Raw genomic sequence first — 54,816 nt, 5'->3', positions numbered from 1 at the left:
GTTCACTGAGTGCACGCTGGGCGTCAAATACCGCAACGAGTTCCCGGACGGCCACGTCTCGGGCGGCCCGATGTATTACATGACCAAGGGCTTTGCCGAACGCGGCCTGCCGATGGGCAAGTTCCTGGCGGTCTTGTTCTCGGTCTTCTGCATCCTGGGCGCCCTGGGCGGCGGCAACATGTTCCAGGCCAACCAGGCGCATGCGCAGATCTCCGGCGTTGTCGGCGAGTATCCGGGCTGGATCACTGGCGTGGTGTTTGCTGGTGTTGTTTTCGCCGTGATCGTTGGCGGCCTGAAATCCATCGCACGGGTGACCGAGAAGGTCGTTCCGTTCATGGGCGTCATGTACGTCGCAACCGCACTGGTCATCCTGGCGATGAACGCCGACCAGATCGGCTGGGCCTTCGGTCAGATCTTCGAAGGAGCCTTCACCGGTCTCGGTGTTGCCGGCGGCATGGTTGGCGCCCTGATCCAGGGCTTCAAGCGGGCGGCTTTCTCGAACGAGGCCGGCGTCGGCTCGGCAGCCATCGCCCACTCGGCGGTGCGCACCAAGGAGCCGATCACCGAAGGCTTCGTGTCGCTGCTGGAGCCGTTCATCGACACCGTGGTGATCTGCACCATGACCGCGCTGGTGATCATCATCACCGGCCAGCTGGTCGTGGATCCGAACACCGGCCTCTACCTGCTGGATGAGGGCGCAGCCACCATTCAGACCGTCGACGGCAACAAGGGCGTGGCGCTGACCTCGGCAGCCTTCTCCTCCGCCTTCGGCTGGTTCCAGTACGTGCTGGCGATCGCGGTGATCCTGTTTGCCTTCTCCACCATGATCAGCTGGTCCTACTACGGTCTCAAGGCCTGGACCTTCCTGTTCGGCGAAGGCGAGACCAAGGAACTGGTGTTCAAGGTGATCTTCTGCATCTTCGTGGTGATCGGCGCGGCCGCCAACCTCGGCCCGGTGATCGACTTCTCCGATGCGGCGATCTTCGCCATGGCGGTGGTCAACATCATCGCGCTCTACTTCCTGATGCCGATCGTCAAGCGTGAGCTGAACAGCTACATGTCGCGCCTGAAAGCGGGCGAGATCAAGAAGTACGTCTGACCGGCTCCGGCCATCTTTACAGATGACTTGAAAACCAAGCCTCTCCGGGTCCCCGGGGAGGCTTTTTTGCGGGCGGGGCAGGGGGCTTTAACCGCCGTGTTCCACGATCCGCCGCAGTCCGGCAATCTGTCCGGGCAGGTCCCCGGCGCTTGACTGGCAGAAACCGGTCAGCAGCCCCTGTGAGCGGCCTTCAGGATCGTGCGGCGACAGGGGCTGGACCCCATAGCCCGTCTGTGCGGCGCGGCGGCAGATTTGGACGTCCGCCAGCCCGTCCGCCAGATGGAAGGCAACCTGCATCCCGGCGTTATGCCGTCTGAAATACCCGAGCGTGCCGGGCCACTCTGCCAGTGCATCTGCCGCGGCGGCATAGCGTTCGGCATAAAGCCTGCGGGCGCGGCGGATGTGCCGGTCGTACTGGCCGGAGGCCATAAACTCGGCCAGCGGCCGCTGCGCGGTAATTGCGGCGCCGGCGCTGGGCTGGATGAACCCGGCCCGGAACCGCGGCACCAGCGCCGGCGGCAGGATCGCATAACCCAGCCGCAGCGCATGCGAGAAGGTTTTGGAGAAGGTGCCGACGTAGATGCAGCGCCCCTCCCGGTCCAGCGCTGCCATCGCCGGCACCGGCTGGCCGGCATAGCGGAACTCGCTGTCGAAATCATCCTCGATGATCCAGCCGTCCCGCTCCCCGGCTGCCTGCAGGAAGGCCTGCCGTTGCGGCACTGGCAGGGTGCCGCCCAGCGGAAACTGGTGCGACGGCGTCAGCAGCGTGACCTTGGCCATCTGCCGCGGCACCTCCGCGCCGCGTTCCCCGGCCCGCAGCCAGCGCACCGGCCAGCCGCGCGCCTTGGCAAAGCGCTGTGTCGGGGTAAATCCGGGGGCTTCCAGCGCAATGTCCTCGTCCTCCACCAGAAAATCCATCGTGAGCTCCAGCGCCTCGCGCGCGCCGCTTGTCACCAGAACCTGATCCGCGCTGCACTCGATCCCGCGCCAGCGCGCGGCATAGGCGGCAATCTCGCGCCGGAGTTCCGGGTCGCCAAAGGAATCCTCCTGATGGCTCAGGCTGAGCGGGTCCATCCGTGCCACACGTGAAACACAGCGCGCCCAGGACCGGGCCGGAAACACCTCAGGGTCCGGCGCGCCGGGCTGCAACATCCCCGGCGCGGGCGGGACAGCGGCAGGCTGGGGGCGCGGCGGGGCTTCGGGCGGCCGGATCGGCGCCACGTCGCAGACAAAGATCCCGGCACCCCGCCGCGCCTCGGCAAAGCCTTCGGCCACCAGCTGCTCGTAGGCCGTCACCACGGTGGAGCGCGCCACCCCCAGATCCTGCGCCAGCGCCCGGGATGACGGCAGCCGGGTGCCGATGGCCAGGCTGCCATCGCTGACCTGGCGGCGCAGCGCGCTGACGATTTGCAGATAGATGGGCTCGGCGCGGGCCTTGGACAGCAGGCCGGAAAGGTCAATCATACTGGACTGCTCTTTTTGTCGGAAACTGGAAGTTAATTACAGTCCAGTTTGCGCATAGCACTCACCGTGACACAACCAGAATTCACGAGGTCCGCCAATGCGCCAGCCCGACACCGAAACCGCCCTGAAGACAGAGCGCAGCCGCCTGCGCCGTGCTCACGAACGCGGGCTCTATGACCGCGAGACCGTGTATCAGGTGCTCGACGCCATGCCGCTGGCCCATATCGGCTATCAGATCAATGGCGCAACTTCCGTCCTGCCGACGCTGCAATGGCGCGAGGGAGATCATGTCTACTGGCACGGCTCTTCCGCCAGCCGGGCGATCCGGGCGATGGAGGGGGCGGAGGTCTGCCTGACCGTCACCTGCATGGACGGCTACGTGCTGGCGCGTTCGGCGTTTCACCACTCGGTCAACTTCCGCTCCGCGATGCTGTTCGGGGTGGCCGAAAAGGTCACGGATGAGGATGCCAAGGCTGCCAGCCTTAAGGCGATGGTGGACCATATCTTTCCGGGCCGCTGGGACGCGCTGCGTCCGATGACCCGGCAGGAGTTGAAGGCTACCGCCCTCATGCGGATGCCGATCGAGGAGGGCGCTGCCAAGATCCGCTCCGGTGCGCCCAAGGATGACGAGGAGGATTACGCGCTGCCCATCTGGGCGGGCGTGGTGCCGATGGCGATGGAGCTGAAGCCGCCGCAGCCGGATCCTGCCAACATTGAGGGCGTCGCGATGCCGGATCACCTGAGCCGCATCCGCATCGGCTGAAACGAAAAGGGCGCGCCTTACTGGCGCGCCCCAATCCTGTCCGGCTTACTCTGTCTGGCTGGCGTTCCCGGCCCCGCTGCTGACCAGCGCCCCGTTTTCCCAGGTGCCGTCCGCCTGCTGGCCGCTGGCGTACTTCATCGTGCCGGGCCCTTGGCGCTTGCCGTTGACAAAGCTGCCCTCATAAACGTCGCCGTTGGCATAGGTCGCCACGCCCTCGCCAAAAATCTTGCCCTCACGCCATTCGCCTTCGTAGCTGAAGCCGTCGGGCATCACGATTTTGCCTGTGCCCTGCCGCTGGCTGTTTGCAAACTGGCCCGTGTAAACCGACCCGTCGGCATAGGTGACCGTAGCCTCGCCATGGCGCTGCCCGTTCTGCCAGCCGCCGTCATAGCGGTAGCCATCGGCATAGGTCATTACCCCCTTGCCGTGGTTCTTGGCGTTCTTGAAGCCGCCGGTATAGGTGATCCCGTTGGGGTAAGTGGCGGTGCCTTCGCCCTCGATAACCCCGGCAACCCAGTCGCCCTCATAGGTGGACCCGTCGGGATAGGTGATCTTGCCCTTGCCTTCTGCCAGATCGTCGCGGAAATCGCCCTCATAGACCGAACCGTCGGGATAGACTGCCTTGCCCTTTCCCTCGATTTGCCCCTTCACCCATTCGCCGGTGTAGCTGTAGCCGTCCTTTTCGGTGAAAGTGCCGGTGCCGTGGCGCTGATCGTTCAGGAAGTCGCCCGCGTAGACATCGCCATTGGCATATGTCTGCGTGCCTGTGCCGTGGCGGCGGCCCTTTTGCAGTTCGCCTTCATAAATGTCGCCATTGGGCTGCACCAGGCGGCCGGTGCCATGCATCTGGCTCGCCATCCATTCGCCTTCGTAGACCAGTCCGTCGGAGGTCTCCAGCCGGCCTTGCCCCTGCAGCTGGCCATCAGCGACACTGCCTTCATAGACGGTGCCTTCGGCATAGGTGATCTTGGCCTGGCCCTGCTGGCGCCCGTCCACCCAGTCGCCGTCATAGGTGTAGCCGTCAGGTGATTTCATCACCCCCTTGCCGTGCCGCTTGCCGTTGGCAAAGCTGCCCTGATAGCGCACGCCGCTGGCATAGGCCGATACACCGTCGCCATGGATCTGGCCGTCCTGCCATTCACCCTCATAGGTGCCGCCATCGGCGCGGGTCAGCATGCCCAGGCCGTGCGGTTTGCCCTGCGCAAACTCACCCTCATAGACCGAACCGTCCGGGAACCGCGCCACACCCTGGCCGCGCACCTCTCCATCGACCCACTCGCCAGTGTATTCATAGCCGTTCGGCAGCTTGTAGGTGCCGGTGCCATGCTGCAGCCCGTTGCGGAAGGTGCCCTCATACACGCCGCCGATCTCATCCTGCGTGGTGATGATCTCCCCCTCCTGGGCCGAGGCCGGAGCGGCCAGTGCCAGGATCGTGGAAAACGCGAGTACGGTGCCGAAACGGGTCATTCAAAACCTCTGCCTGCCCAGAAATTACGGTGCTGCTGCCATATTGGGTTGCTCGCCCGGAAACTAAGCTACCGCAGGCGGGGCCGCAATGTCTTTTCCCCTCCGGCGGGCCCTTGCCCTTTCCCTTGGCCGCCAATCTGGTAAATGGCTGATGGAGGAATTTTGCAAAGGGCTGATGCAGCATGGCAGACCGTTTCCGCGTGACTTTGGCGCAGCTGAACCCCACGGTGGGCGATCTGGCAGGCAACGCCGCCAAGGCCCGTGCCGCCTGGGAGGAAGGCCGCAAGGCCGGCGCCGATCTGGTGGCGCTGCCGGAAATGTTCATCACCGGCTACAACACCCAGGACCTGGTGATGAAGCCGGTCTTCCATCAGGCCGCCATTGCCGAGGTCGAAAAGCTGGCGGCGGATTGTGCCGATGGTCCGGCCCTGGCGATCGGCGGGCCGTGGGTTGAGGGCGGCAGGCTTTACAACGCCTATCTGATCCTGAAGGGCGGCAAGATCGCCTCGCGCAGCCTCAAGCATCATCTGCCGAACGAGACCGTGTTTGACGAGGTCCGCATCTTCGAAGCCGGTCCTTTGGGCGGCCCGTATTCCGTCAGCAACACCCGCATCGGCTCTCCCATCTGCGAGGACGGCTGGCACGAGGACGTGGCGGAGACCTTGGCTGAGACCGGTGCCGAGTTCCTGCTGATCCCCAACGGCTCGCCCTATTTCCGCAACAAGATGGAGGTGCGCTTCAACCACATGGTTGCGCGCGCGGTCGAAACCCACCTGCCGGTGATTTACCTGAACATGGTGGGCGGCCAGGATGACCAGGTCTTTGACGGCGGTTCCTTTGTCCTGAATCCGGGCGGCGCATTGGCGGTGCAAATGCCGGTGTTCGACGAATGCATTGCACAGATCGACCTCATCCGCACCGACGAAGGCTGGCGCGTGGAGGAAGGCGAGAAGGCGCATCTGCCCGACGAATGGGAGCAGGACTATCGGGTGATGGTCGAGTCCTTGCGCGACTACATGGGCAAAACCGGTTTCAAGAAGGTGCTGCTGGGCCTGTCCGGCGGCGTTGACTCAGCGATCGTGGCGGCGATTGCAGTGGATGCGCTGGGAGCTGAGAACGTCCGCTGCGTCATGCTGCCGTCCGAGTACACCAGCCGGGAATCGCTCGACGATGCCGAAGCTGTCGCCAAGGAGCTGGGCGTCCACTACGACTATGTCCCGATCAGCGAAGGGCGCGAAGCCATCACCAATACGCTGGCGCCGCTGTTCGCCGGTCGCGATGCGGATATCACCGAGGAAAACATCCAGTCCCGCCTGCGCGGCCTGTTGCTGATGGCAATGTCCAACAAGTTCGGCGAGATGCTCCTGACCACCGGCAACAAGTCCGAGGTCGCGGTGGGCTATGCCACCATCTACGGCGACATGAACGGCGGCTACAACCCGATCAAGGATCTTTACAAGACCCGGGTGTTCGAGACCTGCCGCTGGCGCAACGCCAACCACCGCCCCTGGATGAAGGGCCCGGCGGGAGAGGTGATCCGCCCCAACGTGATCGACAAACCGCCTTCGGCTGAACTGCGCGAAGACCAGAAGGACAGCGACAGCCTGCCGGACTACCCGGAGCTGGATGCGATCCTGGAAATCCTTGTCGACCAGGAAGGTTCAATCGCAGATTGCGTCACCGCCGGATTTGACCGCGACGTGGCCAAGCGGGTCGAGCATCTGCTTTATATCAGCGAATACAAACGCTTCCAGTCCGCACCCGGCGCCCGGCTGACGCCGCGCGCGTTCTGGCTGGACCGCCGCTACCCGATTGTGAACCGCTGGCGCGACCCGACCTGAGGCAAGCGTTAACCCATTGAAGGCGCGGATCTTTTCCGCGCTTTTCTGAATTCGGTAAAGCACGTCCCGGTGGCGGTAACGCCCTGATATGCGGCGAAAAAAACACAATGGCGGAAAGCGGCGCAATGGGCGTCGCTTGGACGCTGGACCGCCGATTCCGCAGCGGGCATAGAGGCCGCATGCCTGGACCGAGACTGCCTCATTTCCAATCCAATCTTGCCTTGCCCAAGGCCGTCGACGCCGTGGTGATCGGCGGCGGCATCATTGGCGCCGCCACCGCGCTGGAGCTGGCCGAACGCGGCCACTCGGTGCTCTTGTGCGAAAAGGGACAGATCGCGGGCGAGCAGAGCTCGCGCAACTGGGGGTGGGTGCGGATCTCCTGCCGAGACCCCCGGGAAATCCCGCTGATGGCGGAATCGCTGCGTCTCTGGGAGGGACTGGCAGCGCGCACCGGGCAGGAAACCGGGTTCACCCGCTCCGGCATCCTCTACACTGCGGAAACCGCCAAGCGCGAGGCGCAACTGGAACGCTGGCTGCGCAACCTTGATGGCTGGGGGCAAGGCGCCCGTATGGTGCGCGGGCAGCAGCTGGCGCAGCTGATGCCCGGCCATCAGACCAAAACCCGCAGCGCCCTGCTGACACCGATGGACGGGCGGGCCGAGCCGCAGCTGGCCACCCACGCAATCGCCACTGCCGCCCAGGCCGCGGGCGCCAAGATCATGACCGAATGCGCGGTGCGCAGCGTCGAAACTTCGGCCGGGCGCATCAGCGGGGTGATGACGGAACGCGGCCGCGTCGCCTGCTCGGCGGTGGTGGTGGCGGGCGGCGCCTGGTCGCGGCTGTTTCTGGGCAATGCGGGCATTGGCCTGCCTCAGCTCAAGGTGCTGAACTCGGTCCTGCGCACCTCACCGCTGCAGGGCGGGCCGGAAACCGCTGTGCGCACCGGCAACCTGGGCCTGCGCAAGCGGGCCGATGGCGGCTACACCGTCTCGGACGCGTTGGAGAACATGGTCGATATCGTGCCCGACAGCCTCCGTTTGGGCTGGAAATTCCTGCCCAGCCTGCGGCACGAATGGCGCGCGCTGCAGTTCCGCTTGACCAGCCGCTGGCGCGAGGAGGCGGCCCAGGCCCGCCGCTGGCAGCCGCAGCAGACCACCCCGTTCGAGCTCTGCCGGGTGCTGGACCCCGCGCCTTCGCAAAAGGCGCTGAAAAGCGGCTGGGCGGCGGCGCAGAAAGCCTTTCCGGTGCTGCAGGGCGCCGATGTGGTGCAAAGCTGGGGCGGGCTGATCGACGTGACCCCGGATGCGATCCCGGTGATCTCGCAGGCCGACCGCCTGCCGGGCCTGTTCATCGCCACCGGCTTTTCCGGCCACGGCTTCGGCATAGGCCCGGCCGCGGGCAAGCTGACCGCCGATCTGGTCACCGGTGACAAACCCGTGGTGGACCCGCACGACTTCCGCCTGTCCCGCTTTACCGATGGCAGCAAATACGGCCCGCGAAGCGGCTATTGAACAGCCGCCGTCAGCCCATCAGCTGATAGCTCACCGGCACGTACCGGAACCCCTCGCCGCGGGTCTCGACGAAACCCGCTGCCGGGAACGGCATGTGATAGCCGATCATCGGCAGCTTGTCCGCTGCGAGCATCCCCAGCACCCGACGGCGCGAGGCACTGGCGGCCTCCGGATCGACATCAAAGCTGAACGCCCAATCAGGCCGGGCAAAGCTCCAGACGTAATGGTTGGCCAGGTCCGCCGTCAGCACCAGCTGGCGGTTGCCGCTCTCCAGCATGTAGCACATATGCCCGGGCGTATGGCCAAAGCTGGCCATTGCGGTGATCCCCGGCGCCACGCTCGCGCCGTCATCGACAAAGGTGGTTTTCTCCGCCAGCGGCGTCATGTTCTTGGCCACCAGATCGCCCACCCGGTCGCCCGGGTCGCGCTTGGACCAGAAATTGTATTCCTCCGCCCCAGTCACATACCGGGCGTTCGGAAAGGTTGGCGTGCCATCCGTCATCAGCCCGCCGATATGGTCCGGATGCATATGGGTGATCACCACGACGTTGATCTGGTCCGGCGTCACCCCTGCGGCGGCCAGCGCCTTGGTAATGCCGCCATTGCCCAGCCCGGTGTCAAACAGCACCAGTTCCCCGCCGGTGTCGACCAGTGAGGGCGTGAAATAGAACTGGACGCTGTTGGCAGAGATGAAATTCTCCTCCGACACCTCGGCAAACTCTTCATCGCTTGTATTGCCGCCAAAGATGGCTTTCGGCCCCTCCCGCTGCGCCGAGGCATCCAGCAGAGCGGTAACCGGCATTTCTGCCAGCTTGAACGAATGGGCAACCGGCGCTTCGGCTTGGCCGCCGTGGGCGCCCGCCAGCAGCGGCGTGGCAGCACCAGCAAGGGGCAGTGCGGCGGCGCCGGCCAGGGCCGCGCGGCGGGAGAGGGAAACAGTCATGGCATAACCTCCAGTGGAGTTGGACTGGCCTTACCCTAGCGCTCCGGCGGCAGAGGGCTGTAAACAATCCCGTGATGCGGGTTAGGATAGCGGCAGGAGGCCGCGCCATGAGCCAGAACAAGACCGTCCTGACCGGGTCAAGCGTCGAAGCGTTCCTTGCTGGTGTTGAGCCTGCCCGCAAGACGGCGGAAGCGCAGCAGCTGGATGCGCTGTTCCGCCGGGTAACCGGCTATGAGCCGCAGATGTGGGGGCCTTCGATCATAGGCTACGGCCGCTACCACTACCGCTATGCTTCCGGCCGCGAGGGTGACTTTCTCGCCACCGGCTTCTCGCCTCGAAAAGCACGCCATTCGGTTTACATCATGCCGGGCTATCAGGACTATGGCGCCATCCTCTCCCGCCTGGGCAAGCACAAGCTTGGCAAGAGCTGTCTCTACGTGAACAAGCTCGCCGATATCGACCTGGACGTCCTGGCCGAACTGATCCGCGCAGGCCTGAAGGATCTGAACGCACTCTGGCCGGTACAGCCTGAGTGACTGCCGGGCTTTCATCTTTCCCCAAATACTCGCGCCGCAGGCACGCGCGGAGGCGCGTTAACACTGCCGAAACTGGACAATCGCCCGCCCATGTGACAAGGGGCAAGGCAACAGGAGACTCGTGATGACCACCACCCGTTTTGCCCCGTCGCCGACCGGCTATATCCACGTCGGCAACCTGCGCACCGCGCTGATGAACTATCTGATCGCCCGCAAGGCCGGCGGCACCTTCATCCTGCGCATCGACGACACCGACCCGGAGCGGTCCAAGGAAGAATATGTCGATGCCATCAAGCAGGACCTGGAATGGCTGGGCCTCACTTGGGACAAGGTGGAGCGCCAGTCCGAGCGCCTCGACCGCTATGTCGCCGCCGCCGACAAGCTGCGCGAGATCGGCCGGTTCTACGAGGCGTTTGAGACACCGACCGAGCTGGACCTGAAGCGCAAGAAGCAGCTGAACATGGGTAAGCCGCCGGTCTACGACCGCGCCGCGCTGGCACTGTCGGACGAGGAAAAGGCCAAGCTGCGCGCCGAGCGCGGCGACGGCGTCTGGCGCTTCAAGCTGGATCAACAGCGCATCGAATGGACCGACGGTATCCTGGGCGACATCTCCATCGACGCGGCCTCGGTCTCCGACCCGGTGCTGATCCGCGGCGACGGCCAGTTTCTCTACACCCTGGCCTCGGTGGTCGACGACACCGAGATGGGCGTGACTCATGTGGTGCGCGGCTCCGACCATGTGACCAACACAGCCACCCAGATCCAGATCATCGAGGCACTGGGCGGTTCTGTCCCGTCCTTCGCGCATCACTCGCTGCTGACCGGCCCGCAGGGCGAGGCGCTGTCCAAACGCCTTGGCACCCTGGCCCTGCGCGACCTGCGTGAGGCCGGCGTGCAGCCGATGGCGCTCCTGAGCCTGATGGCGCGCCTCGGTTCCTCCGATCCGGTGGAGCTGCGCTCGGAGATGGCGGAGCTGATCGAAGGTTTCGACATCAACCGCTTCGGCGCCGCGCCGACCAAATTCGATGTCGAGGATCTCTATCCGCTGACCGCCCGCTACCTGCAGTCGCTGCCACTGGAGACCGTGCAAACCCACGTGGACGCGCTGGGTGTTCCGGCAGAGAAGCAGGCGGCCTTCTGGGACATGGCCAAGGAAAACATCACCACGCTCAAAGACCTGGCCGGCTGGTGGGAGCTGTGCCGCGACGGTGCCGAACCGCTGGTGGCTGATGAGGACAAGGACTTCATCGCCGAGGCGATGGCGCTGCTGCCCGAAGGCCCCTATGACAGCGAAAGCTGGGGTAAGTGGACCGCTGCGGTCAAGGAAGCCACCGGCCGCAAGGGCAAGGGCCTGTTCATGCCGCTGCGCAAAGCCGTGACCGGCATGGAGCGCGGCCCCGATATGTCGGCGCTGCTGGCGCTGATGGAAAAGGTCCGGGCCCGCGGTTGATCCGTTTCCGGCAAGACGTTCCAGAAGGGCGGAGCCGCGGGTTCCGCCCTTTTTCGTGCAGTCTCGCCAAGGAGTCGGCGTGGTTCTCCCGCCCGCCGGAACTGCATCAAAGATGCATTCCCTGCCGTTGGGCCGCGCGCCGCGCAGATGCGCGGCGCAGCACCGCGCTTCGGCGCGGTGCCATGCCCAACTGAGCAAGGCGCAGCTCGCCTGCGCCTGAACAGGCGGGAGGGCGCGGGATTGCGGCAGAATGCAGGTCCGGCCTCAGCCTGCTGATCCGCCGGGGTGCTCCTGCCCGATATTTTCCCGCATCTCCGCGGCGGCCTTGGCCATTTCCGGATTGGGGTGGCCCTCCAGCTCCTGCAGCGATTGTTGGACCCATCCCATGACAGAAGGCGAGTCGCTGCCGCAGCGGGCAATCGGAGGATAGGCGCAGCGCAGAAGATGGCGCGCGGTCACCGGCGGCACCTTCACGTTGGGAAATTGCGGCTCCCGGGTGCTGCTGGTCTCATCGGCGGGCATGTTCTCCCACAACAGGCGCCCGAGACGGCCCATCACCTCCACCGCGGTGCCCGGATCATTGATGCCGGGCGACAGCGCCCGCTGAGCCGTCTCCGCCAGCAGGGTGATGCCAAAGGACGGATCCTGATCGAAACTGCGCACATCGCCAATGTCGATCGCCTTGGACGCTGCCTTGCAGAAGTCATTATCCCCGGCCGTGGCCCAGGCTACCGGCTGGCCGCGCAGGATGTATTCTCCCGGGGCACGTGTCAGGGTGATTTCAGTACCGGCTTCGTCAGCAAGCTCATCCAGCTGGGCCAGCCCGGCAAAGCGGACAAAGCCGCTGCGGGCGGCCGGGATTTCCACTGCATCGCCCGGAATGCCTCCGCCGCCGGAGCATTGGCCGCCCAGGCAGGGGGTGTTCAGCCGCGCGCGCATGCTGTCGCGGGTGCGGGATTCGATCAGCCGCAGCGTGTGGTCCATGCTGCCCAGCCCCGACAAATGATCGATCCACCGCAGGATCGCGCCGATGATCAGAAACACCACAAGGATGGTAATGGCAAAGACCACCAGCGCGCCTTCGGGCGTGTAATACCGCGCCCGGAACAGAATCACGCCGCTCAGCGAAAAGATGAAGCCGCCCACGAAGGTCGCCAGCACCCGCTGCGTCACGGTATCTTCCAGCAGCAGCCGGTAAACCCGCGGCGTCGCCATCGACGCGGCGGTGCGGTAGGCGCTGACCATGACGTTGAGCGAAAAGGTGGTGACCGCCAGCATGCCCGAAGCGAGGATGGTCAGCACCGGCAGCACCGCTTCGCGTCCGAAGTCTTCACTCAGACTGTCGGGCAGCAGCGGCTTGGCCAGCGGTGCCAGCAGCAGCGCCAGCAGCGAGAGTATGGAAATCAGAACCACCCGGAACCAAAGCTTGCGGGCAATCCGCCTGAGGTACAGGAGACTCTGCTCAATCATGGGCTGAGCTTATCCGGCGCGCTCCGGTTTTGTCGATCAAATCATCGAACAAGGCTAGCTCCGCACGGCTCAGGCGCTGATGGCGCGGATAGCGGGGCGCTGCCCGGTCGTCCAGAACCGGGGCGTCCCAGCCATCGGTCGTCGCGATAAAGTCATGCACGCCTTCCTCGCCGAACACCTGCAGATAACCCTGCAGCACCACATCCAGATAGCTCAGCAGGATCGGATGCTGCTCGGTGACGCCATTCCGCTTGTCCGCGGCAACGGCATAAACGGAAACTTCGGGTGAGACATCCAGCCCGTGCTGCACCTTGTCCGACGCGGGCAGCCGCTCATAGGCGAACTCGCGTTCATCCAGCGCCGCCCAGTCGGCGCCCGGCACCTCTGCAATCAGCCCGCCGATTGTGCTGGCGGCGCAGGGCACTGCCGACAGAAACGCCACCTCGCGCAGATCCGTATGCACCCAGGCGCGCCGCCAGCCGCGCAGCCGGGCAGGCTGTGCACCGCCATAGCCATGCGTCGCAGTGTTCACCAGGCTGCCGTAGCCAAAGAAGTATGGAGCCGTCATTCGCCGCGCCTTTCTGCCGCAATTCCGGTTATTGATGTATGTCAAACCGCTTTTTCGGCTGTTGTGCAATAAGCGATGCACCATAGCTGCGGGAGCGACCCATGCGCATTACCAAAAGGACCAACATTGCCGTGCGGCTGCTGATGTATTGCGCCGCGCATGAAGACCGCTTGGTGACCAAGGCCGAGATTGCCGAATGCTGCAACATCTCGGAAAACCACTTGGCGCAGGTGATCAACCAGCTGAGCCAGCTTGGCTATCTGTCCACCCAGCGCGGCCGCAACGGCGGCATGAACCTGGGCAAGCCCGCGGCAGAGATCCGGATCGGCGACGTGTTCCGGGATGTCGAAGGCAACCTGCCGATGGTCGAATGCTTTGCCGATGCCGACAACACCTGCCCGCTGTCTGATGCCTGCCGCCTCAAGGTGGCGCTGGCGGACGCTGCACAGGCCTTCTACGCCTCGCTCGATGACATTTCCCTGGAGTCGCTGGTCTGCGACAACCACGACCTGTTGCGCATTCTGCAGCCGGTGTCCTGCGGCGCCCGCTGAGGCCGCCGCAGTCCTGATCATTCGCGGGCCCGCAGGATGCGGGCCGGTTTGGCGGCCAGCGGCCGCAGCGCAAAGGCCAGCCCGGCCAGCAGCGTGGTCAGCACCCCGCCTGAAATGACCATCAGCGCATTCGGCCAGATCACCGTGTATCCCGTCTCGAACACATAGGCGTTGATGGCCCAGGCTCCGGCGATGCCGGCCGCCAGCGCCACCAGCCCGGCTGCTGCTCCCAGCAGGGCCGAGCGCAGCGCAAAGCTCAGCAGGATCTGCTTGCGCGGGGCGCCCAGCGTTTTCAGCAGCGCGGCTTCATACCGCCGCGCAGGCTCCCCGGCAGCCGCGGTTCCCAAAAGCACCAGAAACCCGGTCAGCAGCGTCGCCGCCGCGCCATAGGCGGTGGCGGCAGCCAGCTGGCGCAGGATATCCGACACCCTGTCGATGGCATCGCGCATCCGGATCGCGGTGATATTCGGCATCTCCCGCGCCAGATCGCGCAGGATCGCCGCCTCTGCCTGCTCCTCGGCATAGACGGTGGCGATGAAACTGTGCGGTGCACCCGCTAGCGCGGCCTCGTTCAGCACCATCACAAAGCCCATGCCCGCGGTGGAGAAATCCACGTTGCGGAAGCTGGTGATGGTGCCGGTGATATCGCGGCCCAGAATGTTCAGCGTCAGCGTGTCGCCCAGCTTGAGCCCCAGTTCCTCGGCCTCCTCGGCGGCAAAGCTGATTTGCGGATCACCCGAATAATCCTCAGCCCACCATGTGCCTGCGGTAACCTCGGTGCTTTCCGGCTGGGCCGCTGCATAGGTGATGCCCCGGTCACCGCGCACCACCCAATGGTCGCCCGCCACCTCGGTGGCAGGCTGGCCGTTGATCCGGGTCAGCACGCCGCGCAGCATCGGCGCGTTTTCCACCCGGGTCACGGCGGGGTCATTCTCCACCCGTTCCAGGAAGCTGGGCATCTGGCTGCGCTGAATATCGACAAAGAAATAGGAGGGCGCCACATCCGGCAGGTTGCCGGCAATCGCCCGGCGCATGTTGCCGTCGATCTGGCCGATGGCCGCCAGAACGGTCAGCCCCAGCCCCAGCGCCAGCACCGCGGGCACCGCGCCGTCGCGCGCGCTGCCAATGGACGACAGCGCCCACCGCAGGGCAGGGCGCCCGCGCGACGCCCCGGTGCCGCGGCGCGCCGCAAAGCCGATCCCCAGCGCGGCGACCAGCAGCACCAGCAGCGCCCCCATCAGCCCGCCTGCGGTCCACAGCGTCAGCTGCGCCGAGCCGCTGAACCACGCCGCCAGCCCCACCAGCGCCGCCAGCGCCAGCGCAGTTGCCAGCAAATAGCGCGGTGCGGGCAGCCGTGTACGGCTGGCAAAGGCATCCCGGAACAAGGAGGCCGCGCGGATCCGCTCGGCCCGGGCCAGCGGCCACAAGGCAAAGATGAAGGCGGTCAGCACACCATAGACGGCGGCCTCTGCCAGGGCAGACGGATAAAGCGAAAACACCGCCGGAAACGGCAGCTGCGCCGCAATCAGCGGCCCCAGCAGCATCGGCCCCACGCCGCCCAGCACCAGCCCGAAGCCGACTCCGATCAGCGTCAGCGCACCGATCTGCAGAAAGTAGGTGAGGAAGATCGTCTGCCGCTCCGCCCCCAGCGTGCGCAGGGTGGCTATGGTCGCGGTCTTGGTGGCCAGATAGGCCCGCACGGCGGCAGAAACACCGACCCCGCCCACTGCCAGCCCCGACAGGCCCACAAGCACCAGGAACCCGCCCAGCCGCTCGACAAAGGTGGTGATCCCCGGCGCGCCGTTGCGGGCATCGCGCCAGCGCATGCCGGTTGTTTCAAACAGCCCCTCGGCCTCCGCCTGCAGGGCGGCCAGATCGCTGCCCGGCGGCAGTTCCATCCGGTATTTGGTGTCAAACAGCGTGCCCGGCTCCAGCAGGCCGGACCCGGCCAGGTCCTCACTCCTGACCATGGTGCGCGGCCCCAGCTCAAAGCCGGAGGCGGCGGCGTCCGGCTCCAGCGCAATCATCGCAGTCAGCGTGAAGTCCTGTGTGCCAAGCCGGAATGTATCCCCCGGCTGCAGGCCCAGACGGTCGGCCAGAACCCGGTCCATCACCGCGCCCGGCAAGCCTTCTGCGCCCGCCAGCGCCGTCTCCAGCGGCATGTCAGGGGTCAGCTCCATCTCCCCTTTCAACGGGTAGAGACCGTCCACAGCCTTCACCTGGGTCAGGCCGCGCTCCTCTCCCACCGTGGCCATGGAGCGGAATTCGGCAATCCCGGAATAGCGGACCGCCGTCCGCTCCACCCAGGCAAGCTCATCCTCATTGGCAAACCGGTAGGTGAAATTCAGCTCCGCATCGCCGCCCAGGATCGTCGCGCCCTCGCGCTCCAACCCGGTTTCGATGGAGGCGCGGATCGAGCCGATGGCGGCGATCACCCCAACCCCCAGCGCCAGGCAGGCCAGGAAAATGCGAAACCCCTTCAGGCCGCCGCGCAACTCCCGCAGGGCAAAGCGCCAGGCCAGGCGGAGGGCGGAACCGCTCATTCCGCCGCCTCGCGCGCGGCGTCTCCGTCAACGCGGCCGTCGCGCAGCCGGACCACCCGGTCGCAGCGTGCCGCCAGTTCCGGCGCGTGGGTGACCATCACCAGCGTCGCGCCATAGCGGTCCCGCAGGCCGAACAGCAGGTCCATCACCGCCTCGCCATTGGCCTCATCCAGGTTGCCGGTCGGCTCATCCGCCAGCAGGATCGCAGGCCGCGGCGCCAGGGCACGCGCCAGCGCCACCCGCTGCTGCTCGCCGCCGGACATCTGCGCCGGGAAGTGACCGGCCCGGTGGCCCAGGCCCACGGCCTCCAGCTCCGCCTGGGCGCGGTCAAAGGCATCCTTCACCCCCGCCAGCTCCAGCGGCGTCGCCACATTCTCCAGCGCGGTCATGGTCGGGATCAGGTGAAAGCTTTGAAACACCACACCCATGTTATTGCGGCGGAACCGGGCCAGCGCGTCCTCATCCATTGCGGTCAGATCCGCACCCAGGGCCGTCACCCGGCCGCCGGTTGCCTGCTCCAGCCCGCCCATCAGCATCAACAGCGACGACTTGCCGGACCCGGACGGCCCCACCAGTCCCAAAGTCTCCCCCTGCCGCACGTCCAGCGAGATACCGTGCAAAATCTCTACCGGGCCGGTATTGCTATTCAGGGTCAAACTCGCATCTAAAAGATGAAGAACGGGGCTGTTTTGCTGGGTCATCGGGCCTGCCTGTTGGATCCACCTTTCGGATATGGAGTGTTTGCGGCGATGCGCAAGATACTGGCACTGTTGAGTTTGCTGCTTTTTTCGGGCGCCGCATGGGCCGAACCGCTGCGGATCACCGCGCTTGGCGACAGTCTGGTGCAGGGTTACGGGCTGCCGCAGGGCCAGGGGCTGGTGCCGCAGCTGGAGCGCTGGCTGAACGAAAACGGCGCCGAAGTTGTCCTGCAAAATGCCGGGGTCTCCGGTGACACAACCGCGGGCGGGGCTGAGCGGGCAGAGTGGACTTTGTCAGATAATCCGGACGGGCTGATCGTGCTATTGGGCGGCAATGACCTGCTGCGCGGGCTGGCGCCGGAGGAGGCGCGCGCCAACCTGAGCCGCATTCTGCAGACTGCCAAGGACCAGGACATCGAAATCCTGCTGGTCGGCATGAAGGCCCCGCGCAACTACGGGCCGGACTACAAGCAGGCGTTTGACGCGATCTACCCGGAGCTGGCGGCAGAGTTTGGCGCGGTGCTGCATCCGGACGCCTTTGCAGGCATGGCCGTGGAAGCAGGCGGAGACCCGGCGGCGGCGCAGGCGCTGATGCAGGACGACGGCATCCACCCCAACGCCGAAGGCGTTGCGCTGAATGCGGCAGCCATAGGGCCGGCGGCCCTGCAGCTGATCGAGGCGATCGGCGAGTGAAAACAGCCCTTTCAGTCAGGGCTGCTTCAAAATCTCATTTCAGATCAGAGGATCAGGAAACCAGCGCGATATCCACTGCGGATTCACGGCCATCACGGCCCGCGCGCAGCTCATAGGTCACTTTCTGATTATCCGCCAGGCCGGTCAGCCCGGAACGTTCAACAGCGGAAATATGGACAAAAATGTCCTTGCCGCCGTCTTCGGGTGCAATAAAGCCATAGCCTTTGGTGGTGTTGAACCATTTGACGGTGCCAGTGGCCATCGTCGTGTACTCCTAAGTCGTCTTCAGTTCTCTGCCCGCTTATGCGGCAGCCCGGCAAGTTTTGCGGATGATCATGACCGCGCCGGGTGAGGTACAGTGATGGCATTCGCGTAACATCGCCGTGACAGAATTGGGTGCGAATCCCCTCTGGTGCAAGAAAAATGCTGTGTGATCCGGGGTTTTGCGGCAAAATCCCGCAGAGCGGCGGCTAAAGCACCGTCACAACCGTGCCCAGCGGCACCCGTTCGTACAGGTCGACCACATGTTCGTTCATCATCCGGATACAGCCGTTTGACACCGAATGGCCGATGGTCTGCGGCTGGTTGGTGCCGTGGATCCGGAAATAGGTGTCGACGCCGTTCTGGAACAGGTACAGCGCCCGCGCGCCCAGCGGATTGTCCGGCCCGCCCGGCTGGATGTACTCGTTGTCAATGAATTTGGCATAGGCCCTGGGATCGCGCTCGATCATCTCGTCGGTGGGGCGCCAGGTCGGCCAGACCTTCTTGCGTTCGATGACCGCTTGGCCGGTGAACTCCAGCCCGGCCTTGCCGACGCCCACGCCATAGCGGATCGCCTTGCGCTTATCGGTCACCAGATACAGGTAATAGGACCGCGGCAGCACCAGGATCTGGCCCGGGGCGAAATCCTTCTTGATCCGCACTTCCTGCGGCACCGGGTCAAACACCACTGGGTCTTTCTTGCGTGCGAGCGCAGGCAGCGGCAGCAAAGAGGCCGCGGCAGCCGCAGTGCCCGTGCTCAGAATCTTCCGGCGTGAAATCATGGCCATACCCCTGAACGTCTGTTGCATCTCTCTTTATCTTCCGGCGCGAACCGCGACCGGTCAACGGGTTTCCGCAGCCCGGGCCGCAAGTGTTGCATGCGGTGTCTTGCACAGGGGCGCAGGGCGTCTATATCCGGATCTGTGCGACTGATTGAGGAGGCGATGGAATGGGAGCCAAGACCCTGACCTGCCTGTCCTGTGCCCAGCTGAACCGGGTGCCGGAGGACAAGCTGGGCCGCGGCCCGAAATGCGCCACCTGCGGCGCGGCGCTGCTGCCGGGCAAGCCAATCGACGTTGATCCTGCCATCCTGCAAAAGGCTGTCCGGAACGATGATTTGCCGCTGGTGGCAGATTTCTGGGCACCTTGGTGCGGGCCCTGCCGCTCCATGGCGCCGGAGTTCGCCAAGGCGGCCAAGGCGCTGGACGGCCGGGCCAGGCTGGTCAAGCTCAACACCCAGGACCATGCGTCCGCCGGCGCCCGCTACCGGATCCGAGGCATTCCCACCTTGATCGCCTTCGAGCGCGGCAAGGAGAAAAAGCGCCAGTCGGGCGTGATGCGGCAGAACCAGATCACTGGCTGGCTGCGCAGTTAACCAGCGGGCCGCTTGCTTCCGGCACGGCCCTCTTGCGGAGATAGCAGGCGCGCCCCCGCGGTTGCGGGTTATTCGGCGTACAGCAGGTCTCCAGACTGTGCTGATTGCTGCTGGTCTTCACGGCGGGCGCTGCTCATGAACAAATAGGCGACCAGGATCAGACACAAGAGCGCAGCGGTGAAGGGGTAGAGCAAGACCGCGACCCAGGCAGGCCAGCCTGCAAGCAGCACAGCCGAAAGCATCAAGCCCAAACCGCTGATTGCTCCGAAAACTGAACTTACCCAAGCCATGCCATCGCTCCTATGCTCGCTCAACGCCTACTAAAGGTAGAAACCGGCGAGGCGCGAAACAACTGCGCAAAAGACTGAAGCGGCTGTCATATAAGTAGAATTTTAGCGGCCGGCTACGCCTTTGGTGGTAGTGCGGCGCTCCGCCGCCTGGCCGTTCCCGCCGTTTCAGGCGGTGGCTGTATCCGCCATTCCGGCATCCAACCGGCCCTCAGGACCGTCTGTGGGACCGCGCCAGGCCAGCAAGGCCGTCGTCAAAAGCGCCACAGCCGTCCCGGCCCCCGTATACACCAGCAGGCTGAGCCAGAGCGGCAGGCCGAGTGCCGAGTACCCAAGAACCGATGCGAACAGCCCCGCGATCATTCCAAGGAAAATGCCTGCCCAAGCCATAATGCCTCCTGTTCTGCTGCGCGGGCCGGGCCTTGATGGTCCGGTTGCAACCGCTTGCTTGCACACCACCCTGCAGGAGAAAGTGTTCAAAAGGGGTTAACAAAATAAGCTTCCACTGCGCCTGCTCAGAATGAACCGGCTGATCCTGGCCGCCTGACGCGATGGTAGCGAAGAGTTCCGAGAACACGAAACAGAGGATCAAAGCAATTTTAGCGATCTGCCCTTATGGAGCGTGGCGCGCATCGGCCTGGCCTGCGCTTTGTGTGGCAGAATAGATTTCAAGGCGGACGCCGTAATTCGAAAATTCAGCGCTGCTGCCGGCTTCTTCAGCATAAACAGGAAGGGCGGCCGCCAAGACCGCCCTCCCAAGAAATCACCGTTATCGCACGGTTACCGCACAAATTTCTTGTGCTTCAGGCGCTTGGGCTCCAGCGCGTCGGGACCCAGGCGGCGCTTCTTGTCCTCTTCGTAGTCCTCGAAGTTGCCCTCGAACCACTCCACATGCGCGTCGCCCTCGAAGGCCAGAATGTGGGTACAGATCCGGTCGAGGAAGAAACGGTCGTGCGAGATCACCACGGCACAGCCGGCGAAATCGACCAGCGCGTCTTCCAGCGCCCGCAGGGTTTCCACGTCCAGGTCGTTGGTCGGTTCGTCGAGCAGCAGCACGTTGCCGCCCTCTTTCAGCAGCCGCGCCATGTGGACGCGATTGCGCTCACCGCCCGACAGGAGCGAGAGTTTCTTTTGCTGGTCGCCGCCCTTGAAGTTGAAGGAGGAGCAATAGGCGCGGGAATTGACCTGCGCGTCGCCCAGCTCGATGATCTCGGCACCGCCGGAGATCGCCTCCCACACGGTGTCGTTGTCGTTCAGGTCATCGCGCGACTGGTCGACATAGGACAGCTTCACGGTGTCGCCGTACTCAACAGAGCCCTCATCGGGCTGCTCCTGGCCGGTCAGCATCTTGAACAGGGTCGATTTACCGGCGCCGTTGGGGCCGATCACGCCGACGATGCCGCCGGGCGGCAGCGAGAAGTCGAGGCCTTCGATCAGCTGCTTGTCGCCATAGTGCTTGGCCAGGCCATTGACTTCGATCACCTTGGAACCCAGGCGCGGGCCGTTCGGAATGACGATCTGTGCGCGGCCGACCTTTTCGCGCTCGGACTGGCTGGCCATCTCGTTGTAGGCCTGGATACGCGCCTTGGATTTCGCCTGGCGGGCTTTCTGGCCCTGGCGCATCCATTCCAGCTCGCGCTCCAGCGTCTTCTGCTTGGCCTTGTCCTCGCGGGCTTCCTGCTCCAGCCGCTTGGCCTTCTGCTCCAGCCAGGCCGAGTAGTTGCCCTCGTAGGGAATGCCGCGGCCGCGGTCGAGCTCCAGGATCCAACCCGTAATATCATCCAGGAAGTAACGGTCGTGGGTGACGCAGAGGATGGTGCCCTTGTAGTCGATCAGGTGCTGCTGCAGCCAGGCGATGGTCTCGGCGTCCAGGTGGTTGGTCGGTTCGTCGAGGAGCAGCATGTCGGGCGCTTCCAGCAGCAGCTTGCACAGTGCCACGCGGCGGCGCTCACCGCCCGACAGATTGGCGGGCATCGCATCGTCCGGCGGGCAGCGCAGCGCCTCCATCGACACGTCCACCTGGCTGTCCAGATCCCACAGGTTCTGGGCGTCGATCTCGTCCTGCAGCTTGGCCATCTCCTCGGCGGTCTCGTCCGAGTAGTTCATCGCCAGCTCGTTGTAGCGGTCCAGGATGTCCTTCTTGGCCTGAACGCCCAGCATGACGTTTTCACGCACGGTCAGGTTTTCATCCAGCTGCGGCTCCTGCGGCAGATAGCCGACCTTGGCGCCTTCGGCCGCCCAGGCCTCGCCGGTGTAATCCTTGTCGAGGCCGGCCATGATCTTCATCAGGGTGGACTTACCGGCGCCGTTGACGCCGACCACACCGATCTTCACGCCGGGCAGGAAGGAGAGGTGGATGTTTTCAAAGCATTTCTTGCCACCCGGGTAGGTCTTGGAGACACCCTGCATGTGGTAGACGTACTGGTAGGAGGCCATCTGATTGCTCCGTTAAGGGGGGAATTTGCTGGCGGGAGTGATAGCCGAAGGGCGCAGGCGGGGCAATGAGGGATGCAGCGCGCCGGGCAATGTGCCCGGACCGCACAAAGGGCGCCCGCAGCCTGCCCTTGCCCGACTCACCCCTTCGGGCGCAGACTGTAGGGCACCAGAAACACGAGGGCGCCCCGGATTGCCGTTTGCCGCGCCCAGACCTGAAGAAGCCGCCGGAATGCGAGCCGCACAGGCCCCGGTGAAACACTGGGCCGTTCCGGCCCGATGGCGGCACAGACCTGAGCCAGAGCGGCCCGGGGCCCTTCACAGCACAGGAGGACCCCACGATGATCGCCTCACGCCTGAAACATCATCTCGAGGCACAGGGCCTGCCGTTCGGCACTGTCCGCCACCCCTATACCTCAACTTCGGCAGAATGCGCGGAATCGGCGCATGTGCCGGGGGATCACCTGGCCAAGTCCGTGCTCATCCATATGGAGGAAGGCCCGGTTCTGGCCGTCGTGCCGTCCAACCAGACGGTTGATCTGCACGCGCTGCAAACGATGATGGACCGCCGCCTCGGCCTGGCGCCGGAACATGAGCTGAACCAGGTCTTTGACGACTGCGACCCGGGCGCGGCACCTTGCGTCGGCGCGGCCTATCATGTGCCCACCGTGATCGACGACAGCCTGACCGGACTGGACAAGGTCTGGTTCGAGGCCGGCGACCACAAGACGCTGATCGAAATGAAGGGTGACGATTTCGACACCCTGATGAAGGACGCCAAGCACGGCTCCTTCTGCACGGTCCACTGACGCGGGTCAGGAGACCGGGATTCTGAACAACCGGCCAGCTGCCCCGACCCCCGGGGCGGCCCCTGCGGGCGCGTCAGAAATCGAACAGATCTTCCAGGAAGTTCTTCTTGCTCTTCTTCTTGTACGGCTTGCTGTAGCGCGGGTCATACCGGTCGCTGCGGTCCTCATGGCGCGGCGGCTGCGGCGCGGCCTGCGCGGGCTGGGCTGAGCGTTCGATGATCTTGTCCAATTCGCCCCGGTCCAGCCAGACGCCCCGGCACTGGGGGCAATAGTCGATCTCCACCCCGGCGCGGTCGGCCATGACCAATGTGGTTCCGTCAATCGGGCACTGCATCTGCGTCTCCTTGCTCAACTCCTGCACTCCACGTGGGCAGTGCACCTGTGCTGCGCAAGACAAAGCCTGCGCAAAAACGAGGGTTTTGCAGGTTTTCGCCCATTTCAGGCCTGCTGACGCATGGTAAGCTGCCCCCAAATCACGGAGGCAACAATGAGCAGCAAGACCATCCAGGCGGGGCTCCTGACCCTGATCCTTGCGTCGGCTCCGGCCTATGCATGGGCCGGTGAAGGCGGTGGCGGAGGCGGCGGCGCTGATAGCGGCGGCGGCCAGAGCAGCGGGCTGAGCTCGCGTTCCACGCGGGCGGTTGTCACCACCCTGACCCGCGGCTTCGACCGCTGCGGCACGCTGCCGCAAGTCTACAAGTTCGATTGCTACCGCCACACCTACAAGCTGGCGGCGCAGAAGCTAGACAGCAACCAGGCCTATGCAGAAGCCGCCAAGGCGCTGGTGCTGGTGGAGGAAACCCTGACGCAGGCCGTGAAAAAGAACCTCGACCCGGCGCAGAAACCTGTGCGCAAGGGGCTGAATTTCTACCGTGCGGTAAAGCCTGCCGCGGTGCCGCAGGTCAAGCGGCAGACGGAACGGGCGATGCGGCAGGCGGAAACCATCCTGCTGCGCTCGCCCGCGGAAAAGAAGGTGCATTACGTCCGCATCGCCGAAGCGGTGAACTCCAACAAGGTGCTGCTACGGTCCGCGATGCTGCCAGGTGCCGCGATGCGGCTGGCCTGGCAATTGCTGAAAAAGGCGGTTGCGGCTTGATCTTCAGGCCGCGCCTCAGCGGACCACGTGCACCGCGCAGGCCGCGTGGCGCACAACATGGCCCGAGGTCGATCCCCACAGCATATCCTGCATCGACGGGCGGTGCGAGGCGAGGATGATCAGGTCCGGCTTGTTCTGCTCGGCCCAGTCCAGGATGGTGCGGCCGGAATGGCCCTCGATCAGCACGCCCTCGGCGTTGGGCAGGGTCTGCGCCAGCCCGTCCAGCTCTGCCTGCAGCGCCTGGCGGGTGTCTTCCATGAAATCCGCCGGCACATAAGAGATCGCATAGGCCGGGACCTGTTCGATCACATGCAGCAGCGTCACCTTGGCTCCCGGCGCCGAAAGCAGCCGCGCCACTTTCAGCGGTCCGGTGACATCCCGTTCGGGATCAAAGGAAATCGGCACCAGAACGTTATGATACATGGGTCGCCTCCATAGCTTGAAACCTGCTCCAGATTATCCGCGCCCGCGGTGCTCTGCCTTGACCGGCGTCAAGGCAGCGGCCGGCCTGCAGGGCAGGGGTCACGCGCCAAAGACCTCCGCCACGTCGTACATGACCGGCTCAAAGCTGCGGCACAGCTCATTGATCTTGCGGTTGCGCTCGCGCATTTCCGGGCTGCGCAGCATCGCCATGAAATCCTCGCGGCGGCGCCATTGCGAATAATTGGCGATACGGGTCTGCGCGTCATTCACATGCAAGCCGGCCGAAATGAAGCCGGGCTGCTTGGAAATAAACTCGGAATAGGCATCCTCCAGCGCCTCCAGCAGGTCCTGGCAGGTCCCGGGCGTCATCTCGAAGGTGGTGATAACGGTCTGGATATCAGCGGTTTTTGCTATTTTTGGCATTGGCTCCTCCGTTGACTCTCCCCAGCCTACGCCTGTTCGCGCTGAAAGCGCACGGGTTTTTTGGTGCGTGCACCCATAGAGGGCTTTCGAACCTGTTAATACAACCTTAACCATAAGGCGGAACCGTTTGCACACGCCAACCTGAGGCCACGGGATGAAACCTGCCTTTGCCGCTGCTCTTGCCCTGGCGCTGGCCCAGCCGGCGGCCGGCGGGGCTTGGCTGGAGCAGCCGGGCCAGGCCTTTGCAGCGGCCAGCGCAACCTACCGGCACACAGGCAGCGCCGCCGCGCATGAGCTTGGCTATTACGGCGCCTATGGGATCAGCCCCGGGCTCACCCTCGGTATCGACCTGAACCAGAACGCGGATGTGTCCGGCCACGCGCTGGTTTTTGCCCGGCTGCCGCTGCACACAGGTGCCCGCTACCGGCTCGCGGTGGAGACAGGGGCGGGCGGCAATCATGTCAGGGGCCTCTGGCTTTTGATGCACAAAACCACCCTGTCGTACGGCCGCAGTCTCACGACCCGCCGCGGCGATGGCTGGCTGGCGGTAGATGCCGCTTATGAGCTGCGCGGCAGCGGCCAGGAGGCGATCTGGAAGCTGGACGCCACCATCGGCCTGAACCGCCCCGGCAGGCCCGCACCGATGCTCCAGGCGGAGTTTTCCAAGCCGGAAGGCGGATCGTTTTCCTACACACTCACCCCCTCCCTGCGCTACCCGCTGAAGGATAAGCGGGAGCTGGTCGTGGGGCTGGAATACCGCCAGGCGGGCCAGCGCAGCCTTGGCCTGAAACTGGGCCTGTGGCAGAAGTTCTGAACCCCGCGCCAAACCCTGGAGGAGTCCATGGCGAGCCCGATCCGCCCCACCGATGACGACGCCCGCCAGCTCGCGCAGGGCCTGATGGCGCAGGCACGCTTTGCCGCGCTGGGCGTGCTGCTGGAGGAGGGCACCCCGCTGGTCACCCGTGTCGCCTTTGCCCTGGATCCGGAGGGCGGTCCGGTCAGCCTGATCTCTGAGCTGGCCCAGCACACCCGGGCGCTGCACCGCAATCCGGCCTGCTCGCTGCTGGTAGGGGAGCCGGGGGACAAGGGCGACCCGCTCACCCATCCCCGGCTCAGCCTGATCTGCGAGGCGGAGTTTCTCAGCCGCCAAAGCCCGGAGCATGAGCCGCTGGCCGCGCATTATCTGCGCAGCCAGCCCAAGGCCAAGCTGTACCTGCAATTTGCCGACTTTGCCTTTGTCCGGTTCCGGGTGTCGGCTGCGCATCTGAACGGCGGTTTCGGCAAGGCTTTCCACCTTAGCGCCGCCGATCTGCGGCCGCCGGGCCGGTCCTAGCCGTCCATCCTCAGCAGCACCTGCACCTCGCCCTTGAGCGCTTCCTGCCAGCGCAGGCGGATTTCGTCGTCGTTCGCGCCCAGCTGGGTATCGCAATAGGGTGTGCTGTAGCGGGTGCTGTTGCCGCCGGTCCGCAGCGGCCCTTGCGGCACCACGCTGTCGACATAGCGCGCGTAGCCTTGAAACGGCAGCTTGCCATTCGCCCTGACCGCCCAGGAAGACGACGCCGAGGACTGGTTGTGACGTATCCGCAAGGGGTTGGCGGAATGGGTCGTGACGTTGTGGTACATGTTGCCCTCATAGACCACGTTGAAGGCCCGGCTGAAATCCAGATCCGAAAAACTGGTATCGACCCGCTCCGCCCGGTCGATGCTGCCATTGAGCGAGCGGAACTTGTTGCCGGTCACGGACAGCCCGTTCAGGTAGTGGCCGCTGCCGTAGGGTTTGATCACGATATAGCTGAACCAGGGCGCCACATCGCCGGACAGGAACACATTGGCGGTTACCGACAGCGCGCTGAAGGAAAAGCCGGTGGTGAAGTCAGGTGCCGGATCACGCTCGTTGGTCCATTCGATAAAGCAATTGTCGACGTAATTGTCCGACACTGTTGTGGTGCAGTTGTTTGCGGCCAGCACCAGCCCGGCGGAGCGGACACCGTTGGCCACGCTGTCGCCCTGAAAGAAATGATTGCCGGTCACGGTGTTGTTGGCGCCTGCCAGCAAAGCGAAATGGCGGAACTTGGTGGCGCGGTTGCTGCGCAGCTTGGCGTCGTTGGCATTCACGTTGAGGCCGATGCTGGTTCGGTCCTCCACATCCAGCGGGTCCTCGGCGGACAGGAACTGGCAATTGTCGACCAGAAGCCCCTGGCAGCCGGTGCCGATCGAGGTGATGCCGCGATCCTTGGGGCGCGAGATAAAGCAGCCATCCAGCGAAAAAACGGAACCCGACGGGGCCAGCCGCAGGGCGCTGCAGCGGGAATTGCACTGGAACTCGATACTTTCCATGCCAAACTTGCTGAGGGCGCTGAAACCGCTGAAATCCAACAGATACTTGAAATCCCGGAAGGTGAAAGTCTGGGTGCCCGCCGCGTCGTACAGCGGCGCGGTCAGCGTCAGCTCGCCGGCGCCGGTGTTCTTGGATTTCACATAGATCTCGCGGCCGACCCCGGCACCCTCCACCAATGAGCCTACTTTGATGTTCGCGATATTGACGACATTGGTCAGCTTCCTGGAATCCGAGGTTCTGTACCTGGCCTGCGAGGTCACCACACCGGTGTCCCAGGCCGCGCTGCTGGCGGCTTCCAGCTGGCCGTTGCGGATGATCCGGCGGGTCGAATAGGAGGACCTGTTCGGCACCGCCGCCTGCATGTCGAGGGGGGCGGTCACGGTGATTTTGCGGCCCTTCAGGTCCAGCGATTCATGATCCACGTTGTTGAGCAGGGCCTGAAACGCCTTCTTGAAGCCCAGCTCCTCATCGCCAAAGGCAGCGGCATATGAGGGGAAATCGAAATTCTTGGTCAGCAGCAGCATCTGATTGGCGGGCATTGACACGGTGCCTTCAAACACCGCCTCGTTGTTCAGCGACACGGTGCTGGCGAGGTGGAAGTCCCCCGCGGGCACCAGGATGCGGCGCCCGGCGGCGGCGGCATCGGCGGCCTCGAACGCAGCGGTGCAGTCGGTGCTGCCATCACCCACCGCGCCATAGTCGGTCACGTCCACCACGCTCAGCATCTTGCGCAGGAAGGCGCTGGTGATATCGGTGATCTCGATGTCGTCGATCCGCACGACGCCGCCATTGGCACCGGTCAGGTCCAGCCCGAAATGGCCATAGGCCGCGCTGCGGCCCCAAGGCATATCCACCCCGGGGCGGTCGCCGCTGCCGACGATGCCGGTGACTTCGAGCACCTTGCCGTATTCGGTAAGCGCGTATTGCATCCCGGTTTCGGACACGCCGCCGATGTGGCTGCCGCCGCTGCTGGCCGCCCAGCCCGCCACGCGGACCGCAGGCAGCGCGCCGCTGACGGCCTTGATTCGAACCTTGATCTGCAGATAGCAGCCAGGTTCCAGCGGCGTCTGGCCCATGAAGCGCAGCTTCTGGGTGTTCCCGGTCTTCTGCAACTCCAGGCAGCCGCCGAAGTCCGCATCCGCCGCCACAAAGGCCGCGTTGGCGGCGCCGTCATAGGTGTCTGATCCGGGGGTGCCGTTGCCGCTGGACCATACATTCAGTCCCTCCGCAAAGGCGGGGGGCATCAGCTGCAGACCGTCAGTGATTGCCTTGTTCATGGGGGTACCCTTTCCTGCTGCGCATGTCGCGTTCGGGGAAAAGGAAGTACTGAATTGGCGTTAAATTCCGCCCAGCGGGGCGTACGCTGCCCTGGGTTCAGACGCTGTCAGATGACCCTCTCAGCAAGTGTACGGCGTTGATTTTCCAACCGCTCTCCAGCTTAACCATTTGGTAATCCAACAGGTGCACGCGGCCTTGCGCGTCGGTGATCATCACCCGCTGCCACAGGCCGCTCGCCACTTCGCGCAGGTCCAGATAGCGGACCTCCGCCGGCCGCCAGACCATCGGATAGCCCTGCTGCACCATCTGGCCGAACCGTTCCGGCGTGCCGAACAGGCGGCGGATCGACGGCGAGGCAAAGGAGAACGCGGTCTCTGTATCATTGTTCAGGAAGGCTTCAAACTGAGAGCCGATCACGGCTGTGACCGGCTCTCTCTGAGCAAAGGCCGGAAAGGTCAGAAGAAAAACACTTACCCCCGCAAACAGAACACTGCGCATCTGTCCCTCCCGGTCCGTTTCTTGAGTTTAGGACAAAGTGACGCTGCGTCAAAACTTTTTTGCAAATTGGTAATTTTGATGCGCGGTGCGAGGCCGCAGCCCGCTGTGCGCAGCAGGGCTGAAAACGAAAAAGGGCGCGGAAGACCGCGCCCTGACTGAATCCGATGCGTGCAGGCTTAGGCCAGCTCGCCCGCCAGCGCTTTTTCGATCAGCGCGATGGTATCCTCGACACCGTAAAGCGCGATGAAGCCGCCGAAACGCGGGCCTTGCGACGCGCCCAGCAATACCTCGTAAATCGCCGAGAACCAGGCACGCAGCGGCTCGAAGCCGTGGATCTTGCCGATGGCGAAGACCACGGATTGCAGGAACTCCTCATCCGCAAAGTCCGCTTCGGGCAGCGGGTCGTCGTTGCCTGCGATCTCGTTCTTCTTCGCAATTGCGGCCAGCGCCGCCTCTGCCGATTTCAGCGCGTCCGCCAGATCCTGCAGCGCCGCGCGCTCCTGATCGGTGGGCAGGCGGAATTCCTTGGCCGGTTTTACGAAGTCGTTGAAGTAGCGCACCGCAAAGCCCGCGGCCTGGTCCATGCCCGGATGGGTGTCGGGGGTGGCGTTGGGGGCGTATTTGTTGATGAAGCCCCACATGGTGTCCTTGTCCTCGGCGCTGGAGGCGGAGGCGAGGTTCAACAGCATCGAGAACGGCACCACCATGTCCGACTGCGGAACGTCGCCGCCGTGGATGTGCCACACCGGGTTGTTGAGCTGCGCCTTCAGGTCCTGCCCGTGATAGGCGCGCAGCTGCTGGTGGTACTCATCCACCGCCTTGGGGATCACGTCGAAATGCATCCGCTTGGCGGTCTTGGGCTTCTGGTACATGAAGTAGGCCAGCGACTCGGTCGAGGCGTAGGTCAGCCATTCGTCGATCGACACGCCGTTGCCGGAGGATTTGGAGATCTTCTGGCCGTTTTCGTCCAGGAACAGCTCATAGGTGAAATGCTCCGGCGCGCGCTGGCCGAGCACCCGGCAGATGCCGTCATAGATCGGCGTGTTGGTGGAGTGGTCCTTGCCGTACATTTCGAAATCGACTTCCAGCGCGGCCCAGCGGGCGCCGAAGTCGGGCTTCCACTGCAGCTTCACGTTGCCGCCGGTTACCGGCAGGGTCCATTCCTTGCCGTTCTCGTCGTCGAAGGTGATGGTGTAGTTCTCCGCGTCCACCTTCTTCATCGGCACGTACAGAACGCGGCTGGTTTCCGGGTGGATCGGCAGGAAGATCGAATAGGTCTGGCGCCGTTCCTCGCGCAGGGACTTCAGCATGATCGCCATGATGTCGTCGTACTTGTCGACGGCGCGCTTGAGGATCTCGTCGAACTGGCCGGACTGGTAGAATTCGGTGGCAGAGTAGAACTCATACTCGAACCCGAAGGTGTCCAGGAACCGGCGCAGCATGGCGTTGTTGTGGTGGCCGAAGCTTTCATGCGTGCCGAACGGGTCCGGCACCGAAGTGAGCGGCTTTTGCAGGTGTTCCGCCAGCGCCTCCTGGTTGGGGACGTTGCCCGGCACCTTGCGCATGCCGTCCAGGTCGTCGGAGAAGCAGATCAGCCGGGTCGGGATATCCGAGATGGTCTCGAACGCCTTCTTGATCATAGTGGTGCGGGCGACCTCGCCGAAGGTGCCGATGTGCGGCAGGCCGGAGGGGCCATAGCCGGTTTCAAAGAGGACATAGCCCTTTTCCGGCGCGCCCTTGGCATAACGTTTGAGAACCCGGCGGGCTTCTTCAAACGGCCAGGCTTTGCTCTTCAGAGCTTCTTCGCGCACATCAGACATCATGTTCTCCATCGGCGGCGGTTGCGTCAGTATTCGGGGTGCCGCGTGATCTGTCCGGATGCCCCATGCATCCGGCCATTCCCTCTATTGTGCCTGTGCCGCATGAGTCAATAATGCCAGCCCCGCCGGGGCCGGGATTTGCGGCCTTGCGCCGCGCAAAAATCGGCGGCCGGGCTCAGCCTGTTATTGAACCTCTCCGCGGGCGTACCTATCCTGTCCGGGTGAATATTGCGCAAATAAGGATTTCGTCCATGAGTGAGCAAACCCCGCATCCGATGACCCCGCAGGACTGCCTTGTGGCCCTGATGGTGGCGGTCTCGGCCTCGGACGAAAACATCCGCACCGCAGAACTGGTCAAGATCCAGTCGGCGGTGAACATGCTGCCGGTCTTTGCCGACTATGACATCGACCGGGTGAGCCGGGTGTCGCGCACGGTGCTGGACCTGTTTGAGCAGGAGGACGGGCTGGAGGCGCTGTTCGGCCTGATCCGCGGCGACCTGCCGGAGCGGCTGTTCGAGACCGGCTATGCGCTGGCCTGCGATGTGGCCGCCGCCGATGGCATCCTGGGCGAGACCGAGCTCGAGTTCCTGGCAGAGGTCCGGTATGAGCTGAACATCGACCGGCTGCACGCCGCCGCGATCGAACGCGGCGCGCGCGCCCGGCACATGGTCTGACCGCTGGCCGAGGCTTGAACAGGAAGGGCATTGCCCGGGGCAGGGGCCCGGACAATGCCATCACTCAGCTATAGGCGCCGGCTGAATAGGTCAGCTCATAGCTGTGGCTGTAAAGCTCGAAGATGATCCCGAACGGATCCTCCACATAGACCATGCGGTAAGGCTTCTCGCCTGGGAAATACTCCCGCACCGGCATCCGCTGCTTGCCGCCGGCGGCGACGATTTTTTCCAGAAGCCCCTCGACGTCCGGGTCCTGTACGGCAAAGTGGAACGTGCCGTGCTTGCGGTACTGGAAGTTGTCCTCCGGGGCCTCGTTGCCGTCAAATTCAAACAGCTCGATGCCGATGCCATCCGCGGTGGACAGATGCGCAATGCGCAGGCTGTTCCATCCGGGGCCGAAAACGTCGGTGCACATCTGCCCGATGGCGCTGTCGTCCTCGACAACCTCGCTGGGCTGCATCAGCACGTAGAACCCCATGACGTCCGAATAGAACTTCACGGCGGCTTCAAGGTCCGGCACCGACAGGCCGATGTGGGAGAAAGTTCTGGGTGTGGTGGTCATCTTTGGTCTCCTCATGCTTGGGATGACAGAAAGGTAGACACTCCCCGGTGCTCTGTGAAATTATCATTTTGCATGTAAATGATAAAAATGTGGTATGATTGATGCTGAACGCCACCTGGCTCGAAACCTTCACAACGCTGGCTGAAACCGGCCATTTCACGCGCGCGGCACAGCGCCTGAACATGACCCAGCCGGGCGTCTCGCAGCACCTGCGCAAGCTGGAGGCGCAGCTGGGCCAGAAGCTGATCGCACAGGACGGTAAAAGCTTTTCGCTCACCCCGGCGGGGGAGGCGGTGCGGGCGCTGGGGCAGGCGCGGCGGGCCGAGGAACGGCGCCTGAGAGAGACCATCGCCACGGACAGCCCCGATGCCGGAGAGGTGCGGATTGCCTGCTCCGGCAGCTTTGCAACGCTGCTCTATCCCCGCATTCTGGACCTGCTTGAAGCCGCGCCGGACCTTGCGGCGCATTTGGAAGCGGCGCCGCAAGCCACCATCGAGCGCGGTCTATTGGACGGTGTGTTCGATCTGGGCATTCTGGATCACGACCCCGGCCACCCCCGGCTGGAGGCGGAGCATCTGGGGGAGGAGGAGCTCTGCCTTGTGCTGCCAAGCCGTGATGCGGGCGCAGAGGTGACGTTCGAGGCGCTGGAAACCCGCGGTTTTGTGGCCCACCCCGATGGCTTTGCCCATGCGGATGAGCTGCTGCCGCTGAATTTTCCGGAGGCCTATCAGGGGGCCGACCGGCTGCGCGTGCGGACCTATGTCAACCAGATCGGCCAGATCCTGGACCCGGTCGCGCGCGGCATCGGCTATACGCTGCTGCCGCGCAGCGGGGTCGAGGCCTATGCGCAGCGGGACCTGCTGGCGGTGATCCCGCTGCCCAAGCCGCGGCGCCACGGATTGTGGCTCACCTTTCGCAAGGGGCGCCCGCTGAGCGCGCGGCTGCAGCGCATTCAGCATCTGGCGCAACAGGTGGCGGCGGAGCTGGCGTAGCCCTGCCTGGCCTGGTCAGCCTCCGGACGGCTGTGCTCTGAGCTGCGCCAGGCTCCGCTGCTGCTGCCCGTCCGCATCGAAATTCGCGGGATCAAGCCAAGCCTTGTAAGCCGTCTCCAGCTGCTTCCACTCGCTGTCCAGAATGGAGTACCAGGCGGTGTCGCGGTTGCGGCCCTTATAGACGATGGCCTGCCGGAACAGCCCCTCATAGGTGAAGCCGAACCGTTCCGCCGCGCGGCGGGAGGGGGCGTTCAGCGCGTCGCATTTCCATTCATAGCGGCGGTAGCCCAGATCGTTGAACACCCGCGCCATCATCAGATACATCGCCTCGGTCGCCGCCCGCGTCCGCTGCAGTGCCGGGGCAAAGGTGATGCCGCCCACCTCGATCACGCCATGAGCAGGCTGGATGCGCATGTAGCTGGCAATGCCCTCGGCCTTGCCGCTGGTGCCGTTGATCACCGCAAAATAGGGTTGCGCATCGACGCCGCTGGCGGCCTTTACCCAATCGTGCAGCTCTTCTTGGGCAGCGAAAGGGCCGTAGGGCACATAGGTCCAGATCGCGTCCGTGCGGTCCTGCCGGAACGCCGCGAACAGGTCCGCGGTGTGGCGCTCCGCATCCAGCGGCTCAACCCGGCAGTACTGCCCCTCCATGCCGGTGTGCCCGGGGTGGCGGGCGCCGGTCCAGTCCGGCAGCGGGGCGCCGATGGGCTGGCCGAGGTTGTTGAACTGATCCGTCATAAGGGCATCCTTCGCAAAGCCTTGCCGCGGTGTCCCTGCACCGCCGTCAGGCCCGGATCTGCCACGCCGCTGGTCTGGGAGAAACGTCCAGTAACGGAAAATTTTTCCAGACCAATCCCGGCTGTCAGCTGCCGTAAACCGCGCCCCAGCGCTCAATCAGCTGCTGTTGCAGCTGCTTGGCGCGTCGGTTCCAGCCGCGGGCGCCCTTGGGCCGTTCGCGCTGGGCGCGGGGAATGCGGGAGCGCGTCTTCAGATCAGCGGTGAAGATGGTGAAAGCCAGTTCGGTCCCGTCAGCCGCGGTCATGAAACCGCCCAAGCCCGAGACAAAGTTCAGCGTGCCGGTCTTGGCAGCGACCTTGATCGGGTGGCCCTTGACCACGCGGCCCTTGGCGTCGCGCAGTCGGAAGGGTTTCAGGAGCGGTTTCAACTGGCCGGAGCGGTAGGCCGCCACCAGCGCGCCGGTGAGGTCTGCCGGGGTCATCCGGGAGTCTTCGCCCAGGCCGGAATGGTCCACCAGCCGGGTGCTGGACATGCCGTATTTCTCAGCCGCCCAGCGGTTCATTTCAGCAGCCGAAGCCTTGAGCGAGCCAGGCCGCCCGGCGCGCGCGGCGGTGGCGGCCATACCGATCATCTCGGCCATCAGGTTGTTGGAGTATTTCAGCGTCGCCTTCAGCATCACGTCCATCGGCGGGCTGTGATGCTGTGCCAGCAGCCGGGCCTGAGGCAGCGACTTGGCGGCCTTTGCCTTGGGCAGTGCGATACCATGGGACCGCGCCAGGGTGCGGAACACATCGCCCGCATAGGCGCCCGGATTGCGTACCGGCAGCCAGCGGGCGCCGCCCTTGCCCAGGGCCTTGCTGGCCACCGTCCACTGGTCGGTTCCGGCCTTCTCCGCATAGGTGTAAACCGGCACCGCGCGGGAGGCGATCGTCATCCGGGAGGTGGCGACCTCGGGGCGGTATTTCTCGGTGCGGGCGTCCATGGTGACGGCCCAGCCGCTGGAGGCGCGTTTCCACTCGAAATGCACCCGGTTGAAGTTCAGCGCAATGCCGGAAACCGCAGGGGAATAGCCCACGTGGTCGGGCTGGTCCGGGTCGATGCTGCGCACCGACGGCAGGGCGCCGTCCCAGACCAGGAACTTGCCGCGTACCTCGCGCACGCCGGCGCTTTTCACGGCCTTGGCCAGCAGCGCCAGGTGATCGGTGTTCAGCATCGGGTCGCCGCCGCCGGCCAGGATCAGGTCTCCATTGACCACACCGCCCGCAACGCCGCCGGTGGCCAGAACGCGGGTTTCGAACCGGTGATCCGCGCCCAGCACGTCCAGCGCGTAAAGCGCGGTCAGCGCCTTGGCAACGCTTGCAGGCGGCAGCGCCTCGCCGCTGCCGGACGCCTCCAGTAGCTTGCCGGTTTTCACATCCGCCACCGCGCAGACCGCATCGCCCGGCAGCTTGGCCCGCGACAGCAGCGCCCTGAGCCCGTCGGCCCCAGCCGCCAGAGAGCTGACCTTGCGCGCCACAGGGCGCAGGGAAACCGCAGGCGCATTGGCCAGCGCAGAAGAGCCCGCCAATGCGGCAAGCCCGGAAAGAAGGAATGTCCGGCGTGAAGTCATCGTATTCATTTTTAAGGCGAGGACCTGCTCTTCTTCAATCCCCGTTGCCGGCTGATCCGCCGCAGTGTCCGGGGTTTTGCCTGATGGAAAGTCCTGCTACCGCTGGCAGCCATGTTTCAGGCAGTCATCCTCATGTTTGCGGCCATGTCAATGATCCCGGCGGGTGATCTGTGCGGGAAGCTGCTGACCGGCGGCGGGCTGGCGACGCCTGCCTTTGTCGCCTGGTCGCGGTTTTCGATCGGTGCCGCGCTGATCCTGCCCTTTGTGCCGCGCCGGGCGTTCACGCTGCTGGGCGACTGGCGGCTGTGGCTCAGGGCCGGGCTGCTGACCGGCGGCATCTTCTCGATCCAGCTGGCCCTGATGACGGAGCCGCTGGCCAATGTCTTTGCCGCTTTCTTTATCGGGCCGGTGATCAGCTACGTGCTGTCGGTGCTGCTGCTGCGGGAGCAGGCGACGCTGGCGCGCAGCCTGCTGATGGCGCTGGGTTTTCTCGGTGTGCTGATGGTGGTGCGGCCGGGCTTTGGCGGCTCGGTCAACCTGCTGTGGGCGGTGCTGGCAGGCTGTTTCTATGGCGGGTTCCTGACCAGTTCGCGCTGGCTGGCGGGGGTGGGTTCGCCGCTGGAGCTGAGCCTGACGCAGCTGCTGCTGTCGGCCGTGCTGATGCTGCCGCTGGGCCTTGCCAGCCTGCCGGAGTTTTCCGCCTCAACCGCGGCACTGACGGTGGGGAGTGCCGCGTTTTCGATGACGGGCAATCTCTTGCTGCTGTTCGCCTATGGCCGGGTGCAGGCGGTCAAGCTGGCGCCGATGGTCTATTTCCAGCTGGTGGCGGCTGTGGGGCTGGGCTGGGCGGTGTTCAGCCAGCTGCCGGATGCCTGGACCTGGGCCGGGCTTGCGGTGGTGCTCAGCGCCGGTCTGGTCTCAGCCATGCTCCGCCGCTGACCATTCGCCGCGGGCGCGGATTTCGGTGGAGCTGACATCCACCATCGGCACGTTGACAAAGCACCAGGCGGGGGCCGTGGCCTGCGCCAGCAGGTGGCTTTCGCAGCCCTTCAGCATCGCATGCCGGTAGATCCGCGCCGCTGGCGAAAACCGCGCCGAGATCCGGTCCCCCGGCCGTGCCAGCACCCCCACGGGCACCGTGTCCAGGATCTGCTGCCAGTCCTTCCAGCGGTGGAAATGGGTGAGGTTGTCCGCCCCCATCAGCCAGACAAAGCGCACGCCCGGATGGCGGCGGCGCAGGTGGCGCAGGGTCTGGGCGGTGTAGCGGGTGCCGAGATCGGCCTCGATGCCGCTGACATGGATCCGCGGGTGCTGGATCAGGCTGCGGCTGGCGCTGATCCGCCGCTCCAGCGCAGCAGGCTGGCGCGCCTTCAGCGGGTTGCCGGGGGAGACCAGCCAGAACAGGTGATCCAGCCCGAAGCGTTTCAGCGCGGCATGGGAAATCGCCGCATGGCCGCGGTGCGGCGGGTCAAAGGACCCTCCCAAGAGCCCGACGCTCTGGCCCGGGCGGATATGCGGCAGCTTGCAAACCATGAAGAGCTTGATGCGCACAGTTTTAAGGGGAGTTCAATCGCTTGTCGGGCCTGCCGGGCCCGGTGCTGAGGGGCTGATTGCCTGAATCCGCCCGGCGTAGTAAAATTTTCTTGCGCGGGCGGTTTGGCCGGCGCGCTGTATTTGATTGCGAGTTTACCATGGTTACCAAGCTTTCCGCCTCAGTCGGGCGCAAGGGCAAGAACCTGCCCGAAGATGTCAAAGCCGTGCAGCAGCTGCTGAATGCCTTTGCGGCCAATGCCGGTTTCAAGAAGCTCAAGGTCGATGGCACCCCGACGCCGGTGCTGGAAAAGACCATCGGGCAGTTCCAGCAGGACGTCTGCGGTTTCAAGCCCGATTTCCGCATCGACCCGGGCAAGAACACGATCAAGAAGCTGAACGCGGGGCCCGCCAAGGCCAAGGCGGAGCAGAAAGCCAAGGAAAAGCAGGACGAGAAGGCCAAGCAGGAGGCCAAGGCCCAGGCGGTGAAGGCCGCCAAGGATGCGGTGATGAAGGAGGCCAAGTCCAAGTCGCTCGACCAGAGCGGCTGGGCCGCGCTGCTGAGCGAGATCGAGGATTATGCCACCTCGCTCTATGACAGCTATTTTGCCAAGGGCGAGAAGAAGGGCGAGGACCCGCAGAAAGCCGCCAAACGGGCGGCGGAGAAGGCTGCTAAGGACGCCAAGAAGAAGGCCGCAGAGAATGTCATCAAGACCATCGACACCGGCGGATTGTGCAAGCCCGGGCGGCTGACCGGCAAGACGCAAGGGGTGCAGAAGAAGATCCTGGATGTGCTGTTCGAGGTCTCGTCCTACTATGGCGAGACCATCCATGTGGTCTCGGGCCTGCGCGACAAGAAGGGGCAGGCAAGCGCCATGTACAACGGCTGGAACAGCCACCTGAAGCGCGGCAAGATCTATTCCTACCTGCGCAGCCATGAGGATTTCCGGGTCGAACTGGACGGGTTTGTCCAGGCGGGGGACAAGAAGGGGTTCATTGCCTGCATGTTCAAGAAGGCCGAGTGGAAATACATCTCGCGCCATTTGTCGGGACAGGCGGTGGATGTGACCACGCGGACGGACCAGAAGATCATCGACGCGCTGGGCACCTGCCTGCGCTATTTGGCGGAGCGCAATAGCGAAGGCATCAAGTGCCACCATTTCGACAACCGCAAACTGATCTACCCGGTGCCGGACAGCGTGAAGAAGAAGTGGAAGCTGTGAGGGGCCGGGGGTTGGCGGAGCTGGGGCTGTGCGGGTGGTTGAGGTCGGATTCGGGGTGAAAATGAAAAGGGGTTTTCTGCGAAACCTTGTTTTTTCACAGGTGGTTACTTAATTTGTTAGGCGGCAATGGCAAGAACGCCCGCTCTGCGTAGGGTGGGCAATTTGCCCACCTCGGATCGGGTGGTTAATAGGGTGTTAACCTGCCTCAGGTTCAAATACCCCATGCCAAACTACCGCCGGTTCAAAAGCGATGGCGGCTGCTATTTCTTCACCGTCAGCCTGGCGCAGCGGGGGACATCCTTGCTCGTCGAGGAGATTGCTGCATTGCGGCAAGCTTATGCGGATACTCAGCGGCAGCTGCCGTTCCGCTGTGAGGCAATGGTTATTCTGCCGGACCACTTGCATGCGGTCTGGACCTTGCCAGAGGGAGACTGCGATTTCTCCGGGCGCTGGCGGCTGATCAAGTCCCGGTTTTCACATGCCGTGGGCGGAAGCTTTGGTCGTTCCGCCAGCAAGCACGCCAAGCGGGAAAAGGGGATCTGGCAGCGCCGGTTTTGGGAGCATTTTATCCGGAATGAAAAAGACTACCGGCGGCATGTCACTTACTGCTGGACCAATCCGGTGAAGCATGGGCTGGCCGCTCGGCCGGCAGATTGGAAATTTTCCTCGATCCATCGGGATATTCGGGCGTGCAGAGTCCCGGCAGAGTGGACAGAGCCAAGCCCGGAGGGAGAGTTCGGCGAGTAGGGTGGGCGATTCCGCCCACCATTTCTTTTTGTCACCCGTGGAATGGTGGGCAAATTGCCCACCCTACGAAAACTTCTTCTGCGACTTCCCCCTGTAGGCTCGCGTCCCCGCTTTCCCCGCCGTTGACCGGCCGCGCGACTTAACCGCGGCCTCTGACGCCGCCTCCACCGCCGACTGCCGCGCCAGGGGGTCGTCGGAGATGGCGAGGTCCACGGCCTCCAGCCGTTTGATCTCGTCGCGCAGGCGGGCGGCTTCTTCGAACTCCAGGTTCTCCGCCGCCTTGCGCATGTCGTCGCGCAACCCGTTCAGATGCGCCTCCAGGTTGGCGCCGTGCATCGGCTTGCCGATCTGGGCGGTGACGCGGTTCATGTCCACATCGCCCTCGTAGAGGCCGGCCAGCACGTCCTCGACGTTTTTCTTGACGGTTTCAGGCGTGATGCCGTGTTCGAGATTGTAGGCGATCTGCTTTTCGCGGCGGCGGTTGGTCTCGCCCAGGGCGCGCTCCATCGAGCCGGTGATCTTGTCGGCATACATGATGACACGGCCGTCGGCGTTGCGGGCGGCGCGGCCGATGGTCTGGATCAGCGAGGTCTCGGAACGCAGGAAGCCTTCCTTGTCGGCGTCCAGAATAGCGACCAGGCCGCATTCGGGAATGTCGAGACCCTCGCGCAGCAGGTTGATGCCGATCAGCACGTCGAAAGCGCCGAGGCGCAGGTCGCGCAGGATCTCGATCCGCTCCAGCGTGTCGATGTCGGAGTGCATGTAGCGGACCTTGATGCCCTGTTCGTGCAGGTATTCGGTGAGGTCCTCGGCCATGCGTTTGGTGAGGGTGGTGACCAGGGTGCGGAAGCCGTTGGCGGTGACTTTGCGGATCTCATCCAGGAGGTCGTCCACCTGCATGCCGACCGGGCGGATTTCGACCTCCGGGTCCAGAAGGCCGGTGGGGCGGATCACCTGTTCGGTGAAGACGCCGCCCGCCTGTTCCAGCTCCCACGCCGCCGGGGTGGCGGAGACGAAGACCGACTGCGGGCGCATGGCGTCCCATTCCTCGAACTTGAGCGGGCGGTTGTCCATGCAGGAGGGCAGGCGGAAGCCGTGTTCGGCCAGAGTGAACTTGCGCCGGTGGTCGCCCCGGTACATGCCGCCGATCTGGGGGACGGAGACGTGGCTTTCATCGGCAAACACGATGGCGTTGTCGGGGATGAATTCGAACAGGGTCGGGGGCGGCTCGCCCGGGGCGCGGCCCGTGAGGTAGCGAGAGTAGTTTTCGATGCCGTTGCAGTGGCCGGTGGCCTCCAGCATTTCCAGGTCGAAGTTGGTGCGCTGTTCCAGCCGCTGCGCTTCCAAGAGCTTGCCGTCGCCGACCAGCTGCTCAAGGCGCTGCTTCAGCTCCTGCTTGATAGAGATGATGGCCTGGTTGAGGGTCGGTTTGGGCGTCACATAGTGGGAGTTCGCATAGACGCGGATCTGCTCGAAGGTGCCGGTTTTCTCGCCGGTCAGCGGGTCGAATTCGGTGATCGCCTCCAGCTCCTCGCCGAAGAAGGAGAGTTTCCAGGCGCGGTCTTCCAGGTGGGCGGGGAAGATTTCCAGCGTGTCGCCGCGGACCCGGAAGGAGCCGCGCTGGAAGGCCTGGTCGTTGCGCTTGTACTGCTGGGCGACCAGATCGGCCATGATCTGGCGCTGGTCGTACATCTCGCCCGCTTTCAGGTCCTGGGTCATCGCCGAGTAGGTCTCAACCGAGCCGATGCCGTAGATGCAGCTGACGGAGGCGATGATGATCACGTCGTCGCGTTCGAGCAGGGCGCGGGTGGCGGAGTGGCGCATCCGGTCAATCTGCTCGTTGATCTGGGATTCCTTCTCGATATACGTGTCGGAGCGCGGCACATAGGCCTCCGGCTGGTAGTAGTCGTAGAAGGAGACGAAGTATTCGACCGAGTTCTCCGGGAAGAAGCCCTTGAATTCGCCGTACAATTGCGCCGCCAGCGTCTTGTTGGGGGCGAGGATGATCGCCGGGCGCTGGGTTTCCTCGATCACCTTGGCCATGGTGAAGGTTTTGCCGGTGCCGGTGGCGCCCAAGAGCACCTGGTTGCGCTCGCCGTCCAGAACGCCCTCGGACAGTTCCTTGATCGCGGTGGGCTGGTCGCCTGCGGGATCGAAGGTGGTGTTCATCACGAACCGCTTGCCGCCCTCCAGCTTGGGCCGCTGCTGCGGCGCCCGCTGGGTCATCATCGGCATGGACTTGTCGGAATGGGCATAGGGCATCGGGCGACTCCGTTGGGGACCGCGCTGATTTTGGTCTGTTTTTGTTCTTGTTCAAGGGGGCATCCGGCCTTGTTGCAGCCAAACGCCTGTGGCGGCAGGGCAAAACCGTTGAAATACGGCGCATTTGCCACCTTGCTGCAGAGGCATATCCGGCGCATAAATGCGCAACTTCGAGATTCACAGGTTGAGACACCAGGAGACAGCCCATGCAAGCGCGGATTTACCGGCCAGCACGCAATGCCATGACCTCGGGCATGGCGAAGACGCGGAGATGGGTCCTGGAATTCGCGCCGGCAAGCGCCCGCGAGGTGGATCCGCTGATGGGCTGGACCTCCTCAAGCGACACCCAGAGCCAGGTGCGTCTGCGCTTTGATACCAAGGAGGCGGCGCTGGAATATGCCAAGGATCATGGCATTGAGGCGCTGGTGGTCGAGCCCAAGGAGCGCAAGGCCAACATCCGTCCGGGCGGCTATGGCGACAATTTCGCCACCAACCGCCGCGGGCCCTGGACCCACTGAGGTTTGTAAATCTTGATCGAGTTCCCACCGTTTCGGCACGGGTTCTCATCGGGATTTGCAAATAGGCGCCTAATGGGCGCCTTTTCCATATCCGGGTCTCAGCAGGCGGAGCGGTGCTCCGAAGCGAGCTGTTCGGCCCAATCTTTATGGGTCAATTTGACGTTAAGGCACGGGCGCCCGCGGCAAGGTGCTGCCGCAGGTGCCCTTGGCGCGGGGACTCCACCCGGGCCGCTAGCGCCGCACACTCTCTTGTTTCATACGAGCTTGATCCCCTGCTTGATGAGATCGCTTGTTGTCTTGCGGATGCCGTCCTCCAGAATGTCGAACATCTGGTCGATCTGGCTTTCGGAGATGATCAGCGGCGGTGAGAACACGCACATGTTGATGATCGGGCGCAGGATGAGGCCGTTGTCCTGGCAATGCGCGTCGATCATGGCGCCCACGGACTTGTCGAGTGCGAGCACGTCGCCGGCCGTTGCATCAGCTACGCATTCGACACAGCCAAGCAGCCCCTGACCGCGCGCATCACCGACCAGCGGGAGGCCGGCAAGGGCTGCGAGCCGTGCTTCGAAATGGGGCGTGACCTTTCGCACATGCTCAAGGATGCCATCGCGTTCGATGATTTCGATATTCTTGAGCGCTGCGGCAGCGCTGACCGGATGGCCGGAGTAGGTGAACCCGTTCGAGAAGGTCGCGTCCTGGGAATTACTGCCGGACACCTCGGCAATCAGCCGGTCCGAGATGATGCAGGCCCCCATCGGCACATAGCCTGAGGTCATGCCCTTGGCGCAGGTGATGATGTCGGGAACGATATCGAACACCTCTTCGGAGGCAAACCAGTGGCCCATGCGGCCGAAACCGGTGACCACTTCGTCAGAGATGTAGAGCACGTCATGCCGGCGGCAGACTTCGAGACAGCGTCTGTGATAACCCGCCGGCGGAATGATCACCCCGCCCGAACACAGGATCGGTTCGGCAATGAAAGCCGCTACCTTGTCAGCACCGATCTGCAGGATCGCGTTTTCCAGGTCCGCAACCTTTTCATCCAGAAACGCCTCGACGCTCTGGCCTTCGGCGCGGACATAAGGGTTCACGTTGGGCAGGAAATGGGTCAGATGCTCTGCCTGGTCCAGCCAGCCCTTGTCGCGTTCCTTGCCGCTCATCGAGGCCGCCAGATAGGTTGAGCCGTGATAGGCCTTCTGGCGCGAGATGACGGTTTTCTTTTCCGGCCGTCCCAGGACATTGTTGCGGAACTGAACGAAGCGCAGCGCACTGTCCACGGCCGTAGAGCCGCCGGTGGTGAAGAACACATGGTTCAGATCCCCCGGCGTGTGTCCGGCTATTTCATGGGCCAGGCGTGCGGAGGTGGAGTTCGCGTTGTTGAACGGCGAGAAATAAGCCAATTCCCGTGCCTGCTGTGCCATCGCTTCGGCTATCTCGGTGTTGCCGTAACCGATCTGCACGCACCACATGCCGGCCGGTCCGTCGATCAGGCGCTCACCCGTTTCCGTGGTGACATAGATGCCTTCACCGCCCTCGGTAAACGTCCTGTTGTTCTGGCCGATGTGGGCCATCCCCTCCCACGGATGCACGAAATGCCCGTTGTCCCAATCGCGGACTGTGTCGAAGCCGGTATTCAGCAGCGTCATGATCTCACCTGCATTGTAACACTTATCACAAACTGAACAAACGTACATTCATTGTCAAGAACGGCCTTTGCTTTTAAGTTCGGTTTGTGTGAAGCCATTGGAAACTTGGGGCATTCCCCTGAAGCAAAGAGGGTCGCAAAGGACGTGAGCAGCACCGGCCAGCATGGGGAAGGGCTGAACGCCAGGGAGTTCAGCAAGTCCAAGAATCGGCGTCATCTCCTGGAGTCCGCAGCGGAAGCCATTTTCAGATACGGCTTCCGGGGGGCGACCATTGCCGCAATTCAGGACATTTCCGGCCTGTCGCGGGGCATGATAAATCTGCATTTCAAGACCAAGGAGAACCTCCTGCTGGCAGTCGCCGAAGATTTGGCGAACAGCTACTCCGAACGATGGAAGAGGGTGGCCCTGGACCCGGCCCTTCCGGCGGCGGAAAAATTGAAAGGGATCATCAAACTGGATGTTTCGCCGGACCTGCTCAACCGTCGCGATGTCGCGGTTTGGTTCGCCTTCCGATCTGAAGTCTATTCGAACCCGGAGTACCGGCGGTACATCGATTCCAGGGATGCAAATCTGCGCAATGTGCTGATTGAGATTTGTCAGACTCTCATCGACGAGGGGTCCTACGCCGGCGCCGATGCAGAGCTTGCAGCCGACGGGCTGATCGCTCTCCTTGAGGGAACGTGGACCGACTTTCACTTGCACGCAGATGATTTTGACCGCGGCAAGGCTGAGCGGACCTGTCTGTATGTTGCAAAGAGCTTGTTTCCGGACCACTTTTGACATTGTCCAGATTGATCTGCTGAGAGCGGTTGCCGGCCGCAGTTTCAGGTGAGTTTTTGAACTCGTGACCGGCTCCGGGGGGCAAATGGGCGCAGCCGCTCGCCTCCCCGGGCCGTCAAGCTCTCAAAGAGGACGGAAATCCGAAGCACTGACGCGCACCTGAAAGACGCGAAGAAAGGGGCCAAGCGGCATCGCGGCGCCGGTGCTTGCCCCGCTAACTATTGCGCCGTCCAGCCGCCATCGACGGGAATGGATGCCCCCGTGACGTTGTGTGCCTCGCGGGCGCAGAGCCAGAGCGCCAGCGCACCGATTTCAGAGGGGTCGGAGGTGCGGCGGGAGGGTTGTTTTTCGGCGAGAAGGTCGGCAATCCCCGCTGCTCTGTCGCCGCCGTGCAGGGCGGCGCGGGCCTGGACTTGGGGCTCGATGATCGCGGTTTCCGTCCAGCCGGGGCAGATGCAGTTGACAGTAATGCCGCCCGTGTCGCGGCTGCCCTGGCTCGCGTATTCCAGCGCTGCGACCCGGGACAGCCCCACCAGCCCGAACTTCGATGCCACATAGGGCGCCTTGTTCACCGAAGCGACCAGCCCGTGAACCGAGGCGATATTGACCACCCGCCCGTATCCGCGTTCGGCCATTTTGGGCATGGCCAGGCGCATCGTGTGAAAGGCCCCCGTCAGGTTGACACCCAGCACAGCATCCCATGTGGCGGTGTCTGCCTCCGCGAGGGAGACGGTTTTCTGGATGCCCGCGTTGTTGGCGAGGATGTCGGTGCCCCCCCATTCTTCCATTCCGGCCATCATGGCTTCGACCGCGCTTGCGTCCCGCATGTCAGCATCGAAAAACCGGGTTTCCGGAGCGCCGGCAGCGGTGACTTCGGCCATAGCGGCCCGGGCTTGTTCCTGATCGGCCAGCCCATGCACGGCCACGCGGGCGCCCGCCCCGGCAAAAGCCTTGGCCATTGCCAGCCCGATGCCCTGAACCGAACCTGTTACGAGGGCGGTCTTTCCGGTCAGATCAGTCATGCAGTTGCTCCTGTTGCAGCATGGCGCGCAGATCGGTTTTCAGCACCTTGCCATAATTGTTCTTGGGCAGTTCCGGCACAAAGATGTACTGCTTTGGCCGCTTGAACCGCGCGATCTGTTCCAGGCAGCGGGCGTCAAGCGCCTCCTGTGCGGCAGTTCCCACGACAAAGGCCACCACTTCTTCGCCCCACTCCGGGTGGGGCCGGCCCACCACGGCCGCTTCGGAGACCTGCGGGTGAGACAGGAGAACGTCCTCCACTTCGCGGGGATAGATGTTGGATCCGCCCGAGATAATCATGTCCTTCGAGCGGTCGATCATCGTGACATAGCCGTCCTGGTCCATTGAGCCCATGTCGCCGGTCCAGAGCCAGCCGTCGCGGATTGTCTTGGCGGTGGCCGCGGGGTTGCGCCAGTATCCTTTCATCACCGTCGCCCCGCGAACGGTGATTTCGCCGGTTTCGCCGGGCGGCAGCTCAGTGCCGGTTTCATCGGCGATCCGGACCATGACAGCGCTCTGGGCTGTGCCCACGGAGTTCAGCCGCGCGCGCCATCGCGGGTGGCTGCGGCCGGCCACGTCATTGCGCGGCAGTACCGTGATGCCCATGGGGCATTCACCCTGGCCATAGACCTGAATGAAACGCGCGCCCATGGTCTCAACCGCGTCCAGAATATCTGCCTCATACATCGGCCCGCCGGCATAGGTGATCGTGCGCAAACCTTCTCCATCCTGGCCCGTTGCCTTGGCGTGACTTGCCAGGCGGCGCACCATGGTGGGGGCTGCGAACATGGAGATGCTGCCAACCGACCGCCCCAGTGCGAGAATTTCTTGCGGATCGAACCCGCCGCTTTCCGGCACCGCATGGCGGGCGCCGCGGATCACGTGCATGAAGTTGTAGATGCCGGCCCCGTGCGACATCGGCGCCGCGTAAAGGATGGCGTCTGGGGGCAGCACATCATCGACATCGGTGAAATAGGCATAGGTCATGGCGGCAATGTTGCCGCACGTCATCATCACGCCTTTGGGCTTGCCGGTGGTGCCTGAGGTGTAAAACAGCCAAACCATATCGTCGGCGTCCAGCATCTCCGGCCGCGCCATCGGTGATGACCGCAGGAGCGTATCCCACTCTGCCCCGTCCGCCGAAACCACCGGTCCGCTCAGGCCGGGCGCGTGCTTGCCATCGCTCAGCGTCAGGGCAGCGCCGGCGTTTTCGATGATCCAGCCGGCCTCCTTCGGGTGCAGCTTGGCGTTAACCGGTACGGCCGCGGCACCGGTGAACCAGATACCGTACAGCGCGATCAGGTACTCAATGCGGTTGCCCATGAAGACCGCGACCCGGTCGCCCTTGGAAACGCCGCGTGCAGCCAGCCCCGTGCCAAGGCGCGCTGCCGCATCGCGAAAGCCCGCATAGTCCAATATGGTCCGGTCCCCTATGAGCAGGGCAGGACGTGCGCCGGCGCGCAATGCAGTCCGGTGCAGCCACTCGGCGGGGTTCATGAACGGGCCTCCAGAATGGAACAGTAATTGGCAACGCCGGAACCGCCCATGTTGAAAACACCCGCCAGCTCTGCCCCGGGTTTCTGCAGCGGCCCGGCCTGTCCGGTAACCTGCTGCGCAGCCAAAACATGCATGGAAACACCGGTGGCGCCGACCGGATGGCCCTTGGCCTTCAACCCGCCCGACAGGTTCACGGGCAGGGCGCCGCCGGCCATGACGGTGCCATCTGCCACCGCCCGGGCCCCCTGGCCCTGCGGCGCCAGGCCCATCGCCTCGTAGATCATCAGCTCGGCGATGGTGAAACAGTCATGCACTTCCGCCAGGTCGAGGTCATTCACGCCGATGCCGGCCTCTTCAAAGGCCATTTCGAACGCGCGCGCCGCACCTGCGAGGCGGGTCATGTCCCGGCGCGACATGGGCAGGTAATCATTGACCTGGCAGGCGGCGCGGAACCCTGCCGCGCATTCAAAGCCGGCGCGGTCTTCGGCCACCATCACCAGCGCGGCGGCACCGTCCGAAATCAGCGAGCAATCCGTCAGCCGCAGCGGCGGAGCGATCACCGGGTTCTTGTCGCTGGGCGTGTTGCAGAACTCAAAGCTCACGTCCCGGCGCATCTGCGCCAGGGGGTTGGCCTGCGCGTTGGCATGGTTCTTAACGGCGATACGGGCCAGCGTCTCGGACTGGTCGCCGTAGGCCTGGAAATAACCGCTGGCGATCCGGGCGAAAATCTGCGGAAAGCTGACCCCCGCCTCTTCGGTCTGATAGGAGGCGCCCGCCAGCGCCGCAGTCACCCCTTTGGTGTCAAGCGAGGTCATCTTCTCCGCGCCAATCACCAGGACGGTCCGGGCCGATCCCGCCCGGATGGCATCACGCGCCGCATAGACCGCCGCCGAGCCCGAAGCGCAGGCGTTTTCCACACGGGTTGCAGGCGTGAAGCGCAGCCGCTCATCCAGGCCCAGCACAAGCGACGACGCAAAGGCGTCCGGGACCATGCCGCTGTTGAAATGCCCCAGCCAGATTGCATCGATCTCTTCCGGGCCGACACAGGCCATTTCGATCGCCTCCGCGGCGGCGGTCTGGATCAGCTCCTCAAAACTCTGGTCCAGCGCACCGAATGGTGTGTGGCCCCAGCCAACTATTTTTGCGTCCATATCTGCCTCCCTTGACGTGAAGACAGGCTAATTGTGTAACGATGGCGGCGCGATCCGTGTAACTACGTAATTATCCATGAATGCTGACCTTGAATCCCTTGCCTTCGACCATGCCCCGATCGGGCTGATCTATGCCGAAAACCGCCTGATCCGCCGCTGTAATCCCCGTTTCGCACGCATGTTCGGATACCGGGCGGAGGATCTCGAAGGGCGTTCCCTTTCGGTGCTTTACCCGTCGATGGAGGAATACCGGCGCATCGGGGACCTTGGCCTGCACAAGATGCAGGGCACCGGCCAGTACGAAGATGAGCGCATCATGCGCCGCCGGGACGGTTCGCATTTCTGGTGCCGGGTGCGGGGGCAGTCGCTTGATGCGGATACGCCTTTTGCCCGGTCGGTTTGGACGTTCGCCGATATTTCCGAGCAGCGCCCGATCACAGAGATGACCGCGCGGGAGCGGCAGGTGGCCAAGATGATGGCCGAAGGGCTTACCAGCAAGGAGATCGCGCGCGGGCTTGGCATCTCACCGCGGACGGTCGAGGTCCATCGCGCCCGGCTATTGGAGAAATTCGGTGCGCGGAACTCATTGGAATTGATCGCGCGCATCACCGGTGTGCCGATTTAGCGTGCCTTGGTTTGCGTGCCCGCGGAGCACCGGGGGGCGGCCCCAAAGCGACGTGCAAGTGCAGACGCCTTTTGCCGCCGCCAAAATTGAGCGATATGGCTCGGTGTCTCGCTGGGAACGGCAGGATCAAATTGCTCTGCCCCTGAGCACCTCCGCTGCAAGCGCTTCAGCTTCCAGAGGGCGGAGCGGTCTTGCGGCCCCATTTTGTTTGCGCGCATGGTGGTTCCGGATGCAGCTCTCGCCGGTAACGGCGGCAGCTCATGCCAAATTCTAAGGGGCGGTTCTGAGGGTAAGCTTTCATGTCTGAATTCAGGTTTCTCTTGAACGGCGACGAACCGGGGCGCGCCACCATTCTCCTCGCCCACGGTGCAGGGGCGGCAATGGACACGCCCTTCATGACCACGATGGCAGAGGCCCTTGCCGCCCGGGGGATGCGCGTTGCCCGGTTTGAATTCGCATACATGGCAGGCCGCCGCAGCGGCGGGCCGAAAAGGCCGCCGCCGAAGGTTGAGGTGTTGCAGGAAGAGTACCGCGAAGCCATCGAGACGCTTGCCTGCAGCGGCCCGCTGTTTATCGGCGGCAAGTCCATGGGCGGCCGGGTCGCCAGTCTGATTGCCGATGATCTTTGGGCTCAGGAACGCATCCGCGGATTGGTCTGCCTTGGCTATCCGTTCCATCCGCCTGGCAAACCCGAAAAGCTCAGGACCGGGCATCTGGCCGGACTGAGAACGCCAGCGCTGATTTGCCAGGGCACCCGTGACCCGTTCGGCACGCAGGGGGAGGTTGCAGGCTATGACCTTTCCGGTGCGGCGGCGTTTTGCTGGCTGGAAGACGGCGATCATGACCTGAAGCCGCGTAAGAGAGTGACCGGGCTGACGCAGGAGCAGCATTTGCAGTCAGCTGCTGAGGAGATCGCCCGCTGGATCAGGGCGGCGGGCTGAGGCCCGGCTGCTGAGATGAAGGCTCCTACCGCTTGCCGAACAGCGCGGCCTGCTGTTTGCGCATCTCCGAGACCTCTGCCTGAAGCCAGCTCCGCAAGACCTGGTACCCCTCCGTCGCCGCATTGGCCGGCGTGGTGACCAGCCAGTAGCGGGCCCGTGATTTCACCGGCGGGCCGGCAGCCTCCAGAAAGCCGGCCTCCAGATCATGTTCGACCAGCAGGCTGCGCCCCAGCGCAATGCCCATGCCGCTGATTGCGGCCTGGATGGCCAGGTCGGCACGGGCAAAGGCATTGATGGAGCGCTCAAACCCGATGTCCCAGCCGCGGCCCGAAAAATAGGCGTTCCAGCTGAACCCGGTGCCGTCGGTTTCGCCGAAGCGGTCGACCAGCAGGCGGGCGCCGGGCTGCCGGCAATAGTCCTGAAAGGATTGCGGCCCCAGGTAACCCGGGCGGCAGACCGGCAGCAGCACGGCCTGCAGCAAGGGTTCCGAATGCAGGCCCGGATATGGCCCCATGCCATAGCGGATCGCGGCCTTGGCCTCGCCTGCGTGCAGGTCGGCCAGCCGGTCATCGACGTCCACCAGCAGATCCAGGCCGCTGGCCTGCGCGCGCTGCAGGGCGGGCACGATCCACTTCATCGCCACCGAAGACGATACCGAAAGCCGCAGGCTGCGGCTGGTTTTCAGGTCCTGCAGCCGGGTGAGCGCGGCTTGCCAGACTCCGCCGCTTTGCTGCGCGGCCTCACACACGATGCGGCCGGCGTCCGTCGGAGTGATCCGGCGGGTGGTGCGGTCAAACAGCGGTACGCCGAGGGCCTCCTCCAGCGCCTTGATCCGGTGGCTGACCGCGGATTGCTCAATCCCCAGCCGTTCCGCAGCGCGGGTAAAGTTTTGTTCCTCGGCAATGGCCGCCAGCAGGGGGGCGCTCTGCAGAAGTTTAGGGAGAAGGCTGTCGTAATTCATGAATCCTGATCATAGTTATATCAGTATTACAGACGCAAGAGTTTGGTCATGCTGACAGAAGTTCATGAAAAGGAGTTCGCAGCATGACCCGGAACACCACATCTGTCACCGCCCGCATCGTCAACGGGTTCGTCACCCTTCGCGACACCGGCGACGCGGAATTGCTTGAGGCCGGCCGCGACGGGTTGAGCGATGCGGACCTCAAGCGGATCAGCCGCGGCAGCGGCGGGCACGTGCAGGCAGCCGGCGGCAACCCCGCGGGAGTTGTGCTGGATGCCGATGACCTTAGCGAGGCGCAGATGCTGGAAATCGCGCAAAAGGTTGGGCTGTCGGAGACCGCGTTCGTTTCGCGTTCCGCCACCGAGGGGTTCAAGCTGGACTTCTTCACCCCGGCCCGGCGCATTGCCCATTGCGGCCACGCGACCATCGCGACCTTCAGCTATCTGGCTGAACTCGGGCGGGTTAAGGAGGGCGAGACCTCCAAAGAAACCGTTGACGGGCCTCGGAAAATCATCGTCCGGGAAGGCGCGGCCTATATGGAGCAGCTGGCGCCGCGCTACGAGACGGCCGCTGATTGGGCGGACCGCGGTGTCCAGCTGCAGGATGTGCTGGCCGCGCTCGGCCTTGCCGAAGACAGGCTGGATCCGCGCTTTGCGCCGGTGCTTGCCAATACCGGCAACAGTTTTGTGCTGGTTGCAGTCAAGGACGCCGCTGCGCTGGCGGCTATCCAGCCCCGGCAGCCGCAGATCGAAGCCATCAGCGAGGCGCTGGACCTGATCGGGTTCTATGTCTTCACAACGGATCCCGCTGCAACCTCCGCCGATGCCACGGCACGCATGTTCGCGCCGCGCTATGGCATAGCTGAGGAGTCGGCAACCGGCATGGCCGCCGGGCCGCTGGCCTGCGCGCTTTATGACCATCTTGGCATCCGCAAGCCCAAGCTTCTGATCGAGCAGGGCCACTACATGGTGCCGGCGTCGCCCAGCGAAATCATGGTCGAGCTGGATTTGGAGGCGGGCCGGATCACTGGCCTGATGGCGGGCGGTTTCGGCGCCGTGATGAAGGAAATGGAGATCTGTTTACCGGAACGGTGCCAGGGCACTTGACGGCGGCGGTCCTGTTTCTGATGTGTTCGTTTCCCCGGACCGTTGCCCCTGGCAGCGGTCCTTTTCCGTGCTGCTGAGTGATAAGGAATTTTCTTTCCCTGACAGTAAACACAGAGTAGGGGTCGTGCCAGGCCGGTGCGTTCTGTGCCGGACCGCACCGGTGACCGCTGATAAGATCGTGAGGCAATATGGCGAACGTAGAGCACCGCAGCAGCCCGGGTGGCGCCGGCACCCCTGTTTCCGGATTTGAAATCAGCCCGGCAAGCCCGGCGGAACCGGAGGCCGCCGCGATGATCCGGCGGCATCTGTCGCAAATGGCTGCGCAGTCGCCTGAGGAAAGCTGCCATGCCTTGGACGGGAGCGGGCTGGAAGGGCCGGATGTGCGGTTCTTCCTGTTGCGCCAGGGCGGCAAGGCTATTGCCATGGGGGCGCTGAAAACCTTGGACGATGGCGCGCGCGAGCTGAAGTCGATGCATACACTGGCAGAGGCGCGCGGCAGCGGGGCAGGGCGGGCGATGCTGGATTTCCTGCTGGCGCTGGCCCGGCGCGATAACGCCTCTGGCATTTATCTGGAAACCGGGTCGACGGATGATTTCTTGCCGTCGCGCCGTCTGTATGAATCCCTGGGGTTTGTGCAATGCGGGCCGTTTGCGGACTACGGCGAGGACCCTTGGTCGGTCTTTATGCACTTGGACCTGCGCGCCGCGGCTTGACCCCCGGCCGGAGCCTGTCATAACTGGCGCCACGCGGTCCCTTAGCTCAACTGGATAGAGCAGCTGACTTCTAATCAGCAGGTTGAGGGTTCGAGTCCTTCAGGGATCGCCATTTCTCGTTATTTCTTTTCTGAGCCTAGCGCTTTGTCTGCGCAGGCACTGCGCGTGTGCAAAGTCCGTTTCCGGGCGGTCAGGTCTCTGATTCCGTCGGCAGCCCGGCTGTCCCCAGGGGCGATCCGGCACTCTGGAAGGTCAGCAGGAGCGGTACGGGAGACGTCTGTGGCGGCTCTGGCCCAGAGGACCCTCACGTTTCCTCCAGGGCGGAATCCGCTGCGGCGGGTTTCCAGTTTATCCGCTTTTTTGCTGAAGCTCCTGCTGCTTTGGCCAGGTGAAGCGGAATGCGCAGCCTTCTCCGGGGGCGGAACGGACGGAGATCGTGCCGCCTGCGCGCTCCAGATGCTTCTTGACGATTGACAGGCCGATGCCGCTGCCCTCGACCTCGTCGCGCGATTTCAGGGTCTGGAACATTTTGAATACCTGATCGTGGTACTCGGGAGCGATGCCGGGACCGTCATCGGCGACTGAAAACAGGTAGTTTTCGCCTGCGTCCTCCACGTTTACCCAGACCGTGCCGGTGGCGCGGTCATTATGCTTGATCGCGTTGGAAACCAGATTGGTGAAAATCTGCTTGAGCGGCATGTTCGGCAGCTGGATACCGTCAAAGCCGGGTGCGATACTGATGGTGAACCCCTCCGGCTTTTCGACCAGCATCAGGACCTCACGCATCAGCTCGTCGCCAGGCATGGTCTGCTGATACCTGCTGTCTTGCTGGCGGCCTGCCCGGGAGTATTCGAGAAGATCATCGAGCAGCCGGTCCATCCGTGATACCCGGGCGCGGAGCAGTTCCAGGTTTTCCCGGCTGTCATCATCCAATCCGTCCGCCAGATCTTCCTCCAGCCACTGGGAGGCGTTCCCGATCACGCGCAGAGGCGCGCGCAAATCGTGGGAGGCGACATAGGCGAAATCGTCCAGGTCCCGGTTCGAGCGGGCCAGTTCGCTCATGATCTCTTCACGTTCCGCCTCGGCGTGTTTGCGGTCGGAAATATCGCGGACAATGCCGCTGAACAGATGATGGCCGCCCACCCTGACCTCGCTCACCGACAGTTCAAGGGGAAACGTGCCGCCGTCCTTGTGCTGCCCCTGAAATTCCCGTCGTGTGCCGATATTCCTGTTTTGACCGGTCCGCAGGTGAGCGGCGAGGTAGCCATCGTGCCTGGAGCGATAGGGTTCAGGCATCAGGAACTTAACATTGCGGCCAACCGCTTCGCTGGCGGAATAACCGAAAATCTTTTCGCAGGCACGGTTGTAGCTTTGAATAATACCCTTGCAGTCAATTGTGATCATGCCCTCGGCGGTGTTGTCCTGTATTGCAGTCAGCTCCTTCTGTTTCTGCTCCAAAAACAGCTGGTTGGTCTTCAGCTCGTGCACAACGGAGGCGATAATCCAGATCGCAAACAGCGTTAGCGTCCTGTTCATCAGGACAACGCTCTCGTCTATGCCGATGCGCTGGAACAGGAAGTAGCCGGTCACCGTCAGCACAGTTGCAATCTTGGCGTAAGTGAATGCAGCCTCCGGTTTGGCCGCCCAGACGGCAAGTATGATGAAAGAGGCATAGATAAGTCCGGCAGCGACGCCCAGCGGTGTCAGGTAATCAAACAGAAATCCCCCGGCCGCCAGCCCGGCTGCAATCCGTTTCTCGTGAAAGCGCAGCCAGGCTTCGGAGAAGCGGGACTGACGTGAGGCTGCTTGCTTGGCAATTGTCATGTCTGTCGCTTTCGGTTGTCGCCGCCCGCGCGGTTCATCTCCGATCCGAGGGTTGATGCTGTGCCTGGCGCGGAGTGCAGCCAGACTGCCGCGTGAATAGCTCACGGCGCATAGAACATCTTATGGCGTCATTTCCACTATCATCACAACTTTTGGTTGTTAACCGGTAAAGATGGGCGGTGCGTGTGACTACGCGGCGCCATTGTGCACAGGGCTATGCAGATCCAGGTGTCCCGCCGGTGTGTCAGGACAGGGCCGGGCAGGGTGAAGTCATCGTAAAACCCGTGCCCGAACGTGCGGGCCGGTGTTAAGAGATTTCTTTTGGAATCGGTCTACTCCCTTCGGGAGCACAGAGAATCAGGAATGCGCGGAGAAGACTTTTGTTTTTCAAGTTCAAGGCAGCACGGCCCGCAGAACAGGACAGCGGCGCCAGGATCATTGCAGACGCTGTTGATGCCACCCAAGCCGTGGCTCAGTTCACCCCGGATGGTGACCTTCTGACAGCAAACGGCAATTTTCTTGCCGCCATGGGCTACAGGATGGAAGAGATCGCGGGGCAGCAGCACTCGATGTTCGTAGCGCCGGAGGTTGCTGCCGGAGCGGAATACAAAAGCTTCTGGAAAAAACTGGCCTCTGGCGAGGTGTTCACGGGGCAGTTTCCGCGGATAGCAAAGGATGGCACCACCGTTTGGTTCCAAGCCAGCTACGCACCGGTTGCCGGAGCCGGGGGCGCTGTTGAGCGTGTGGTTCTCGTTGCCTCGGATGTGACGGAGCGGCGTATTGGCCTGCAGGAAATCGCCCGCGGTCTTGAGGCGATGAGCCAGGGGGACCTGACGGTGCGGGTCAAATTGTCGGATCAGGCCGATATCGCGGCGCTGGGCGAGGCGTTCAACCAGTCAGCAGGGCAGCTGGAAACCGCCATGGGAGCGGTGACACAGGTGTCCGAGGCCGTGGAGCGCACCGCCGGTGAGATGACCAAATCGGCCGGTGAATTGTCCCAGCGCACCGAGAGCCAGGCAGCAACCCTGGAGCAGACTGCGGCTGCCATTGAGGAGC

At 63.8% G+C, this 54,816-nt stretch carries 54 protein-coding genes and 1 tRNA gene (2 of these 55 running past the window's edge); 26 read left to right on the top strand and 29 right to left on the bottom strand.

Annotated features, from left to right (window positions below):
* Positions 1–1,099, top strand: partial view of an alanine/glycine:cation symporter family protein gene (locus AC5STI_RS11190; protein ID WP_495446691.1) — the 3' portion only. 446 nt of this gene lie to the left of the window's left edge; 1,099 of the gene's 1,545 nt are visible here — the last part of the coding sequence; the start codon falls outside the window, past its left edge; it ends in the stop codon at positions 1,097–1,099.
* A gap of 87 nt (positions 1,100–1,186) precedes the next feature.
* Here AC5STI_RS11190 and pdxR read toward each other — a convergent pair whose 3' ends face one another.
* Positions 1,187–2,563, bottom strand: a complete 1,377-nt coding sequence (gene pdxR, locus AC5STI_RS11185) for a MocR-like pyridoxine biosynthesis transcription factor PdxR (protein ID WP_495446690.1) — start codon at positions 2,561–2,563, stop codon at positions 1,187–1,189.
* A gap of 97 nt (positions 2,564–2,660) precedes the next feature.
* Between pdxR and AC5STI_RS11180 the strand changes: the two genes are divergently transcribed.
* Entirely contained in the window at positions 2,661–3,326 is a 666-nt protein-coding gene (locus AC5STI_RS11180; RefSeq protein WP_495446689.1) for a pyridoxamine 5'-phosphate oxidase family protein, read from the top strand.
* A gap of 45 nt (positions 3,327–3,371) precedes the next feature.
* Here the strand turns inward: AC5STI_RS11180 and AC5STI_RS11175 are convergent, their stop codons facing one another.
* A complete protein-coding gene (locus AC5STI_RS11175; protein WP_495446688.1) occupies positions 3,372–4,793 on the bottom strand; it encodes an MORN repeat-containing protein in 1,422 nt (473 codons plus the stop codon).
* 182 nt (positions 4,794–4,975) lie between these two features.
* On the opposite strand from AC5STI_RS11175, the gene AC5STI_RS11170 reads away from it, so the two are divergent.
* On the top strand, positions 4,976–6,634 hold the full coding sequence (locus AC5STI_RS11170) for an NAD+ synthase (protein ID WP_495446687.1): 1,659 nt from the start codon (positions 4,976–4,978) through the stop codon (positions 6,632–6,634).
* A gap of 179 nt (positions 6,635–6,813) precedes the next feature.
* Positions 6,814–8,145, top strand: coding sequence for an NAD(P)/FAD-dependent oxidoreductase (locus AC5STI_RS11165; RefSeq protein WP_495446686.1), 1,332 nt, complete (start codon positions 6,814–6,816; stop codon positions 8,143–8,145).
* A gap of 10 nt (positions 8,146–8,155) precedes the next feature.
* Here the strand turns inward: AC5STI_RS11165 and AC5STI_RS11160 are convergent, their stop codons facing one another.
* Positions 8,156–9,088 carry an MBL fold metallo-hydrolase gene (locus AC5STI_RS11160; protein ID WP_495446685.1) on the bottom strand — a complete coding sequence of 311 codons (933 nt, stop codon included), beginning with the start codon at positions 9,086–9,088 and terminating at the stop codon, positions 8,156–8,158.
* A gap of 107 nt (positions 9,089–9,195) precedes the next feature.
* Here AC5STI_RS11160 and AC5STI_RS11155 point away from each other — a divergent pair, with 107 nt between their 5' ends.
* Entirely contained in the window at positions 9,196–9,624 is a 429-nt protein-coding gene (locus AC5STI_RS11155; protein WP_495446684.1) for a DUF1801 domain-containing protein, read from the top strand.
* A 124-nt stretch (positions 9,625–9,748) separates the two neighbouring features.
* The gene (gene gltX, locus AC5STI_RS11150) at positions 9,749–11,074 is read left to right on the top strand and encodes a glutamate--tRNA ligase (protein ID WP_495446683.1); all 1,326 of its coding nucleotides are present in this window, start codon (positions 9,749–9,751) and stop codon (positions 11,072–11,074) included.
* A 264-nt stretch (positions 11,075–11,338) separates the two neighbouring features.
* Here gltX and AC5STI_RS11145 read toward each other — a convergent pair whose 3' ends face one another.
* Both AC5STI_RS11145 and AC5STI_RS11140 read right to left on the bottom strand, forming a co-directional pair.
* Positions 11,339–12,544 carry a DUF2254 domain-containing protein gene (locus AC5STI_RS11145; protein WP_495446682.1) on the bottom strand — a complete coding sequence of 402 codons (1,206 nt, stop codon included), beginning with the start codon at positions 12,542–12,544 and terminating at the stop codon, positions 11,339–11,341.
* Positions 12,537–13,112, bottom strand: coding sequence for a gamma-glutamylcyclotransferase family protein (locus AC5STI_RS11140; protein WP_490399822.1), 576 nt, complete (start codon positions 13,110–13,112; stop codon positions 12,537–12,539). The genes AC5STI_RS11145 and AC5STI_RS11140 overlap by 8 nt, the downstream gene beginning before the upstream one ends.
* Positions 13,113–13,213: 101 nt before the next feature.
* On the opposite strand from AC5STI_RS11140, the gene AC5STI_RS11135 reads away from it, so the two are divergent.
* On the top strand, positions 13,214–13,663 hold the full coding sequence (locus AC5STI_RS11135) for an RrF2 family transcriptional regulator (protein ID WP_490399823.1): 450 nt from the start codon (positions 13,214–13,216) through the stop codon (positions 13,661–13,663).
* A gap of 17 nt (positions 13,664–13,680) precedes the next feature.
* On the opposite strand, the gene AC5STI_RS11130 is transcribed toward AC5STI_RS11135, so the two are convergent.
* A complete protein-coding gene (locus AC5STI_RS11130) occupies positions 13,681–16,206 on the bottom strand; it encodes an ABC transporter permease (RefSeq protein WP_495446681.1) in 2,526 nt (841 codons plus the stop codon).
* Positions 16,203–16,907: an ABC transporter ATP-binding protein gene (locus AC5STI_RS11125; protein ID WP_495446680.1), complete on the bottom strand. Its 705-nt coding sequence runs from the start codon at positions 16,905–16,907 to the stop codon at positions 16,203–16,205. Before AC5STI_RS11125 ends, AC5STI_RS11130 begins: the two co-directional genes overlap by 4 nt.
* Positions 16,908–16,955: 48 nt before the next feature.
* Between AC5STI_RS11125 and AC5STI_RS11120 the strand changes: the two genes are divergently transcribed.
* On the top strand, positions 16,956–17,597 hold the full coding sequence (locus AC5STI_RS11120; RefSeq protein WP_495446679.1) for an arylesterase: 642 nt from the start codon (positions 16,956–16,958) through the stop codon (positions 17,595–17,597).
* A gap of 52 nt (positions 17,598–17,649) precedes the next feature.
* Here the strand turns inward: AC5STI_RS11120 and AC5STI_RS11115 are convergent, their stop codons facing one another.
* Together AC5STI_RS11115 and AC5STI_RS11110 are read right to left on the bottom strand one after the other, a co-directional pair.
* Positions 17,650–17,859, bottom strand: coding sequence for a cold-shock protein (locus tag AC5STI_RS11115; RefSeq protein ID WP_008557431.1), 210 nt, complete (start codon positions 17,857–17,859; stop codon positions 17,650–17,652).
* 208 nt (positions 17,860–18,067) lie between these two features.
* Entirely contained in the window at positions 18,068–18,640 is a 573-nt protein-coding gene (locus AC5STI_RS11110) for a L,D-transpeptidase (RefSeq protein WP_495446678.1), read from the bottom strand.
* 167 nt (positions 18,641–18,807) lie between these two features.
* Here AC5STI_RS11110 and trxC point away from each other — a divergent pair, with 167 nt between their 5' ends.
* Positions 18,808–19,233: a thioredoxin TrxC gene (gene trxC / locus AC5STI_RS11105; protein WP_495446677.1), complete on the top strand. Its 426-nt coding sequence runs from the start codon at positions 18,808–18,810 to the stop codon at positions 19,231–19,233.
* A 68-nt stretch (positions 19,234–19,301) separates the two neighbouring features.
* Here the strand turns inward: trxC and AC5STI_RS11100 are convergent, their stop codons facing one another.
* From AC5STI_RS11100 to ettA, 3 genes are all read right to left on the bottom strand, one after another.
* The gene (locus tag AC5STI_RS11100) at positions 19,302–19,523 is read right to left on the bottom strand and encodes a hypothetical protein (RefSeq protein WP_475047357.1); all 222 of its coding nucleotides are present in this window, start codon (positions 19,521–19,523) and stop codon (positions 19,302–19,304) included.
* A 165-nt stretch (positions 19,524–19,688) separates the two neighbouring features.
* Positions 19,689–19,910: a hypothetical protein gene (locus tag AC5STI_RS11095; RefSeq protein ID WP_475047356.1), complete on the bottom strand. Its 222-nt coding sequence runs from the start codon at positions 19,908–19,910 to the stop codon at positions 19,689–19,691.
* Positions 19,911–20,300: 390 nt separating this feature from the next.
* On the bottom strand, positions 20,301–21,956 hold the full coding sequence (gene ettA, locus AC5STI_RS11090; protein WP_475047354.1) for an energy-dependent translational throttle protein EttA: 1,656 nt from the start codon (positions 21,954–21,956) through the stop codon (positions 20,301–20,303).
* Positions 21,957–22,294: 338 nt separating this feature from the next.
* On the opposite strand from ettA, the gene AC5STI_RS11085 reads away from it, so the two are divergent.
* Positions 22,295–22,762 carry an aminoacyl-tRNA deacylase gene (locus AC5STI_RS11085; protein WP_475047352.1) on the top strand — a complete coding sequence of 156 codons (468 nt, stop codon included), beginning with the start codon at positions 22,295–22,297 and terminating at the stop codon, positions 22,760–22,762.
* A 73-nt stretch (positions 22,763–22,835) separates the two neighbouring features.
* Here the strand turns inward: AC5STI_RS11085 and AC5STI_RS11080 are convergent, their stop codons facing one another.
* A complete protein-coding gene (locus AC5STI_RS11080; RefSeq protein ID WP_475047350.1) occupies positions 22,836–23,096 on the bottom strand; it encodes a TFIIB-type zinc ribbon-containing protein in 261 nt (86 codons plus the stop codon).
* 153 nt (positions 23,097–23,249) lie between these two features.
* Between AC5STI_RS11080 and AC5STI_RS11075 the strand changes: the two genes are divergently transcribed.
* Positions 23,250–23,858: a hypothetical protein gene (locus AC5STI_RS11075; RefSeq protein WP_495446676.1), complete on the top strand. Its 609-nt coding sequence runs from the start codon at positions 23,250–23,252 to the stop codon at positions 23,856–23,858.
* A gap of 15 nt (positions 23,859–23,873) precedes the next feature.
* Here the strand turns inward: AC5STI_RS11075 and AC5STI_RS11070 are convergent, their stop codons facing one another.
* Together AC5STI_RS11070 and AC5STI_RS11065 are read right to left on the bottom strand one after the other, a co-directional pair.
* Positions 23,874–24,281 carry a universal stress protein gene (locus tag AC5STI_RS11070; RefSeq protein ID WP_475047348.1) on the bottom strand — a complete coding sequence of 136 codons (408 nt, stop codon included), beginning with the start codon at positions 24,279–24,281 and terminating at the stop codon, positions 23,874–23,876.
* 99 nt (positions 24,282–24,380) lie between these two features.
* A complete protein-coding gene (locus tag AC5STI_RS11065) occupies positions 24,381–24,704 on the bottom strand; it encodes an antibiotic biosynthesis monooxygenase family protein (protein WP_174147275.1) in 324 nt (107 codons plus the stop codon).
* 154 nt (positions 24,705–24,858) lie between these two features.
* Here AC5STI_RS11065 and AC5STI_RS11060 point away from each other — a divergent pair, with 154 nt between their 5' ends.
* Positions 24,859–25,518: a hypothetical protein gene (locus tag AC5STI_RS11060; protein WP_495446675.1), complete on the top strand. Its 660-nt coding sequence runs from the start codon at positions 24,859–24,861 to the stop codon at positions 25,516–25,518.
* Between the two features lie 27 nt (positions 25,519–25,545).
* Entirely contained in the window at positions 25,546–26,037 is a 492-nt protein-coding gene (locus AC5STI_RS11055) for a HugZ family pyridoxamine 5'-phosphate oxidase (RefSeq protein WP_495446674.1), read from the top strand.
* On the opposite strand, the gene AC5STI_RS11050 is transcribed toward AC5STI_RS11055, so the two are convergent.
* The 3 genes from AC5STI_RS11050 to AC5STI_RS11040 form a co-directional block, all read right to left on the bottom strand.
* On the bottom strand, positions 26,034–28,319 hold the full coding sequence (locus AC5STI_RS11050; RefSeq protein ID WP_495446673.1) for a glycosyl hydrolase family 28-related protein: 2,286 nt from the start codon (positions 28,317–28,319) through the stop codon (positions 26,034–26,036). The genes AC5STI_RS11055 and AC5STI_RS11050 overlap by 4 nt on opposite strands.
* Before the next feature lie 97 nt (positions 28,320–28,416).
* A complete protein-coding gene (locus tag AC5STI_RS11045) occupies positions 28,417–28,818 on the bottom strand; it encodes a DUF4864 domain-containing protein (protein ID WP_495446672.1) in 402 nt (133 codons plus the stop codon).
* Between the two features lie 176 nt (positions 28,819–28,994).
* On the bottom strand, positions 28,995–30,638 hold the full coding sequence (locus AC5STI_RS11040; RefSeq protein ID WP_495446671.1) for a lysine--tRNA ligase: 1,644 nt from the start codon (positions 30,636–30,638) through the stop codon (positions 28,995–28,997).
* Positions 30,639–30,889: 251 nt separating this feature from the next.
* Between AC5STI_RS11040 and AC5STI_RS11035 the strand changes: the two genes are divergently transcribed.
* On the top strand, positions 30,890–31,312 hold the full coding sequence (locus tag AC5STI_RS11035) for a tellurite resistance TerB family protein (protein ID WP_475047339.1): 423 nt from the start codon (positions 30,890–30,892) through the stop codon (positions 31,310–31,312).
* A 64-nt stretch (positions 31,313–31,376) separates the two neighbouring features.
* On the opposite strand, the gene AC5STI_RS11030 is transcribed toward AC5STI_RS11035, so the two are convergent.
* Positions 31,377–31,874, bottom strand: a complete 498-nt coding sequence (locus AC5STI_RS11030; protein ID WP_490400198.1) for a lactoylglutathione lyase family protein — start codon at positions 31,872–31,874, stop codon at positions 31,377–31,379.
* A 101-nt stretch (positions 31,875–31,975) separates the two neighbouring features.
* Between AC5STI_RS11030 and AC5STI_RS11025 the strand changes: the two genes are divergently transcribed.
* Positions 31,976–32,866, top strand: coding sequence for a LysR family transcriptional regulator (locus AC5STI_RS11025; RefSeq protein ID WP_495446670.1), 891 nt, complete (start codon positions 31,976–31,978; stop codon positions 32,864–32,866).
* 15 nt (positions 32,867–32,881) lie between these two features.
* Here the strand turns inward: AC5STI_RS11025 and AC5STI_RS11020 are convergent, their stop codons facing one another.
* Together AC5STI_RS11020 and dacB are read right to left on the bottom strand one after the other, a co-directional pair.
* Positions 32,882–33,604, bottom strand: a complete 723-nt coding sequence (locus tag AC5STI_RS11020) for a GNAT family N-acetyltransferase (RefSeq protein ID WP_495446669.1) — start codon at positions 33,602–33,604, stop codon at positions 32,882–32,884.
* Positions 33,605–33,728: 124 nt separating this feature from the next.
* Positions 33,729–35,213: a D-alanyl-D-alanine carboxypeptidase/D-alanyl-D-alanine endopeptidase gene (gene dacB, locus AC5STI_RS11015; protein ID WP_495447756.1), complete on the bottom strand. Its 1,485-nt coding sequence runs from the start codon at positions 35,211–35,213 to the stop codon at positions 33,729–33,731.
* 111 nt (positions 35,214–35,324) lie between these two features.
* Here dacB and AC5STI_RS11010 point away from each other — a divergent pair, with 111 nt between their 5' ends.
* Positions 35,325–36,152: a DMT family transporter gene (locus tag AC5STI_RS11010; RefSeq protein WP_495446668.1), complete on the top strand. Its 828-nt coding sequence runs from the start codon at positions 35,325–35,327 to the stop codon at positions 36,150–36,152.
* Here AC5STI_RS11010 and AC5STI_RS11005 read toward each other — a convergent pair.
* Positions 36,132–36,746 (bottom strand): nicotinate-nucleotide adenylyltransferase, encoded by a 615-nt coding sequence (locus tag AC5STI_RS11005; protein ID WP_495447755.1) that lies wholly within the window; start codon positions 36,744–36,746, stop codon positions 36,132–36,134. The genes AC5STI_RS11010 and AC5STI_RS11005 overlap by 21 nt on opposite strands.
* Before the next feature lie 158 nt (positions 36,747–36,904).
* Between AC5STI_RS11005 and AC5STI_RS11000 the strand changes: the two genes are divergently transcribed.
* Together AC5STI_RS11000 and AC5STI_RS10995 are read left to right on the top strand one after the other, a co-directional pair.
* Entirely contained in the window at positions 36,905–37,966 is a 1,062-nt protein-coding gene (locus AC5STI_RS11000; RefSeq protein WP_495446667.1) for a peptidoglycan-binding domain-containing protein, read from the top strand.
* A gap of 222 nt (positions 37,967–38,188) precedes the next feature.
* Positions 38,189–38,713, top strand: a complete 525-nt coding sequence (locus AC5STI_RS10995; RefSeq protein ID WP_495446666.1) for an REP-associated tyrosine transposase — start codon at positions 38,189–38,191, stop codon at positions 38,711–38,713.
* A 63-nt stretch (positions 38,714–38,776) separates the two neighbouring features.
* Here AC5STI_RS10995 and uvrB read toward each other — a convergent pair whose 3' ends face one another.
* Positions 38,777–40,975: an excinuclease ABC subunit UvrB gene (uvrB, locus tag AC5STI_RS10990; RefSeq protein WP_495446665.1), complete on the bottom strand. Its 2,199-nt coding sequence runs from the start codon at positions 40,973–40,975 to the stop codon at positions 38,777–38,779.
* A gap of 206 nt (positions 40,976–41,181) precedes the next feature.
* On the opposite strand from uvrB, the gene AC5STI_RS10985 reads away from it, so the two are divergent.
* Positions 41,182–41,493 carry an ETC complex I subunit gene (locus tag AC5STI_RS10985; protein WP_475047325.1) on the top strand — a complete coding sequence of 104 codons (312 nt, stop codon included), beginning with the start codon at positions 41,182–41,184 and terminating at the stop codon, positions 41,491–41,493.
* Positions 41,494–41,747: 254 nt separating this feature from the next.
* Here the strand turns inward: AC5STI_RS10985 and AC5STI_RS10980 are convergent, their stop codons facing one another.
* Positions 41,748–43,142 carry an aminotransferase gene (locus tag AC5STI_RS10980; protein WP_495446664.1) on the bottom strand — a complete coding sequence of 465 codons (1,395 nt, stop codon included), beginning with the start codon at positions 43,140–43,142 and terminating at the stop codon, positions 41,748–41,750.
* A 144-nt stretch (positions 43,143–43,286) separates the two neighbouring features.
* Here AC5STI_RS10980 and AC5STI_RS10975 point away from each other — a divergent pair, with 144 nt between their 5' ends.
* Positions 43,287–43,922: a TetR/AcrR family transcriptional regulator gene (locus AC5STI_RS10975; protein WP_495446663.1), complete on the top strand. Its 636-nt coding sequence runs from the start codon at positions 43,287–43,289 to the stop codon at positions 43,920–43,922.
* A gap of 218 nt (positions 43,923–44,140) precedes the next feature.
* Here AC5STI_RS10975 and AC5STI_RS10970 read toward each other — a convergent pair whose 3' ends face one another.
* The 3 genes from AC5STI_RS10970 to AC5STI_RS10960 are packed head-to-tail and all read right to left on the bottom strand — an operon-like array spanning position 44,141 to position 47,590.
* The gene (locus AC5STI_RS10970) at positions 44,141–44,944 is read right to left on the bottom strand and encodes a 3-hydroxybutyrate dehydrogenase (RefSeq protein WP_475047320.1); all 804 of its coding nucleotides are present in this window, start codon (positions 44,942–44,944) and stop codon (positions 44,141–44,143) included.
* Entirely contained in the window at positions 44,937–46,439 is a 1,503-nt protein-coding gene (locus tag AC5STI_RS10965) for a class I adenylate-forming enzyme family protein (RefSeq protein WP_495446662.1), read from the bottom strand. Before AC5STI_RS10965 ends, AC5STI_RS10970 begins: the two co-directional genes overlap by 8 nt.
* Entirely contained in the window at positions 46,436–47,590 is a 1,155-nt protein-coding gene (locus AC5STI_RS10960) for an acetyl-CoA acetyltransferase (RefSeq protein ID WP_495446661.1), read from the bottom strand. Before AC5STI_RS10960 ends, AC5STI_RS10965 begins: the two co-directional genes overlap by 4 nt.
* 76 nt (positions 47,591–47,666) lie before the next feature.
* Between AC5STI_RS10960 and AC5STI_RS10955 the strand changes: the two genes are divergently transcribed.
* The gene (locus tag AC5STI_RS10955) at positions 47,667–48,215 is read left to right on the top strand and encodes a LuxR C-terminal-related transcriptional regulator (RefSeq protein WP_495446660.1); all 549 of its coding nucleotides are present in this window, start codon (positions 47,667–47,669) and stop codon (positions 48,213–48,215) included.
* Positions 48,216–48,514: 299 nt separating this feature from the next.
* Positions 48,515–49,156 (top strand): alpha/beta family hydrolase, encoded by a 642-nt coding sequence (locus AC5STI_RS10950; protein ID WP_495446659.1) that lies wholly within the window; start codon positions 48,515–48,517, stop codon positions 49,154–49,156.
* Between the two features lie 25 nt (positions 49,157–49,181).
* Here the strand turns inward: AC5STI_RS10950 and AC5STI_RS10945 are convergent, their stop codons facing one another.
* Positions 49,182–50,117, bottom strand: a complete 936-nt coding sequence (locus AC5STI_RS10945; protein ID WP_495446658.1) for a LysR family transcriptional regulator — start codon at positions 50,115–50,117, stop codon at positions 49,182–49,184.
* Between the two features lie 83 nt (positions 50,118–50,200).
* Here AC5STI_RS10945 and AC5STI_RS10940 point away from each other — a divergent pair, with 83 nt between their 5' ends.
* The 3 genes from AC5STI_RS10940 (at position 50,201) to AC5STI_RS10930 (ending at position 52,048) form a co-directional block, all read left to right on the top strand.
* Entirely contained in the window at positions 50,201–51,223 is a 1,023-nt protein-coding gene (locus AC5STI_RS10940; protein WP_495446657.1) for a PhzF family phenazine biosynthesis protein, read from the top strand.
* A 188-nt stretch (positions 51,224–51,411) separates the two neighbouring features.
* Positions 51,412–51,936, top strand: coding sequence for a GNAT family N-acetyltransferase (locus tag AC5STI_RS10935; RefSeq protein ID WP_495446656.1), 525 nt, complete (start codon positions 51,412–51,414; stop codon positions 51,934–51,936).
* A 35-nt stretch (positions 51,937–51,971) separates the two neighbouring features.
* A tRNA-Arg gene (locus AC5STI_RS10930) sits at positions 51,972–52,048 on the top strand.
* A gap of 236 nt (positions 52,049–52,284) precedes the next feature.
* On the opposite strand, the gene AC5STI_RS10925 is transcribed toward AC5STI_RS10930, so the two are convergent.
* Positions 52,285–53,760, bottom strand: coding sequence for a sensor histidine kinase (locus tag AC5STI_RS10925; RefSeq protein WP_495446655.1), 1,476 nt, complete (start codon positions 53,758–53,760; stop codon positions 52,285–52,287).
* A gap of 380 nt (positions 53,761–54,140) precedes the next feature.
* Here AC5STI_RS10925 and AC5STI_RS10920 point away from each other — a divergent pair, with 380 nt between their 5' ends.
* Positions 54,141–54,816, top strand: the beginning of a protein-coding gene (locus AC5STI_RS10920) for a methyl-accepting chemotaxis protein (protein ID WP_495446654.1). 746 nt of this gene lie beyond the right edge of the window; the window shows 676 of its 1,422 coding nt (coding positions 1–676); its start codon is at positions 54,141–54,143; its stop codon lies off the right edge, out of view.

It is taken from the genome of Leisingera sp. CC-HEC096 (assembly GCF_059429235.1).
The sequence above is the reverse complement of the archived record's forward strand: the minus strand, read 5'-3'. Positions and strand labels throughout refer to the sequence as shown.

Coding starts and splice junctions, on each gene's coding strand:
- AC5STI_RS10960 (WP_495446661.1), bottom strand. CDS start 47,590: ATGGACGCAAAAATAGTTGGCTGGGGCCACACACCATTCGGTGCGCTG.
- AC5STI_RS11180 (WP_495446689.1), top strand. CDS start 2,661: ATGCGCCAGCCCGACACCGAAACCGCCCTGAAGACAGAGCGCAGCCGC.
- AC5STI_RS11080 (WP_475047350.1), bottom strand. CDS start 23,096: ATGCAGTGCCCGATTGACGGAACCACATTGGTCATGGCCGACCGCGCC.
- AC5STI_RS10980 (WP_495446664.1), bottom strand. CDS start 43,142: ATGACGCTGCTGAATACCGGCTTCGACACAGTCCGCGATTGGGACAAC.
- AC5STI_RS11145 (WP_495446682.1), bottom strand. CDS start 12,544: ATGATTGAGCAGAGTCTCCTGTACCTCAGGCGGATTGCCCGCAAGCTT.
- AC5STI_RS11040 (WP_495446671.1), bottom strand. CDS start 30,638: ATGTCTGATGTGCGCGAAGAAGCTCTGAAGAGCAAAGCCTGGCCGTTT.
- AC5STI_RS10985 (WP_475047325.1), top strand. CDS start 41,182: ATGCAAGCGCGGATTTACCGGCCAGCACGCAATGCCATGACCTCGGGC.
- AC5STI_RS11170 (WP_495446687.1), top strand. CDS start 4,976: ATGGCAGACCGTTTCCGCGTGACTTTGGCGCAGCTGAACCCCACGGTG.
- AC5STI_RS11075 (WP_495446676.1), top strand. CDS start 23,250: ATGAGCAGCAAGACCATCCAGGCGGGGCTCCTGACCCTGATCCTTGCG.
- dacB (WP_495447756.1), bottom strand. CDS start 35,213: ATGACTTCACGCCGGACATTCCTTCTTTCCGGGCTTGCCGCATTGGCG.
- AC5STI_RS10965 (WP_495446662.1), bottom strand. CDS start 46,439: ATGAACCCCGCCGAGTGGCTGCACCGGACTGCATTGCGCGCCGGCGCA.
- AC5STI_RS10970 (WP_475047320.1), bottom strand. CDS start 44,944: ATGACTGATCTGACCGGAAAGACCGCCCTCGTAACAGGTTCGGTTCAG.
- AC5STI_RS11110 (WP_495446678.1), bottom strand. CDS start 18,640: ATGATTTCACGCCGGAAGATTCTGAGCACGGGCACTGCGGCTGCCGCG.
- AC5STI_RS11005 (WP_495447755.1), bottom strand. CDS start 36,746: ATGGTTTGCAAGCTGCCGCATATCCGCCCGGGCCAGAGCGTCGGGCTC.
- AC5STI_RS11065 (WP_174147275.1), bottom strand. CDS start 24,704: ATGCCAAAAATAGCAAAAACCGCTGATATCCAGACCGTTATCACCACC.
- AC5STI_RS11035 (WP_475047339.1), top strand. CDS start 30,890: ATGAGTGAGCAAACCCCGCATCCGATGACCCCGCAGGACTGCCTTGTG.
- AC5STI_RS11130 (WP_495446681.1), bottom strand. CDS start 16,206: ATGAGCGGTTCCGCCCTCCGCCTGGCCTGGCGCTTTGCCCTGCGGGAG.
- AC5STI_RS10940 (WP_495446657.1), top strand. CDS start 50,201: ATGACCCGGAACACCACATCTGTCACCGCCCGCATCGTCAACGGGTTC.
- AC5STI_RS11165 (WP_495446686.1), top strand. CDS start 6,814: ATGCCTGGACCGAGACTGCCTCATTTCCAATCCAATCTTGCCTTGCCC.
- AC5STI_RS10950 (WP_495446659.1), top strand. CDS start 48,515: ATGTCTGAATTCAGGTTTCTCTTGAACGGCGACGAACCGGGGCGCGCC.
- AC5STI_RS11175 (WP_495446688.1), bottom strand. CDS start 4,793: ATGACCCGTTTCGGCACCGTACTCGCGTTTTCCACGATCCTGGCACTG.
- AC5STI_RS11095 (WP_475047356.1), bottom strand. CDS start 19,910: ATGGCTTGGGCAGGCATTTTCCTTGGAATGATCGCGGGGCTGTTCGCA.
- AC5STI_RS11100 (WP_475047357.1), bottom strand. CDS start 19,523: ATGGCTTGGGTAAGTTCAGTTTTCGGAGCAATCAGCGGTTTGGGCTTG.
- uvrB (WP_495446665.1), bottom strand. CDS start 40,975: ATGCCCTATGCCCATTCCGACAAGTCCATGCCGATGATGACCCAGCGG.
- AC5STI_RS10925 (WP_495446655.1), bottom strand. CDS start 53,760: ATGACAATTGCCAAGCAAGCAGCCTCACGTCAGTCCCGCTTCTCCGAA.
- AC5STI_RS11085 (WP_475047352.1), top strand. CDS start 22,295: ATGATCGCCTCACGCCTGAAACATCATCTCGAGGCACAGGGCCTGCCG.
- AC5STI_RS11125 (WP_495446680.1), bottom strand. CDS start 16,907: ATGACCCAGCAAAACAGCCCCGTTCTTCATCTTTTAGATGCGAGTTTG.
- trxC (WP_495446677.1), top strand. CDS start 18,808: ATGGGAGCCAAGACCCTGACCTGCCTGTCCTGTGCCCAGCTGAACCGG.
- AC5STI_RS11115 (WP_008557431.1), bottom strand. CDS start 17,859: ATGGCCACTGGCACCGTCAAATGGTTCAACACCACCAAAGGCTATGGC.
- AC5STI_RS11060 (WP_495446675.1), top strand. CDS start 24,859: ATGAAACCTGCCTTTGCCGCTGCTCTTGCCCTGGCGCTGGCCCAGCCG.
- AC5STI_RS11045 (WP_495446672.1), bottom strand. CDS start 28,818: ATGCGCAGTGTTCTGTTTGCGGGGGTAAGTGTTTTTCTTCTGACCTTT.
- AC5STI_RS11000 (WP_495446667.1), top strand. CDS start 36,905: ATGGTTACCAAGCTTTCCGCCTCAGTCGGGCGCAAGGGCAAGAACCTG.
- AC5STI_RS11050 (WP_495446673.1), bottom strand. CDS start 28,319: ATGAACAAGGCAATCACTGACGGTCTGCAGCTGATGCCCCCCGCCTTT.
- AC5STI_RS11160 (WP_495446685.1), bottom strand. CDS start 9,088: ATGACTGTTTCCCTCTCCCGCCGCGCGGCCCTGGCCGGCGCCGCCGCA.
- AC5STI_RS11140 (WP_490399822.1), bottom strand. CDS start 13,112: ATGACGGCTCCATACTTCTTTGGCTACGGCAGCCTGGTGAACACTGCG.
- gltX (WP_495446683.1), top strand. CDS start 9,749: ATGACCACCACCCGTTTTGCCCCGTCGCCGACCGGCTATATCCACGTC.
- AC5STI_RS10995 (WP_495446666.1), top strand. CDS start 38,189: ATGCCAAACTACCGCCGGTTCAAAAGCGATGGCGGCTGCTATTTCTTC.
- AC5STI_RS11155 (WP_495446684.1), top strand. CDS start 9,196: ATGAGCCAGAACAAGACCGTCCTGACCGGGTCAAGCGTCGAAGCGTTC.
- ettA (WP_475047354.1), bottom strand. CDS start 21,956: ATGGCCTCCTACCAGTACGTCTACCACATGCAGGGTGTCTCCAAGACC.
- pdxR (WP_495446690.1), bottom strand. CDS start 2,563: ATGATTGACCTTTCCGGCCTGCTGTCCAAGGCCCGCGCCGAGCCCATC.
- AC5STI_RS10945 (WP_495446658.1), bottom strand. CDS start 50,117: ATGAATTACGACAGCCTTCTCCCTAAACTTCTGCAGAGCGCCCCCCTG.
- AC5STI_RS11030 (WP_490400198.1), bottom strand. CDS start 31,874: ATGACCACCACACCCAGAACTTTCTCCCACATCGGCCTGTCGGTGCCG.
- AC5STI_RS11135 (WP_490399823.1), top strand. CDS start 13,214: ATGCGCATTACCAAAAGGACCAACATTGCCGTGCGGCTGCTGATGTAT.
- AC5STI_RS11025 (WP_495446670.1), top strand. CDS start 31,976: ATGCTGAACGCCACCTGGCTCGAAACCTTCACAACGCTGGCTGAAACC.
- AC5STI_RS11120 (WP_495446679.1), top strand. CDS start 16,956: ATGCGCAAGATACTGGCACTGTTGAGTTTGCTGCTTTTTTCGGGCGCC.
- AC5STI_RS11020 (WP_495446669.1), bottom strand. CDS start 33,604: ATGACGGATCAGTTCAACAACCTCGGCCAGCCCATCGGCGCCCCGCTG.
- AC5STI_RS11010 (WP_495446668.1), top strand. CDS start 35,325: ATGTTTCAGGCAGTCATCCTCATGTTTGCGGCCATGTCAATGATCCCG.
- AC5STI_RS10955 (WP_495446660.1), top strand. CDS start 47,667: ATGAATGCTGACCTTGAATCCCTTGCCTTCGACCATGCCCCGATCGGG.
- AC5STI_RS11055 (WP_495446674.1), top strand. CDS start 25,546: ATGGCGAGCCCGATCCGCCCCACCGATGACGACGCCCGCCAGCTCGCG.
- AC5STI_RS10935 (WP_495446656.1), top strand. CDS start 51,412: ATGGCGAACGTAGAGCACCGCAGCAGCCCGGGTGGCGCCGGCACCCCT.
- AC5STI_RS11070 (WP_475047348.1), bottom strand. CDS start 24,281: ATGTATCATAACGTTCTGGTGCCGATTTCCTTTGATCCCGAACGGGAT.